General features: G+C 69.6%; 40 protein-coding genes. 15 read left to right on the forward strand and 25 right to left on the reverse strand.

Going from position 1 to position 45346, the window contains the following annotated elements:
- Positions 1 to 1180: 1180 nt before the first annotated feature.
- Entirely contained in the window at positions 1181 to 1699 is a 519-nt protein-coding gene (locus FFK22_RS28795) for a hypothetical protein (RefSeq protein ID WP_138891468.1), read from the forward strand.
- A 252-nt stretch (positions 1700 to 1951) separates the two neighbouring features.
- Here the strand turns inward: FFK22_RS28795 and FFK22_RS28800 are convergent, their stop codons facing one another.
- The 3 genes from FFK22_RS28800 to FFK22_RS28810 all read right to left on the reverse strand — a co-directional run bounded on the left by FFK22_RS28800 (position 1952) and on the right by FFK22_RS28810 (position 5487).
- Complete coding sequence (locus tag FFK22_RS28800; protein ID WP_186002708.1) at positions 1952 to 2662, reverse strand: M10 family metallopeptidase C-terminal domain-containing protein; 711 nt, start codon at positions 2660 to 2662, stop codon at positions 1952 to 1954.
- 158 nt (positions 2663 to 2820) lie between these two features.
- Positions 2821 to 3546, reverse strand: coding sequence for a hypothetical protein (locus FFK22_RS28805; RefSeq protein ID WP_138891470.1), 726 nt, complete (start codon positions 3544 to 3546; stop codon positions 2821 to 2823).
- A gap of 336 nt (positions 3547 to 3882) precedes the next feature.
- Positions 3883 to 5487: a calcium-binding protein gene (locus FFK22_RS28810; protein ID WP_138891471.1), complete on the reverse strand. Its 1605-nt coding sequence runs from the start codon at positions 5485 to 5487 to the stop codon at positions 3883 to 3885.
- 316 nt (positions 5488 to 5803) lie between these two features.
- Here FFK22_RS28810 and FFK22_RS28815 point away from each other — a divergent pair, with 316 nt between their 5' ends.
- On the forward strand, positions 5804 to 6562 hold the full coding sequence (locus tag FFK22_RS28815) for a hypothetical protein (RefSeq protein WP_138891472.1): 759 nt from the start codon (positions 5804 to 5806) through the stop codon (positions 6560 to 6562).
- A 248-nt stretch (positions 6563 to 6810) separates the two neighbouring features.
- Here FFK22_RS28815 and FFK22_RS28820 read toward each other — a convergent pair whose 3' ends face one another.
- The gene (locus tag FFK22_RS28820) at positions 6811 to 7839 is read right to left on the reverse strand and encodes an MBL fold metallo-hydrolase (RefSeq protein ID WP_138891473.1); all 1029 of its coding nucleotides are present in this window, start codon (positions 7837 to 7839) and stop codon (positions 6811 to 6813) included.
- Between the two features lie 155 nt (positions 7840 to 7994).
- On the opposite strand from FFK22_RS28820, the gene FFK22_RS28825 reads away from it, so the two are divergent.
- Complete coding sequence (locus FFK22_RS28825) at positions 7995 to 9509, forward strand: aromatic amino acid lyase (RefSeq protein ID WP_138891474.1); 1515 nt, start codon at positions 7995 to 7997, stop codon at positions 9507 to 9509.
- Here FFK22_RS28825 and FFK22_RS28830 read toward each other — a convergent pair.
- Positions 9506 to 9739: a hypothetical protein gene (locus FFK22_RS28830; protein ID WP_138891475.1), complete on the reverse strand. Its 234-nt coding sequence runs from the start codon at positions 9737 to 9739 to the stop codon at positions 9506 to 9508. The two genes, FFK22_RS28825 and FFK22_RS28830, sit on opposite strands and share 4 nt — an antisense overlap.
- Before the next feature lie 347 nt (positions 9740 to 10086).
- On the opposite strand from FFK22_RS28830, the gene FFK22_RS28835 reads away from it, so the two are divergent.
- Positions 10087 to 11001: a 4-hydroxy-tetrahydrodipicolinate synthase gene (locus FFK22_RS28835; RefSeq protein WP_138891476.1), complete on the forward strand. Its 915-nt coding sequence runs from the start codon at positions 10087 to 10089 to the stop codon at positions 10999 to 11001.
- Here the strand turns inward: FFK22_RS28835 and hutC are convergent.
- A complete protein-coding gene (gene hutC, locus FFK22_RS28840; RefSeq protein WP_138891505.1) occupies positions 10956 to 11702 on the reverse strand; it encodes a histidine utilization repressor in 747 nt (248 codons plus the stop codon). The genes FFK22_RS28835 and hutC overlap by 46 nt on opposite strands.
- A 106-nt stretch (positions 11703 to 11808) precedes the next feature.
- On the opposite strand from hutC, the gene hutU reads away from it, so the two are divergent.
- From hutU to FFK22_RS28865, 5 genes are read left to right on the forward strand one after another with little or no spacing between them, the layout of a single operon-like run.
- Positions 11809 to 13500, forward strand: coding sequence for a urocanate hydratase (hutU, locus tag FFK22_RS28845; RefSeq protein ID WP_138891477.1), 1692 nt, complete (start codon positions 11809 to 11811; stop codon positions 13498 to 13500).
- Positions 13493 to 14128: a pyridoxamine 5'-phosphate oxidase family protein gene (locus FFK22_RS28850; protein WP_138891478.1), complete on the forward strand. Its 636-nt coding sequence runs from the start codon at positions 13493 to 13495 to the stop codon at positions 14126 to 14128. Before hutU ends, FFK22_RS28850 begins: the two co-directional genes overlap by 8 nt.
- A 1-nt stretch (position 14129) precedes the next feature.
- Positions 14130 to 15671 (forward strand): histidine ammonia-lyase, encoded by a 1542-nt coding sequence (hutH, locus tag FFK22_RS28855; protein WP_138891479.1) that lies wholly within the window; start codon positions 14130 to 14132, stop codon positions 15669 to 15671.
- Positions 15671 to 16459: an N-formylglutamate deformylase gene (gene hutG / locus FFK22_RS28860; protein WP_186002709.1), complete on the forward strand. Its 789-nt coding sequence runs from the start codon at positions 15671 to 15673 to the stop codon at positions 16457 to 16459. The genes hutH and hutG overlap by 1 nt, the downstream gene beginning before the upstream one ends.
- On the forward strand, positions 16456 to 17301 hold the full coding sequence (locus FFK22_RS28865) for an aminoglycoside phosphotransferase family protein (protein WP_186002710.1): 846 nt from the start codon (positions 16456 to 16458) through the stop codon (positions 17299 to 17301). Before hutG ends, FFK22_RS28865 begins: the two co-directional genes overlap by 4 nt.
- Before the next feature lie 19 nt (positions 17302 to 17320).
- Here FFK22_RS28865 and FFK22_RS28870 read toward each other — a convergent pair whose 3' ends face one another.
- Together FFK22_RS28870 and FFK22_RS28875 are read right to left on the reverse strand one after the other, a co-directional pair.
- Complete coding sequence (locus tag FFK22_RS28870) at positions 17321 to 18250, reverse strand: NADP-dependent oxidoreductase (protein ID WP_138891482.1); 930 nt, start codon at positions 18248 to 18250, stop codon at positions 17321 to 17323.
- Entirely contained in the window at positions 18247 to 18717 is a 471-nt protein-coding gene (locus tag FFK22_RS28875) for an ester cyclase (RefSeq protein ID WP_221938940.1), read from the reverse strand. The genes FFK22_RS28870 and FFK22_RS28875 overlap by 4 nt, the downstream gene beginning before the upstream one ends.
- 108 nt (positions 18718 to 18825) lie before the next feature.
- Between FFK22_RS28875 and FFK22_RS28880 the strand changes: the two genes are divergently transcribed.
- On the forward strand, positions 18826 to 19731 hold the full coding sequence (locus FFK22_RS28880) for a LysR family transcriptional regulator (RefSeq protein WP_138891484.1): 906 nt from the start codon (positions 18826 to 18828) through the stop codon (positions 19729 to 19731).
- Positions 19732 to 19750: 19 nt separating this feature from the next.
- On the opposite strand, the gene FFK22_RS28885 is transcribed toward FFK22_RS28880, so the two are convergent.
- On the reverse strand, positions 19751 to 20524 hold the full coding sequence (locus tag FFK22_RS28885; RefSeq protein WP_138891485.1) for a cyclase family protein: 774 nt from the start codon (positions 20522 to 20524) through the stop codon (positions 19751 to 19753).
- Between the two features lie 136 nt (positions 20525 to 20660).
- Between FFK22_RS28885 and FFK22_RS28890 the strand changes: the two genes are divergently transcribed.
- The gene (locus FFK22_RS28890; protein WP_138891486.1) at positions 20661 to 20945 is read left to right on the forward strand and encodes a DUF2218 domain-containing protein; all 285 of its coding nucleotides are present in this window, start codon (positions 20661 to 20663) and stop codon (positions 20943 to 20945) included.
- 4 nt (positions 20946 to 20949) lie between these two features.
- Here the strand turns inward: FFK22_RS28890 and FFK22_RS28895 are convergent, their stop codons facing one another.
- Positions 20950 to 21834: a hypothetical protein gene (locus tag FFK22_RS28895; protein WP_138891487.1), complete on the reverse strand. Its 885-nt coding sequence runs from the start codon at positions 21832 to 21834 to the stop codon at positions 20950 to 20952.
- A 146-nt stretch (positions 21835 to 21980) separates the two neighbouring features.
- On the opposite strand from FFK22_RS28895, the gene trmFO reads away from it, so the two are divergent.
- Positions 21981 to 23348 (forward strand): methylenetetrahydrofolate--tRNA-(uracil(54)-C(5))-methyltransferase (FADH(2)-oxidizing) TrmFO, encoded by a 1368-nt coding sequence (gene trmFO, locus FFK22_RS28900; protein ID WP_138891488.1) that lies wholly within the window; start codon positions 21981 to 21983, stop codon positions 23346 to 23348.
- Between the two features lie 7 nt (positions 23349 to 23355).
- Here the strand turns inward: trmFO and FFK22_RS28905 are convergent, their stop codons facing one another.
- The 4 genes from FFK22_RS28905 to FFK22_RS28920 form a co-directional block, all read right to left on the reverse strand.
- On the reverse strand, positions 23356 to 24108 hold the full coding sequence (locus FFK22_RS28905; protein WP_138891489.1) for an ATP-binding cassette domain-containing protein: 753 nt from the start codon (positions 24106 to 24108) through the stop codon (positions 23356 to 23358).
- A complete protein-coding gene (locus FFK22_RS28910) occupies positions 24105 to 26366 on the reverse strand; it encodes an ABC transporter permease (protein ID WP_138891490.1) in 2262 nt (753 codons plus the stop codon). Before FFK22_RS28910 ends, FFK22_RS28905 begins: the two co-directional genes overlap by 4 nt.
- A gap of 76 nt (positions 26367 to 26442) precedes the next feature.
- Positions 26443 to 27525, reverse strand: coding sequence for a substrate-binding domain-containing protein (locus FFK22_RS28915; protein WP_138891491.1), 1083 nt, complete (start codon positions 27523 to 27525; stop codon positions 26443 to 26445).
- Between the two features lie 359 nt (positions 27526 to 27884).
- Entirely contained in the window at positions 27885 to 28958 is a 1074-nt protein-coding gene (locus FFK22_RS28920) for an aldo/keto reductase (RefSeq protein ID WP_138891492.1), read from the reverse strand.
- Between the two features lie 95 nt (positions 28959 to 29053).
- On the opposite strand from FFK22_RS28920, the gene FFK22_RS28925 reads away from it, so the two are divergent.
- Positions 29054 to 29956 carry a LysR family transcriptional regulator gene (locus tag FFK22_RS28925; RefSeq protein ID WP_138891493.1) on the forward strand — a complete coding sequence of 301 codons (903 nt, stop codon included), beginning with the start codon at positions 29054 to 29056 and terminating at the stop codon, positions 29954 to 29956.
- Here the strand turns inward: FFK22_RS28925 and FFK22_RS28930 are convergent.
- The 4 genes from FFK22_RS28930 to FFK22_RS28945 all read right to left on the reverse strand — a co-directional run bounded on the left by FFK22_RS28930 (position 29953) and on the right by FFK22_RS28945 (position 37398).
- Positions 29953 to 31602, reverse strand: a complete 1650-nt coding sequence (locus FFK22_RS28930) for an OPT/YSL family transporter (RefSeq protein WP_138891494.1) — start codon at positions 31600 to 31602, stop codon at positions 29953 to 29955. The two genes, FFK22_RS28925 and FFK22_RS28930, sit on opposite strands and share 4 nt — an antisense overlap.
- A 111-nt stretch (positions 31603 to 31713) precedes the next feature.
- Positions 31714 to 35505: a hydantoinase B/oxoprolinase family protein gene (locus tag FFK22_RS28935; protein WP_138891495.1), complete on the reverse strand. Its 3792-nt coding sequence runs from the start codon at positions 35503 to 35505 to the stop codon at positions 31714 to 31716.
- 14 nt (positions 35506 to 35519) lie between these two features.
- Positions 35520 to 36302 carry an IclR family transcriptional regulator gene (locus FFK22_RS28940; RefSeq protein WP_138891496.1) on the reverse strand — a complete coding sequence of 261 codons (783 nt, stop codon included), beginning with the start codon at positions 36300 to 36302 and terminating at the stop codon, positions 35520 to 35522.
- Positions 36303 to 36549: 247 nt separating this feature from the next.
- On the reverse strand, positions 36550 to 37398 hold the full coding sequence (locus tag FFK22_RS28945) for a phytoene/squalene synthase family protein (RefSeq protein WP_138891497.1): 849 nt from the start codon (positions 37396 to 37398) through the stop codon (positions 36550 to 36552).
- Positions 37399 to 37502: 104 nt separating this feature from the next.
- On the opposite strand from FFK22_RS28945, the gene FFK22_RS28950 reads away from it, so the two are divergent.
- Positions 37503 to 38744 (forward strand): flavin-dependent oxidoreductase, encoded by a 1242-nt coding sequence (locus tag FFK22_RS28950; protein WP_138891498.1) that lies wholly within the window; start codon positions 37503 to 37505, stop codon positions 38742 to 38744.
- On the opposite strand, the gene FFK22_RS28955 is transcribed toward FFK22_RS28950, so the two are convergent.
- The 3 genes from FFK22_RS28955 to yajC form a co-directional block, all read right to left on the reverse strand.
- Complete coding sequence (locus FFK22_RS28955; RefSeq protein WP_186002711.1) at positions 38745 to 39194, reverse strand: cupin domain-containing protein; 450 nt, start codon at positions 39192 to 39194, stop codon at positions 38745 to 38747. It abuts the gene before it with no gap.
- Between the two features lie 67 nt (positions 39195 to 39261).
- Entirely contained in the window at positions 39262 to 39636 is a 375-nt protein-coding gene (locus FFK22_RS28960; protein ID WP_138891499.1) for an Mth938-like domain-containing protein, read from the reverse strand.
- A 21-nt stretch (positions 39637 to 39657) separates the two neighbouring features.
- A complete protein-coding gene (gene yajC / locus FFK22_RS28965) occupies positions 39658 to 40101 on the reverse strand; it encodes a preprotein translocase subunit YajC (protein ID WP_138891500.1) in 444 nt (147 codons plus the stop codon).
- A 238-nt stretch (positions 40102 to 40339) separates the two neighbouring features.
- On the opposite strand from yajC, the gene FFK22_RS28970 reads away from it, so the two are divergent.
- Positions 40340 to 41212, forward strand: coding sequence for an ATP-binding protein (locus FFK22_RS28970; RefSeq protein ID WP_221938941.1), 873 nt, complete (start codon positions 40340 to 40342; stop codon positions 41210 to 41212).
- A gap of 25 nt (positions 41213 to 41237) precedes the next feature.
- Here the strand turns inward: FFK22_RS28970 and FFK22_RS28975 are convergent, their stop codons facing one another.
- Genes FFK22_RS28975 through serS form a run of 4 tightly spaced genes read right to left on the reverse strand, consistent with a single transcriptional unit; the run spans position 41238 to position 45016 of the window.
- A complete protein-coding gene (locus FFK22_RS28975; protein WP_186002712.1) occupies positions 41238 to 42248 on the reverse strand; it encodes a M23 family metallopeptidase in 1011 nt (336 codons plus the stop codon).
- Positions 42179 to 42844 carry a protein-L-isoaspartate(D-aspartate) O-methyltransferase gene (locus tag FFK22_RS28980; RefSeq protein WP_138891502.1) on the reverse strand — a complete coding sequence of 222 codons (666 nt, stop codon included), beginning with the start codon at positions 42842 to 42844 and terminating at the stop codon, positions 42179 to 42181. Before FFK22_RS28980 ends, FFK22_RS28975 begins: the two co-directional genes overlap by 70 nt.
- Positions 42845 to 42869: 25 nt before the next feature.
- Complete coding sequence (gene surE / locus FFK22_RS28985) at positions 42870 to 43628, reverse strand: 5'/3'-nucleotidase SurE (RefSeq protein ID WP_138891503.1); 759 nt, start codon at positions 43626 to 43628, stop codon at positions 42870 to 42872.
- Between the two features lie 2 nt (positions 43629 to 43630).
- The gene (gene serS, locus FFK22_RS28990; RefSeq protein ID WP_306770187.1) at positions 43631 to 45016 is read right to left on the reverse strand and encodes a serine--tRNA ligase; all 1386 of its coding nucleotides are present in this window, start codon (positions 45014 to 45016) and stop codon (positions 43631 to 43633) included.
- Positions 45017 to 45346: the final 330 nt, after the last annotated feature.

Raw genomic sequence — 45346 nt, forward strand, 5'->3', positions numbered from 1 at the left:
TTCTCCCTGACGACAGGGGTCCAGTTCCGGATGTCGCTTGATACGCAACGGGTCGCGTCCGGTCATGTCCGCTGTCCGGTGTCGAACGTGGTGACCGCTTTCGGACGCCCTCGATCCAGCTTGGTCGGCCGAGAAGGGCGGAAAGCGGAAGTCCGCGGTCCGCGCTATGGCTTGTGCGGCTGCCGCGGCGCGTTCAATATTCGGCGCAGACTCATTTTGTAGGTCTTGATATGGCAAAACGCCCTTTAATGACGCCCTCAGAGGAAATGCTTTCATTCTACGCGGCAATCGGATTAGCCACTACGCAATGGTCGCATGTAGAAAACGGTCTATTCCTCGTATCGCTCAGAGCATTTGGGAAGAATAAAGTCAATGCTCTGGCCTCAAGCTTCTTCTCAATCGAAAATTTCAGATCAAAAGCTAAATTTACAGATAAGGCAATCCAAACGGTACAGCGTTACACAGAGTTTGCCCAGGAATGGGAAACCCTTCAGAAACATGTCCTGCAGCTATCCACGAAGAGAAACACAATCGCGCACGGACGAGTTGTCATTTTTCCCAGTAATCCCTCAGGACGGCGTTATGCGATTGTCCCTATGGACGCAAAGCAAAAGCCGAAGAACGGGTCCCCGCCGTCCGGCTCTCTATGCGTCAGAGACATCGATCTGGCCGCGAGGGCCTTTGCGATGGCATCGAACAAGCTTCTGCGTCTTGATGCGCAGATAGGTCATGAGAGCGACCCGTTCTGTGGAGATGATCTACGTGAACCAGAACTCTCGGATTTAGATGTCATAACGAAGAACCTCTGGTCATTATATCGACCGTCTCCTTGACTATGCCGGGTTTGCGCTCCAGCGGCATCATCCATCAAGTGGCTTTTCTGGCAACATGTGCGAGCGGCATATGGTTGGGGAGCCTGGCAAGACACGGCAGGCAATTTGCGGCACCTGACGGTCCGCAAAGGGTCGCGTGCGGTCATGTCCGCTCTCCGGCGTCGGGCGCGACGGCCGCTTTCGGACGGCCTAGATTGGGCCTGGCCGGCCGAGAAGGGCGGAAAACGGACTCGAGTTGAGGGTTGCGTTGGCGCCATGCTCGACGAATGGTTGTCACTGCCCGCTGAGGTCGACACTGCCGTTATATTAGCGTACGCATTTACCAAGAATATTGAGAGGAAATTGCCATGACCTACAAAGCGTGTTGGTTGCTTTTTGTGTCGTTAGCGGTTGCATCCTGCGTTTCGACGTCCAGCAATTGGGAAAGCGTGCCATCTGAATGGAAATCGGCAGCAGTATGGCAGTGCGATTCTGTCGAATACGATGACAAAGATCCTGCCGCTTCGAGTCCGGATTTTTCTCAACGGGCATTAATCAGCGTCAAAGATATGAAAATATGCAATCAATCAGTCGGCATAAGTGCGACAATACTGATCGAAGATATAAGTCGGATTTCGTACAATTCGACGCTACGCATTATTTCTGTGAGCACAAAATCATATAAAAATTATCAAGGAAGTCAGTGGGATATTGACTTTAATACTGAGATTGCGGTTATGCGGATCCGGTCAAAAAGAAAGATTATCAACTACTATAGGTGTCAGCCGCATGCGAATCTGGCTGGTACGGACGAAGGAAATTGCTTCAGTCCGGCTGAGGGGCAAGGCCTTCCTCTGTCTATACTCAGGTCTCAAACTGTCCCTTAGAAAGCGAAACGGACCGGAGAAGGGGCACGGTGAAGATGTCGCGCCGGATGTCGTCTTTGGGTCGAATCCCGTCATGTCCGCTTTGGAGGGCTGATCCCGGATGGCCGCATATCGCGCAGACAAGCCGAAAGTTATTCGTCAGCACGCCGTTTTCACCCGAAGCTTAGCCGGTCGAAATGCAACTTCCCGTGACGCAAGAATTCGGAATGCTGTCGACATACTCGCACTAAAAATGCGTTCCCGCCTCTCGCCCTACAGCACAAAATCCTCCGCGGTCAGGCCGTGATCCGCATAGACCTCGATGATCGAATCCACCGTGGTGTCGCCGTTCACCTCCAGATACACCCCCTGGCGGCCGCCGCCATAGTTGACCACCCGCACCTCGCCGGGGTGGCCGGTGAAGGCGCCGGTGCCGAAGACGAAGGCGGTGTTGCCGCCGCCGGCCGTGGCGTCGGGATCGATTGCCGACAGGTCGATCCTGTCCCCCACCGCGAAATCGGCGATGATGTCGCGGCCGGCCGCCCCCACAGTGCTGTCGCCGATCGCAGCATAGACGAAGCGGTCCGTGCCCGCCCCGCCCTTCAGGACATCGGCCCCGGCGCCGCCGCTGAGCACATCGTGGCCGCCGCCGCCCGACAAGGCGTTCGCCCCGGCGTCGCTGATCAGCGTGTCACCGGCGCCGGAGCTGGCGAGGTTCTCGATGCCGGCCAGGATGTCGCCCGCCGCGTCGCCGCCCTCGCCGGTATTGCCAGCCAGGGACACCATCACCCCGGCCAAAGAGCCGGCATAGCTGGCGACATCGGCGCCGGCGCCGCCGGTCAGCGTGTCGGCCCCGGCCCCACCCTCCAGCGTGTCGTCGCCGGTATCGCCGTGGAGGGTGTCGTTGCCGGCTTCGCCGGAGAGGGCATCGTTGCCGCTCAGCTCGTCATTACAGGCCGACCCGATCGCGCCGTCGATGCTCACCAGGGAATTGCGGTGATAGTGTACTTTTAGCGAGCATTCGCCCTCGCTCGGCGGGAGCGGAGGACGCAGATGCTCTGGCATTCCAGCCGATCCAGGGGTCCTTCATATCGCGTCCGAAGGCGCCCAATTCGTGCACTCTCACCGCACTCCCAAACCCCTCAATAGAGCTTCGCGATCAGGCGGTCGTCCGGGCGGTGGTTGCTGGCATACTCATAGAGGTCGTCGTTATAGCGGGTGAAGATCTCGTACACCTTGTCGACCAGGGCGATCGCCTTCCGGTGCTGCTCGGTCGACGGCTGGTACAGGTCGATCTCGTCCTGCAGCCGCGCCACCGTTTCGCCGGTGGCGTGGCCGGTCTCCATCGCCAGGTGATGCGGCCCGAAGAAGACATACTCCTTGCCGGTCCGGGCGCTCAGCTCCTCGGCCGCCTGGCAGGTGGCCGAGAACAGCACATGGCCGTGGCCTTCCAGCGCCTCCAGCACCACGTAGCGCTCGAAGGGCGTGGCGTAGCGCAGCAGCGCGGAAAAATCGTAGATCGCCCGGCGGACGCCGATGGTCTCGCGCCCCCACAGGAAGCACATCGCCTCGGTGAAGGTCAGCGCCTGGTTGAAATCGAGCTTCTTGCAGTCGGAGATGAACCAGGCGGAATGCCGCTCGTCCTCCAGCGTATGCTCGTTGACGATGGCCTGGAACATGTCGCCGTCGTCGACCTCGCGATAGACATACCGGTTCAGGTCGCTGAACCCCATCGCGAAAAACGCCATGCAGGGCGCGATGAGAAGCCGTTGCTGCGGGTCGATCGCCGGGTCCCGCAGGAAGTCGATCAGGGGATGATCCGCGAATTTCTGGTTGTTTTCGGCGATGTATCGATTGATCTGCTCCACGGAACTCTCCTTGGCCGGCCAGGGTGTTTCGGTGTGAGGATTTCGTCTGCGATCTATAGAGCCGGCCCCGGCCGGATTCGCATGCGGAGTGCGGATGGGCCCATTCCAAAGGCGGATGGTCGCGGTCCGCCGGGCGCGCCCGGGGCCTGAACCGTCGCCGCGATCCACCCCGCTGGAATCTCGATGACAGTGCACAAATTGGCACATCTCCGGTGAGCGAAGCAGATCCGCAGGCAGCTTGCAGGCCACCCTTTCTCGATCGGATCGGACACGAGACCGCACTCGCTCCCTCAGACGGGCACCTGATAGCGCACCGTCTCCGCAGCAGCCCCCGCCCTACAGCACAAAATCCTCCGCCGTCAGCCCATGGGCTGCATAGACCTCGATGATCGCATCCACCGTGGTGTCGCCGTTCACCTCCAGATACACGCCCTGGCGGCCGCCGCCATAGTTGACCACCCGCACCTCGCCGGGGTGGCCGGTGAAGGCGCCGGTGCCGAAGACGAATTCGGTGTTGCCGCCGCCGGCAGCGCCGTCGGCATCGATCGCCGACAGGTCGATCCGGTCCCCCACCGCGAAATCGGCGATGATGTCCCGGCCGGCCGCCCCCACCGTGCTGTCGCCGATCGCGGCATAGACGAAGCGGTCCGTGCCCGCCCCACCCTTCAGGACATCGGCCCCGGTGCCGCCGCTGAGCACGTCGTTGCCGCCGCCGCCCGACAGGCCGTTCGCCCCGGCGTCGCCGATCAGCGTGTCGCCGGCGCCGGAGCCGACGAGGCTTTCGATGCCCAGCAGGGCGTCGCCCGCCGCATCGCCGCCCTCGCCGGTGTTGCCAGCCAGGGACACCATCACCCCGGCCAAAGAGCCGGCATAGCTGGCGACATCGGCACCGGCGCCGCCGGTCAGCGTGTCGGCCCCCGCCCCACCCTCCAGCGTATCGTCGCCGGCATCGCCGTGGAGGGTGTCATTGCCGGCCTCGCCGGAGAGGGCATCGTTGCCGCCATTCCCCGCCAGCAGGTCATCGTCGGCCCGGCCGGCGAAGACGTTGCGGAGGTCGTCGCCGATCAGATGGTCGGAATTGGCGGAGCCGGCCAGGTTCTCGATGCTGACCAGGGTGTCGCCCTGGGCATCGCCGCCGGATCCCGAATGGGTCAGCAGGTCGACCGTGACCGCGGCCAGGGAGCCCTGATAGTCGGCGAAATCCAGCCCGGCCCCGCCGTTCAGCGCATCGGCCCCGGCTCCGCCGTTCAGCACATCGTCACCGGCGCGGCCGAAGAGCTTGTCGTTACCGGCACCGCCTTGGAAACGTTCGGCGACGGCGCCGCCGCTCAATTCGTCATTATAGGCCGACCCGATCACGCCCTCGATGCTGACCAGGGTGTCGAACTCGGCATCGCCGTAGAGCGCATCGCCGGTCGACAGGTCGATGGCCACGTTGTGCCAGGACGCGGCATAGGACACGGTGTCGAAGCCGCCGCCGCCATGCATCAGGTCGCCGCCCTGGCTGCCATAGAGCGTGTCGTCGCCGCTGCTGCCATAGAGGCGGTCGTACCCGCCCCCGCCGATCAGCCGGTCATCGCCGGCATTGCCGTAGAGGTAGTCGTCGCCGTTGCCGCCATCCAGCAGGCTGCCGGCCGCGGCGGCGCCCAGCTGGTCCTTGTAGTTCGACCCCCTGAGATTCTCGATGCCGGCCAGCTGGTCGCCGGTGGCGTCGCCGGAGCAGACCCCGGTGGCGAGGTCGACATTCACGCCGATCCGCGAAACGTCATAGGCCGCCGTGTCGATGCCGGCGCCGCCGTCCAGCCGGTCGGCGCCGGGGCCGCCCAAAAGGGTGTCATCCCCGGCGAGGCCGAAGATCTGGTCGTTGCCGGCAAGCCCTTCGAGAAAATCGTCCTCGGGGGTGCCGGTCAGCACATCGTCGCCGGGGGTGGGGTCGCCCATGAAAATCTCCTTGTCCGGGTCGCTACCGGCGATCCCGTCTATGGCTCAGGAAAAGCAATGATCGCAGCCCGCTTGAAATGACGGAGGCCGTCGGATGGAAGAATGCCCTTGCGGGTGCGCCGGAATGGCCGGCGCAGTCTCGAAATCGGTGATCATTCCATGCCCCCCTCACCCGCTGCGGTTGTTCCCGCGGCCGGGCTCCCGCGAACAGTTAAGACTGAATCCCTGCTCCCCGCAAGACGCCGGCTCGCTTCGCCCGGAGCGCTTAACGCAATGTTCATTGCTTTGCGTCCAAATCTTGTTCATGATACGTTCCATGAACAAACCGCACTCCGACTCCAACCCGCAGCCCGCCGCACCGGCCTCCGCCGATGCCGAGCAGGCGGCACGCGTGCTCGACCGGCTGGCCGAGATGGCGATGGAGCGCGCCGAGGCTTTGCATGCCGCCTCCCTCGCCGCGATCAAGGCCGGCGACGCCGCCGCAGTCAAGGACCTGGAGATCTCCCTCGACCGCGTCGCCCGCGGTGTCCGCCGCACCCTGGCGCTGAAGCTCCATTTCGCCCAGAAGCGCCAGGAGATGGCGCAGAAGGCGGCCGCTCATGCCCGCGACCGGGCCGAGGAGAAGACCCAGCGCCGCCGCCAGGTGGCCCGCGCCGTCTCCTGCTCCATCAGCTGCGACGACTCGGTCGGCGCCGAGAAGGGCGAGGCGCTGCTGGCCGATCTGTGGGAGCGGCTGATCGAGGATGAGGAGATCGACGCCGCCCTCTCCCTCGCCGGGCATCCGCTCGAGGAAATCGTCATCCATCTCTGCCGCGACATGGGCATCCACCCGGACCCGGCCTGGCTGAACCCCGATTATTCCGGCGCCAAATGGTCCTACGGCCGCGAAGCGGAGGACGACGAACCCGGATCGGAATCGGAAGCGGAATCGAAATTGTGGCCCGAGACCGGCCCTGAGCAGGGACGGTACTTCTACTTCAAGGGCAACCAGAAAATCCCTCCCTGCTGGATCGACCTCTTCACCGAGAAGCGGCTCGACCGCCCGCCCTGGGAGCTGAAACGGCGCGGCCGCTGAGGGCCGCCGCGCGCCCACCATCCTTTGCCGTCACCAGCCGGCCCAGCCTTCCACTCTCCCCCTCCCCTTGCGGAAGGGGGCAAGGGGGAGGGCTCTGCGCGCGTCCGCGCGCCTGCCTCCCAACAACCCCGTCCCCGCAAAAACGGGGATCTCGTCACGCCGTCCGGGTAGAGATTCCCGCTTTCGCGGGAATGACGATGAAGAGGACGGTGATTGACCACCCCGCCCTTCTCTCTCCTCGGGCGGGCTCAGACCTGCCGGTAGCGCCACACCCCATCCGCGCCGGTCTCCCGCGCCAGCTCGCCGGCGGCAACCAGGCGGTTCAGATGGGCCGTGGCCTCGCCCACCGCGAACATCATCTGCTGCCGGTCCAGCGCGCGGTGGAACATCGCCGCCATCAGCTCCGCCACCGTCGCCGGGGTGCGGCAGACCTCGCGGGTCAGGGCCAGCCGCTCGGCGTGATGCGCGGCCAGCCAGTCGATCCGCTCGACGAGGCCGCGGAAGGGCAGGCCGTGCGAGGGCAGCACCAGCGTCTCCGCCGGCAGTTGCCGCAGCACGGAAAGGCTGCGCAGGAAATCCGCCAGCGGGTCGGCCTCCGGCTCCGACGGCCAGACCGAGACGTTCGGGCTGATCTTCGGCAGCACCTGGTCGGCCGAGATCAGGATCCCGCGCCCGGCATCGTACAGGCAGGCCATCTCGCCGGCATGGCCCTCGCCGACGATCACCCGCCACGGCCGGCCGCCGATCGCGAGCGTGTCGCCGTCGCGGATGCGGCGGGCGGCCACCGGGATCGGCGAGACGCCGCGGCGATAGACATTGCCGCGCGCCTCCACGGTCTCCGCCGCCTCGGCCGGCAGGCCGGCGGCGCGGTAGAAGGCGGCATGCGCGGCCGCCACCTCGGGCCGGTCGTCCGACCAGGTGGCGCGGGCGGTGGCGTATTCCGACAGCGTCATGAGGAGCGGCGCCCGGAACCGCTCGCACAGCCAGCCGGCCAGGCCGATATGGTCCGGGTGCATGTGGGTGACCAGCACCCGGCGGATCGGCTTGTCCTGCAGCGGCCCGGCCAGCAGGGTTTCCCAGATCTCGCGCGAGGCGGCGTTGCCGATGCCGGTGTCGACCAGCAGCCAGCCGTCACCGTCCTGGATCAGCCAGAGGTTGACGTGGTTCAGTGCCATCGGCAGCGGGAAGCGCAGCCACAAGAGGCCGGGCGCCACCTCCACCGGCACGCCGGGCTCGGGCGCCGTGTGGTGAGGATAGGTCAGGGTCGGTGCATCCATGGCGCGCATCCTCGCCATGTCGGGCGGCGCCGCCAAGCGATTGTTGCGCAGGGCCCCTCCGCTGTCGCTGGCGGAACAGCGGGCGGCGTTCGGCTGGCGGCAGGCCGCGCCGCCCTGCCCTACCTCTCGCATCACGACGAAGCGAGCCCCCGATCATGAGCCACATGCCCGCGGCCGACACGGCCGTCCTGACCCTCGACGGCGACAGCCTCGGCATCGCCGCCCTGGCCCGCTTCGCCGCCGGCGCCACCCGGCTGACCCTGTCCGACGCCGCCTGGGACCGGATCGCCGAGGCGCGCGCCGCCGTCGACCGCATCGTCGAGGCCGGCGTGCCGGCCTATGGCATCACCACCGGCTTCGGCTCGCAGAAGGACTTCGCCGTCGACCCGCGCCGCGACGCCGCCTTCAACCTCGCGGTGCTGACTGGCCACGCCACCCGCGCCCCCGGCCGCCGGGCGCCCGCCGCGGTGATCCGCGCGGCGCTGGCGGTGCAGCTGAACGGCTGGGCCCGCGGCTGGTCCGGCGTCCGCCCGGCCCTGTGTGCGGCGCAGCTGGCCCGCGCCAATGCCGGGGTGGCGCCCGATGTCCGCACCGGCAGCTCGGTCGGCGCCTCCGACATCGTCGCCCTGTCGCAGCTGGCCCTGCCGCTGGTCGGCCGCGCCTCCGACGGCCCCGTGCTCGAAGGCCTGGCCTCGGCCCTGCCGCCGCTCGACGGGCTGGCGGCGAAGGAGGCGATGTCGCTGCTCAACAGCAACGCCCTCACCCTCGCCGCCGGCGCCCTGGCCCTGGCCGAGGCGAAGCGGCTGCTCGACGCGCTCGATCTCGCCGCCGCGCTGGCGCTGGAGGGCTTTCGCGGCCATCCCGGCGCCTGGTCGGAGACGGTGGAGCGCGCCCATCCGCAGGCCGGCCATGCCGCCTCCGGCCGCGCCCTGCGCCGCCTGCTCGAGGACAGCGCGCTGTGGCAGCCCGGCGCCCCGCGCCTCCTGCAGGATCCGCTGAGCTTCCGTTGCGCGCCGCAGATCCACGGCGCCGCCCGCACCGCGCTGGCCTGGGCGTGGGAGGCTTGGGAGGCGGCGCTGAACGCCGTCGCCGACAACCCGCTGATCGACCGCGCCACCGGCGCCGCGATCTCGCATGGCAGCATGGAGACGACGCTGCTGGCGGTCGCGCTCGACGCGCTGCGCCTCGCCGTCGCCAAGGCGGTCGAGGCCTCGGGCGAGCGCGTGCACAAGCTGCAATGGCCGGCCTTCAGCGGCCTGCCCGCCGGGCTGGCGGCCGAGTCCGGGGCGGCCGGCGGGGTGCAGTTCCTCAATCTCGGCCACATCGCCGCGGCCAAGGTCGCCGCCGCCCGCATTGCCGCCCAGCCGGTGGCGCTGCAGTATCGCGGCCAGGTCTGCGACGGGGTCGAGGATGTCGGCGGCATGGCGCCCTTCGCGGTCGAGGAGACCGAGCGCCAGCTCGACGCCGCCTGGACCGCAGTGACGGTGGAGGCTGCGGTCGCCGCCTGGGCGATCGACCGCCGCTTCCTGCCGGTGGACGGGCTGGGCCGCGGCCTGCGCGATCCCTGGCGGGCGATCCGCCCGCTGCTGCCGATCGGCCGCGAGGGCGAGGTCCCGTTCGACCTCGCCCCGATCGAAGCCTGGCTCAGGGCCTGGGAGATGCCGCGCTAGAGCACGAAGTCCGTGCCCAGCATGCCGATCGCGCCAGACAGGCTGATGTGGAAGTCCGAAACCCCGTCGCCGTTGACGTCGCCGGCGATGGTGGTGACGCCGGGGCTTGTCACGGCGAAGCGCAGCTGCCCGGCGACGCCGGTATACAGGCCGCCGCCGATGAAGCTGAAGGCCTGGTTGCCGGCCAGCACGGTGTTGGCGTCGATCGCCGACAGGTCGATCTTGATCACGATCCGGCCCACAAATCGATAGAATGTCTTTATCTAAAAATCGGATGAGCGGCCTTGCCGGCTGTATCCCTAAGGTGGGGCGAGGCACATCCCTCAAATGGGAGGGCTCGGCCGGCGCTTCGGCAGACACCGCTTGACCGCCCCGGCCGTGGCAGGCGATTGTCCGGCCATGACCTCCGGCCGCACCCTCTTCGCGAAAGCCAAAAAAGCCCCGCTCGCGGGGACCGGAGATCACTGCCCGCGGTAAGCCGCCGCGCGCTTCAGGATCAACCAGACCCCGCCGGTTCGGACGGGGTCTTGTCGTCTCTGCGCCATCCCCGTCTCCGGCCTCACCCAGGAGACGACCCATGGCCCTTCCCGCCCCGACCGGCCTCTGGCTGCCGCTGATCACCCCGTTCCGCGACGGCGTGCTCGACGAGGCCTCGCTGCGCCGGCTGGTCCGGCACTACGCCGCCGGACCGGTCGACGGCCTGATCCTCGCCGCCACCACCGGCGAAGGCATGACGCTCGATGCCGGGGAGACCGAGCGTGTGGTCGCGATCGCGGCCGAGGCATGCCCGCTGCCGCTGTATCTTGGCCTGTCCGGCAGCGACACGCGCAAGCTGGTCAAGGACCTCGCCCGCACCGCCGTCTGGCCGGTCGCGGGCACCCTGATCGCCTGCCCCTATTATGTCCGCCCGTCGCAGCAGGGGCTCGAGCGCCACTTCTCCGCCCTGGCCGACGCGACGGACCGGCCGATCCTGATCTACAACATCCCCTACCGGACCGGCGTCAACCTGGGCAATGAGGCCATGCTGCGCCTGGCCGAGCGGCCCGACATCGTCGGGGTCAAGGATTGCTGCGCCGACGCCCGGCAATCCTTCGAGCTGCTGCGTGATCGCCCCGCCGGCTTCTCGGTGCTGACCGGCGAGGATTCGCTGTTCTACACCGCCCTGACCCAGGGCGCCGACGGCGGCATCCTGGCCTCGGCCCATGTCGAGACCGCTTCCTTCGCCGCGATCCGCGCCCGGCTGCTGACCGGCGACCAGCCGGGCGCCCTCGCTGCCTGGCGGGCCCTGTCGGAGCTGCCGCGGCTGCTGTTCGCCGAGCCGAGCCCGGCGCCGATCAAGCACTGGCTGTGGCGCAGCGGCCTGATCGACAGCCCGGAGGTCCGGCTGCCAATGACGGGTGTCAGCGATGCCCTCGCCGCCCGGCTCGACCGCGAGGTCGAGCGGCGTCAGCCGGCCGAGGCCCGGCTTGTGAACCGCCCGCCGATGCGGTAGCGCGAGCCCGGGAACAGCAGCCGGGCGACGCTGACCAGCCGCCCCGCCGCCCAGGTGCGGCGATGCACCAGCAGGCAGGGCTCGTGCCGGCCGATCTTCAGGTGCTCGCGCTCCCACGGCTCGGCCAGCACCGCCTCGACCACATGCTCGCCATCCGGCATCGGCGCCGCCTGCATCAGATAGTCGTGCGGCGTGATCCGGGTGAAGTCCTGCGCCAGGTAATGCGGCGCCGCGTCGAGCCGGACCAGCCGGTCCTCCAGCAGGATCGGCACGCGGTCCTCGTGATGGATCAGAACCGAATGGGCGATGGCGGTGCCTTCCGGCACCTCGAGCCGCGCCGCCGTCTCCGCCGCGGCCTCCTCCGGCTGCAGCAGCACCACGGTGGCGCTGTGCGCATGGCCGCGGGCGCGCACGTCGTCGGCGATGCTGCGGATCTCCATCAGCGGCGCCTCGGGCTTGGCGCCGGCGACGAAGGTGCCGACCCCCTGCACCCGCACCAGCACCCCGGCCTCGGTCAGTTCGCGCAGCGCCCGGTGGATCGTCATCCGGCTGATGCCGAGCGATTTCACCAGCTCGTTCTCCGACGGCACCCGCCCGTTCTCGGCCCAGTCCCCGCTTTCGATCGAACGCAGGATCATCGCCTTCACGCGGCGGTACAACGGCTGCGGCTCGTCCAGCAGCGTCAGGGGCTGGGGCTCCATCACGATTTTGCCAGCATCCTTTCTGGCTCTTGTCGAGCCGTCACAGCTTGTATATACAACCCTATACCAATTCGACGCCAGCACCAATTCAGAGGGAGGCCTTGCCGTGACGACCGCCACCAACCGCCGCGTCATCCGGGCGCCGCACGGGCCGGAGCTGAGCTGCCGCACCTGGCAGACCGAAGCCGCCATGCGCATGCTGATGAACAACCTCGACCCCGACGTGGCCGAGAATCCGGACGAGCTGGTGGTCTATGGCGGCATCGGCAAGGCGGCCCGCGACTGGCAGTCCTTCGACACCATCGTCCGCACCCTGAAGGACCTGGCGCCGGACGAGACGCTGCTGGTCCAGTCCGGCAAGCCGGTCGGCGTGTTCCGCACCCACACCGACGCGCCCCGGGTGCTGATCGCCAATTCCAACCTGGTGCCGCACTGGGCGACCTGGGAGCATTTCCGCGAGCTCGAGGCCAAGGGCCTGATGATGTACGGCCAGATGACGGCCGGCTCCTGGATCTATATCGGCAGCCAGGGCATCGTGCAGGGCACCTACGAGACCTTCGCCGAGGTCGGCCGCCAGCATTATGGCGGCGACCTGAAGGGCCGCTGGATCCTGACCGGCGGCCTCGGCGGCATGGGCGGCGCGCAGACGCTGGCCGCGACCATGGCCGGCGCCTCGATGATCGCGGTCGAGTGCCAGGCCAGCCGGATCGAGCGCCGCCTGGCCACCCGCTATGTCGACCGCAAGGCCGAGACGCTGGACGAGGCGATGGCGATCGTGAACGAGGCGAAGGCCCAGGGCCGCGCCGTCTCGGTCGGCCTGCTCGGCAACGCCGCCGAGATCTTCCCGGAGATCGTGCGCCGTGCCAAATCCGACCCGTCCTGGCGGCCGGACGCCGTGACCGACCAGACCTCGGCGCATGACCCACTGAACGGCTACCTGCCGGCGGGCTGGAGCTGGGCCGAGGCCGAATCCCGCCGCCAGACCGATCCCGAGGGGGTGGTCCGAGCCGCGAAGGAGAGCATGGCCGCCCATGTCCGGGCGATGCTCGACTTCCACGCCATGGGCATCCCGACGCTCGACTACGGCAACAACATCCGCCAGATGGCGCAGGATGTCGGCGTCGAGAACGCCTTCGATTTCCCCGGCTTCGTCCCGGCCTATATCCGCCCGCTGTTCTGCCGCGGCATCGGCCCGTTCCGTTGGGCCGCGCTGTCCGGCGACCCGGAGGACATCTACAAGACCGACCAGCGGGTGAAGGACCTGATCCCGGACGACGCCCACCTGCACAACTGGCTGGACATGGCGCGCGAGCGCATCGCCTTCCAGGGCCTGCCGGCCCGGATCTGCTGGGTCGGGCTCGGCCAGCGCCATCGCCTGGGCCTCGCCTTCAACGAGATGGTGGCCAAGGGTGAGCTGAAGGCGCCGATCGTGATCGGCCGCGACCATCTCGACAGCGGCTCGGTCGCCAGCCCGAACCGCGAGACCGAGGCGATGCAGGACGGGTCGGACGCCGTGTCCGACTGGCCGCTGCTGAACGCCTTGCTGAACACCGCGTCGGGCGCCACCTGGGTCAGCCTGCATCATGGCGGCGGCGTCGGCATGGGCTACAGCCAGCATGCCGGCATGGTGATCGTCGCCGACGGCACGGCCGAGGCGGCGCGGCGGCTGGAGCGGGTGTTGACCAACGACCCCGGAACCGGCGTCATGCGGCATGCCGATGCGGGCTACGACATCGCCCGCGATTGTGCCCGCGAACAGGGCATGAAGCTGCCGATGCTGGAGGATACGAATGGGTGAGGCTGCCGGGCGTCACGATCAAAGCATCCAGGACCAGGACTCGCTGCGCGACCTCTATCCCGAGCCGCGAGCGATGATCCGGGACAAGATCCTGGACCGGATCGATCCGCACGCCCGCGCCTTCATCGGCCTGTCGCCCTTCCTGGTGATCGCCACCGCCGGGGCGGACGGCAGCGCCGATGCCTCCCCGCGCGGCGACGCCCCCGGCTTCGTCACGGTCGCGGACGGCAACACCCTGCTGATCCCCGACCGGCGCGGCAACAACCTGTGCGACAGCCTTTCCAACGTGCTGGAGAACCCCAGGGTCGGGCTGGTCTTCTTCGTGCCCGGCATCAACGAGACGCTGCGGGTCAATGGCGGCGCCGCGATCACCACCGATCCGGCGCTGCTCGAACCCATGGCCGTCGAAGGCAAGGTCCCGGCCTCCGCCCTCCGGGTGACGGTCGAGGAGCTGTACTTCCACTGCGGCAAGGCGCTGATCCGGTCCCGCCTCTGGGACCCGGCGGCGCAGATCGAGCGCAGCAGCTTCCCGACCCTGGGCAAGATCCTGGCCGACCAGATCAAGGGGCTCGATTCGGACGAGGTCCAATCCGGGCTCGAAACCGCCTACAGAGACAGGCTCTACTGACATGGCCGACATCATCTTCACCGCCGGCCGCCTGGCGCTGCCGCAGCTCCGGTCCATCGCCCGCACCGACGGCGCCGTGCGCCTCGACCCGGCCTGCCGGCCGGAGATCGAGGCCGGGGCCGCCACCGTCGCCGCGATCGTCGACGAGAACCGCACCGCCTACGGCGTCAACACCGGCTTCGGCAAGCTGGCCCAGACCCGGATCCCGACCGACCGGCTGCAGCAGCTGCAGACCAACCTGGTGCTGTCGCACGCGGTCGGCACCGGCCCGCTGCTGGACGACGCCATCGTCCGGCTGATCCTGGCGCTCAAGCTCAACGGCCTGGCCCGCGGCCGGTCCGGCGTGCGCTGGGTGGTAATCGAGGCGCTGCAGGCGCTGCTCGATGCCCGCGCCTATCCCTGCATCCCCGCCAAGGGCTCGGTCGGGGCCTCGGGCGACCTCGCCCCACTCGCCCATCTCTCGGCGGCGCTGCTCGGCGAAGGCGAGATCCGGCTCAAGGGCAAGCGCTGGCCGGCCGCCGACGCGCTGCGCCAGATCGGCCTCAAGCCGCTGACCCTGGCGCCGAAGGAGGGCCTGGCCCTGCTGAACGGCACCCAGGTCTCCACTGCCCTGGCCCTGTTCGGCCTGTTCGCGGCGGAGGAGGTGTTCGCCGCGGGCCTCGTCGCCGGCGCCATGTCGGTCGACGCCGCCCGCGCCTCCGACGCGCCCTTCGACGCCCGCATCCATGAATGGCGCGGCCAGCAGGGCCAGATCGAGGTGGCGGCGACGCTGCGCGGCCTGCTCGAGCACAGCGCCATCCGCGCCTCGCATGTCGAGAATGACGACCGGGTGCAGGACCCCTACTCGCTGCGCTGCCAGCCGCAGGTGATGGGCGCCTGCCTCGACCAGATCCGCCATGCGGCACGGGTCCTGGAGATCGAGGCCAATGCCGTCTCCGACAACCCGCTGGTGTTTCCGGAGACCGGCGACGTCATCTCCGGCGGCAACTTCCATGCCGAGCCGGTGGCCTTCGCCGCCGACAATTTGGCCCTGGTGATCGCCGAGATCGGCGCGATGTCGGAGCGGCGCATCGCGCTGCTGACCGACAGCAACCTGTCCGGCCTGCCGCCCTTCCTGGTGTCCGATCCGGGCGTCAATTCCGGCTTCATGATCGCCCATGTCACCGCGGCCGCCCTGGCCAGCGAGAACAAGAGCCTGGCGCATCCGAGCTCGGTCGACAGCCTGCCGACCTCGGCCAACCAGGAGGACCACGTGTCGATGGCGACCCATGCGGGGCGCCGCCTGGCCGACATGGCCGAGAACACCGCGGTGATCGTCGGGGTCGAGCTGCTGGCCGCGGCGCAGGGCATCGACTTCCACCGCCCGCTGCACAGTGCCGAGCGGATCGAGGCGGCGATGGCCGTCCTGCGGGCCAAGGTGCGGAAGTGGGATGAGGACCGCTTCTTTGCCCCCGACATCCAGGCCGCGAAGGGCTTGGTCCAGGCCGGCATCTTCCTGGCCTATGCCGCCGGCCTGCTGCCGAGCATTAAGGAGGCCGCGTGATGGACGCTTTCCGCCTGCACCGGGGCACCGCGCCCCTGCTGCTGAGCATCCCGCATGTCGGCACCGGCGTGCCGGAGGCGATCCGGGCCAGGCTCACACCGGAAGGTCAGCTGCTGCGCGACACCGACTGGCATCTCGACCGGCTCTACGACTTCGCCGAGGGGCTGGGCGTCAGCATCATCCAGGCGGTGCAGTCGCGCTATGTCGTCGACCTGAACCGTCCGGCCGACGACCAGAGCCTGTATCCCGGCCAGGCCACCACCGGCCTGTGCTCGACCATAGACTTCGACGGCCGGCCGCTGTACCGGCCGGGCGAGGAGCCGGACGCGGCGGAGATCGCCGGCCGGGTGGAGACGGTGTGGAAGCCCTATCACGGCGCGCTGGCGGCGGAGCTGGAGCGGATCAAGGCGCAGCACGGCTACGCCCTGCTCTATGACGCGCATTCGATCCGCTCGGTGGTGCCGCGGCTGTTCGACGGGCTGTTGCCCGACCTCAACCTCGGCAGCAATGGCGGCGCCACCGCGGCACCGGCCTTGAAGGAGCGGATCGCGGAGATCTGCCGCACGGCCGAGGGCTTCACCCATGTGATCGACGGCCGGTTCAAGGGCGGCATCATCACCCGCCATTACGGCCAGCCGGATCACAATGTGCACGCGCTGCAGATGGAGCTGGCGCAGCGCCACTACATGGACGAGGATCCGCCCTTCACCTATCAGGCGGAGCGGGCTCGGCCGCTGCAGGCGGTGCTGCGCAGGGTGCTGAAATCGATGCTGGACTGGAGGCCGTGAGCAACGCCTTGTCGCCGGTCGAGCTGTGGCTCGACCGCTGGGAGCTGGAGCCCGATGGCGAGGCGATCGAGCGCAACGGCGCCCATGTCGCCTTCGTCCGCCGCGGCGACCGGCGGTCGGTGCTGAAGGTGCTGAAGCCGAACAGCGACGAGATGCTGGGCCCCGCCATGCTGGCGCATTATCAGGGCCGCAGCGCCGTTCGCGTCTTGGGGCACGAGCAGAACGCCGTGCTGCTGGAGCGAGCGCTGCCGGGGACGGAGCTGACCGAGACCGTGCTGGCCGGCCGGGACGACGAGGCCGTCCGTATCCTGTGCAGCGTGATGGCGGACCTGCACCAGGACGACCCGCCGCCCGGCCCCTGGCCGACGGTGGAGCATTGGGGCCGCGCCTTCGCCCGCTACCGCTCGGGCCCGCCGCATGACGAGGTTCCGCCGGCGCTGCTCGATCGCGCCGAGGCCGAGTTCATGGATCTCTGCGCCACCCAGGGCCGGCGCTTCCTGCTGCATGGCGACCTGCACCACGAGAACGTGCTGGACGGCGGCGATCGCGGCTGGCTGGTGATCGACCCCAAGGGCGTGATCGGCGAGCTGGCCTATGAGACCGGCGCCGGCCTGCGCAACCCGGGCGGCGCCGAGGATCTCTACAACGATCCCCGCCACATCGCCCGGCGAGTGTGGATCATTGCCGAGGCGCTGGGCTTGCCGGAAGAGCGCATCCTGCGCTGGTCCTTCGCCCAGGCCGTGCTTTCCGCCCTGTGGCATGTCGAGGACGGGGACGGCGACGAGGCTGTCGCCGCGGCGATCGTGACCGCCGCGGCGATGCGGAGCCTGCTGCCGGTCTGACCCGGCGGCTGCCAGTGGATCAGGCCGGGCGGAGCAGCACTTTCCCGCGGGTATGACCGGAGGCGACGTGGTCGAGCGCCACGGCCAGACCTCCGAGCGCAAGCTCGCGGTCCATCACCACCGTCAATGATCCCGCATCGCACAGCCCGGCGACAAGGCCGAGGCGGGTGGCGTCGGTCTGGTGGAACACGAAGGTGGCCGAGACGCCATGCGCCTGTGCCAGCGCCTCATCCGGCGGCGACACGATGCTGGCCAGCACCCCGCCCGGCCGCAGGACGGCGAAGGAACGTTGCTGGGTTTCGCCGCCGACGGTGTCCAGCACGACGTCGACATCGCGGACCGCCGCGGCGAAATCCTCGGTCCGATAGTCGATGACCTGGCCGGCGCCGAGCCGGCGCAGCAGGTCGGCGTTGGCGCCGGACGCAGTGGCGGCGACCCTGGCGCCGGCGATCCGCGCCAGCTGTACCGCGGCGCTGCCGACGCCGCCGGCCCCGGCATGGATCAGCACGGTCTGAGCCGCCCTGAGATGGGCGGTTTCGAACAGCGCCTGCCAGGCCGTCCCCGCCGCGGTGGGCAGGCCGGCCGCCGCGGCCGGCGGCAGGGTCGCCGGGGCCGCCGCGATCCGGGCCGCAGGCACGACGGCGAATTCGGCGAAGGCGCCGCCGCGCACCGGATCCGCCCGAGCGATCACCCGATCGCCCGGGCGCCAGCGCGCCGCCAGCGGCCCGGCCCGCTCGACGGTGCCGGCAAGGTCGGTGCCCAGCGCATAGGGGAAGGCCAGCGGGAAATAGGTGTCGAGCCCGCCGCCGATCAGCTTGACGTCCAGCGGATTGACGCTGGCCGCCGCCACCCGGATCAGCACCTCGTCCGGCCCGACCTCCGGCACCGGCACCTCCTCGACCGCGGCATTGCCGAGATCGCCATAGGCGTGGATGCGGGCCGCCTTCATCGCACCGACTCCGCCGCGGCCGGGCTCGGCGGCCAGGCACCGACCTGCTGCAGCATCCCGAACCAGTCCTCGAGATGCCAGGTGTGGCTGATCCGGCCGTTCCTGAGATGGTGGAATTCGTGCAGCGCCAGCCGCACGGGCCGGCCGGTCGGCGCGATGCCGAACCATTCGCCGCTATGCGTGCCGGTGATCAGCGCCCGCACGCCGACCCGCCCGTCATGACCGAAGATATCCTCGATCGTAACGTCGAGATCGGGAAAGGCCTGCAGGAAGGCCCGGACCATCGGCTTCAACCCCTCCGGGCCCGGCCCCTGGCCCGGCGCCGGCGGAATATCCAGCCAGTCCGGGGTGACGGCCTGGTCGAGCAAATTGGGGTCATGATCGGCGAAGGCGCGATAGAGGGTCTCGACCGCGTGCCGCTCCGCCGCCGTCAGCCCGGCCGCCGGGCCACTCTGGGGTTGGTTCATCTTCATCCATTCTCGCTCTGGGGTGGCCGGACGATCCCGACGAGCAAGACTTGGGAGACACGAAACCATATTTGAAATCGATAATCGGAATATGAGATCATCCATGCCATGGATCTTCACGGCATCGACCTGAACCTGCTGGTCGCCTTCGACGCCCTGATGGCGGAGCGCAGCGTTACCCGCGCCGGCGCCCGGATCGGCCGGACCCAGCCGGCGATGAGCGCCGCGCTGGCCAGGCTGCGCGCCCTGCTGCGGGATGAGCTGTTCGTGCGCGGGCCCCAGGGCCTGCAGCCGACGCCCCGCGCGCTCGACCTGGCCGAGCCCCTGTCGGGTGCCCTCGCGCAGATCCAGCGCACGCTGGACTTCACCCGGACCTTCGACCCGGCCTCGTCGGCCGCGACCTTCACCCTCGGCCTGTCGGATCACCCCGCCTTCCTGCTGCTGCCCAAGCTGGTGACGGCGCTGCAGGCGGCCGCGCCCGGCGCCGTGCTGCGGGTGCGCGGCTTCACGGCGCGGGACGATGCCGTCCGAGTGTTGGATGCCGGCGAGGCCGATGCAACGATCGGTGTGCCGGTGACGCCGGCCGGCCGCATCCTGTCCCGCCCGCTGTTCGAGGAGCGCTTCGTCTGCGTGCTGCGCCGCGGCCACCCCGCGGCGGGCCGGCCGCTCGATCTCGACCGATTTCTGGCGCTGCCGCACCTGCTGGTGTCGCCCGAACACGAGCAGTTCGGCTTGGTCGATGCCGCGCTGGCGAAGCAGGGCCTCAAGCGCAGGCTCGGCCTGACGCTGCCACAAACCTATGCGGCGCCGGCCGTCGTGGCGCAGTCCGACCTGATCGCGACGCTGATGCACGGCGTGGTCGCGGCCTCCGGCCATGCCGGCGCCCTTTGCCTGCTGCCTCCGCCGCTCGACCTGCCGCCGGTGCCCTTCGTGCTGTCCTGGCACCGCCGCAACGACGCCCACCCCGCCCAGCGCTGGTTCCGCGATCTCGTGGCGGCACAGGCGGGGACCTGACGACCCGGACTGATCCCGCCTATTCCGGCAGGATCGCCACCGCCCGGGTCCAGCCGGCGGAGGCGGCGCGGATCTTCACCGGGAAGCAGCTGACGGTGAAGCCGGTGGAGGGCAGCGCCTCCAGGTTGTGCAGCTTTTCCAGGTGGCAGTAGCCGATGTCGCGGCCGGCCTTGTGGCCCTCCCAGATCAGCGAGGCGTCGCCGGTCTCCTTGAAGCGCCGCGCCGTATGGCTGAACGGCGCGTCCCAGCTCCAGCCGTCGGTGCCGGCCAGGCGCACGCCCTGCTGCAGCAGGTGCAACGTGGCGTCGCGGCCCATGCCGCAGCCGCTGTCGACATAGTCGGCCTGGCCGTAGCGGGCGCCGGCGCTGGTGTTGACCAGCACGATCTCCAGCGGCTTCAGCGTGTGGCCGATCCGCTCCAGTTCGGCGTCGATCTCGGCCGGGGTGACGAGATGGCCATCCGGCAGGTGCCGGAAATCCAGCTTCACGCCCGGCTGGAAGCACCATTCCAGCGGCACCTCGTCAATGGTGATGGCGCGCTTCCCGCCGTCCATCGTCGGGTGGTAGTGCCACGGCGCGTCGAGATGGGTGCCGTTGTGGGTCGAGATCGCCACCCGCTCCTCGGCCCAGCCCTTGCCCTCCGGCAGCTGGTCCGGCTGCAGGCCCGGGAACACGAAGGCGATCTCGCGCGCGGTCTCGTCATGGCCGCGATAGGTGATCGAGACCTTCTGGAACGGCGGGTCGGCCGGGACGTCGTTCTCGAGCGGGATCGAGATGTCGATGAGCTTGGGCATGGATGCGCCTCGATTCGGGTATGGCGCCGGGACTGTGCCGCGCCGCCGATCCCGCCGCCACCGTCAGAAGGCCGCAGCCCGTTGCGACCCGCTCGCAACGAACCCATCTGAGGATCATTCGATCGAAGAGGACATCATGCCGAGCTCCGAAGCCCGCATTCCCACCGAGCACGCCAGCAAGTACCTGCAGCAACTATGCAAGCATTTCGGCCATAAGATCCCGGCGACCTTCGACGCCGCAAAGGGCCACCTGACTTTCGAGATGGGCACCACGACCCTGGCGGCCGAGCCGGCGCTGCTGGTGCTGCGCAACGAGGCGCCGGACGCTGCCGGGCTGACCCGGCTGGAGGGCGTCATCGCCTCGCACCTTGTCCGCTTCGCCTTCCGCGAGGAGCTGAAGATCGACTGGACGCCGGTCTAGCCGGTCATTTCCTCCGGCAATCCTCGAGATCGGTGCCGGCGGCGCACAGGCCCGAGCCCTTGTCCGGCTCGTCGCACTCGCCGTCGCCGGTGAAGGGACAGGCGGCCGGGGCCGCGGTGTCGCCTTCGCCCGCGGCTGAGCAGTCGGTGTCGTCGGTCCCGGCGGTGCAGAGGCCGGTGCCACGGTCCGGATCGTCGCACTCGCCGTCATGAGCGAACTGGCAGCTGTCGTCGCCCCCCGACGATGGCGCGGCCGGCGCCGCGGGGGCAGCGCCCTGCCCGGCCTTGCAGTCGGTGGTGTCCGTCCCGGCGGCGCAGGCGCCGGAGCCGGTGACCGGCTCGTCACATTCGCCGTCGCGGGCGAAGGGGCAGCTGTCCGGCCCGGCCGTCGCCGGAGGCGTCGCAGGCGTGGCCGGAGCCGGCACCGTGGTCTTGGCCTTGCAGTCGCTGGCATCGGTGCCGGCGGCACAGGCGCCCGAGCCGATCCCGGGCTCGTCGCACTCATTGTCCCGCGCGAAGGGGCAACTGTCGTCGGCCGGCCGCTGCGACGGCACGGTCTGGGCCGGCGCGCTCGGGGCTTGCGGCGGCGCGACCGCGGCGCAGTCGGCCGTGTCGCTGCCGGCGGTGCAAAGGCCGGTGCCCTTGCCCGGCTCGTCGCAGCGCTGGTCGAAGGCGAAGCGGCAGGAATTCGCCGGATCGGTCGCGGCCGACGGCCGGCAGTCGGCGCTGTCAGTGCCGGCGGCGCAAGTGCCGTTGGCCTCGTCGCATTCGCCGTCATGGGCGAAGATGCAGGAGTTGTTGGTGCCGCCCGCCGGCGCGTCCTGCGCCGTGGCGGGGAACGGAAACGCCAGCGCCGCCGCCGCCAGCACCCAGGCCCATCTCGACGCCATGCGATGTCCCCTCCCCATCCACGCGCACAGCTTCTAGATACATGCAGCAGCGTGGCATGAAAAAGGCGGCCCGATCCGAGTCATGGCCCGTTGCCTGCACGGAACGATCGGCGTATCAGTCACGCCCTTCGCAGGAGATCGGTTCGATGAGCACACCCGTTCATGTCATCGGCGCCGGCCTCGCCGGCAGCGAGGCGGCCTGGCAGCTGGTCGCGGCCGGGGTGCCGGTGGTGCTGCACGAGATGCGCCCGGTGCGCGGCACCGAGGCGCACCACACCGACGGCTTCGCCGAGCTGGTCTGCTCCAACTCCTTCCGCTCCGACGACGCCATGTACAACGCCGTCGGCCTGCTGCATGAGGAGATGCGGCGCTGCGGATCGCTGATCCTGCGCCATGCCGACGCTCATAAGGTGCCGGCCGGCGGCGCGCTGGCGGTCGATCGCGACGGCTTCTCCGCCGGGGTCACCGCCGAGCTGGCGAACCATCCGCTGGTGACGGTGGAACGCGGCGAGGTCGCCGGCCTGCCGCCCGAGGCCTGGGACAGCGTCATCGTCGCCACCGGTCCCCTCACCTCCCCGGCCCTGGCCGAGGCGGTGCGCGGCCTGACCGGCGAGGCCGAGCTGGCCTTCTTCGACGCCATCGCCCCGATCATCCATCGCGAGTCGATCGACTTCGGCACCGCCTGGTTCCAGTCGCGCTACGACAAGCCCGGTCCCGGCGGCACCGGCAAGGACTATATCAACTCCCCGATGTCGAAGGAGGAGTACGAGACCTTCATCGCCGAGCTGCTGGCCGCGCCGAAGACCGAGTTCAAGGACTGGGAGAAGGACACCCCCTATTTCGATGGCTGCCTGCCGATCGAGGTGATGGCCGAGCGCGGGCCGGACACACTGCGCTGGGGCCCGATGAAGCCGGTCGGCCTGACCAACCCGCACAGCGACCGCCGGCCCTGGGCCGTGGTCCAGCTGCGCCAGGACAACGCGCTGGGCACGCTGTTCAACATGGTCGGCTTCCAGACCAAGATGAAATACGCCGAGCAGGTGCGGGTGTTCCGCATGATCCCCGGCCTGCAGGACGCCGAATTCGCGCGGCTGGGCGGGCTGCACCGCAACACCTTCATCAACAGCCCGCGGGTGCTCGACCCGGCGCTGCGGCTGAAGGCGATGCCGCGGCTGCGCTTCGCCGGCCAGGTCACCGGCGTCGAGGGCTATGTCGAGAGCGCCGCGATCGGCCTGCTGGCCGGGCGGATGGCGGCGGCGGAGCGGCTGGGCCAAGCCATCATCCCGCCGCCCGTGACCACGGCGCTGGGTGCCCTGCTGAGCCACATCACCGGCGGCGGCGCGGCCGAGACCTTCCAGCCGATGAACGTCAATTTCGGCCTGTTCCCGCCGCCGGAGATTCCGGAGCGCCAGCCGGGCCAGAAGAAGGTCAAGGGCCGCGACCGCAAGAGCCTATACAGCGAGCGGGCCCTGGCCGATCTCGACCTGTGGCTCGGACGGCGCGCGGCCGCCTGAGCCGCCCTCAGGCCGCACTCTCCGGCTCGCCCTGGACGATCAGCTCCAGCACCTCCTTCTCGCTGGTCGATTTGATCAGCCGCTCGCCGACATTGCGGCCGCGCTTCAGCACCATGATACGGTCGCCGATCTCGAAGATGTCGGTCAGGCGATGGCTGATGATGATCTGCGCCACGCCGTGCCGCCGCAGCTCGTCCATGGTCTCGAGCAGGCGTTCGGTGGCCGGCACAGACAGGTTGGCGGTCGGCTCGTCGAGGATCAGCACCTTCGGGTCGAAGCTGATCGCGCGGGCGATCGCGACCGATTGCTGGCGGCCGCCCGACAGGCTCTCGACCCGCTGGCGGACATGGTTGATGTCGACCTTCAGGCGCCGCATCACGTCGCCCGCCTCGGCCTCCATCCGCCGGCGGTCGACGAACCACCCCTTGGTCGGCCAGCGGCCGAGGAAGACGTTGGCGGCGACGTCCATGTTCCCGCACAGCGCGAAGTCCTGGTAGATCATCTCGATGCCGCGGTCGCGTGAGTCGTGCGGACCGCGGAAATGCACCTCCTCGCCCGCCACCAGGATGTCGCCGGAATCACGCTGATAGGCGCCGGTCAGGATCTTCATCAGCGTCGATTTGCCGGCCGAGTTGTCACCGACCAGGCCCAGGATCTGCCCCGGCATCAGCCGCAGATGCACATCCGTCAGCGCGCGGATGGCGCCGAAGCTCTTCTCGATGCGCCGCATCTCGACGATCGGGGTGCCCGCCTCGGTCATGCGCTTCGCTCCCTTCGCGGTCGCAGCCGCCTGAACAGGCGCTGCAGCAGGCCTTCCTGGCGCAGCCAGATGTCGCCGAGCACGGCCACGATCAGGATCAGCCCGATGAAGACGTTGATCCAGTGCTGCGGCATCACCATCGACTCCCCGCCGGGCAGGAAGATCTGCAGCGACAGCAGCGCCCGGATCAGGGTGATGACGGCGGCGCCCGCCAGCGCGCCCAGGATGGTGCCGAAGCCGCCGAAGATGCTGCCGCCGCCGATGATCACCGCGGCGATGACGTCGAGCTCGCGCAACTGCCCGGCCGACGGGTTGAAGCTGCGGAAATAGGCGATGTAGACGATGCCGGCCAGCGACGCGCACATGGCGCTGAACACCAGGCTGCCGAAGCGCACCCGGTCGGTGTTGATGCCGGCATAGTCGGCGGCCCGGCGGTTGCCGCCGGTGGCCAGCACCTTGTAGCCGATCACGGTCTTCGACAGCACGATGCCGGCGATGACGGCCAGGATGATCAGGACGATCGACTGGGTGCTGACGGCGCTGGCCACGGCCGACCACAGGCTGCCCGGCGCCGGCTCGAGCCCGGCATAGCGCAGCACCTCGATCAGCTTGCGGCCGATCAGGTTGTAGCTCTCCGGGAACTGGCTGAGCTGGCGGCCGGCGACGAACCAGGCGGCCAGTCCGCGGGCGATGTAGAACATGCCGAGCGTGGCGACGAAGGCCGGCAGCCGCGCCTTGGTGGTCAACAGGCCGTTGATCACGCCGGCGAGGGTCCCGGCACAGAAGGCGGTCAGGGCTGCCAGCGCCGGGTCCACCCCCAGGAACTTCATCAGGAAGGCCGCGGTCGCGCCCGACAGCGCCAGCACCGCGCCGACCGACAGGTCGATGTCGCCATTGGCGATGACATAGGTCATGCCGACCGCCATGATCCCGATCTCGGTGAAGGCCAGCAGCAGGTTGAAGCTGTTGTCGAGGCTGCCCCAGAAGTCCGGCCGCAGATACATGCCGAGCGCCCAGAGCACGACCATGAAGATCACCGCCGCCGCCTCGCGCTGGGTCAGGAACCACATCAGCCCGCGGGCGTGGATCTCCTGCGCCGCCAGGGCCGAGCCATGCGTCTGCACGGTCTCGACCGCGACCGTCTCCACCTCCGGCACGGGCAGGGGCCGGCGGCGCAGTCGGGCCCACAGCCGGGGAATCACCTTGCGGCGGAAGATCCATGGCTCGATCAGCACGGCGGCGAGCAGGATCAGGCCGAGGAAGACCGGCACCGCGCCCGGCGGCATCGAGGCCATCGCCTGGACCACCATTTCGCTCTTGCCGACCTTGACGACGCGCTCGATCGGGAATCCCTCGCGCAGCACCTTGTCGATCAGCACGATCAGCAGGACGCCCATGCAGGAGCCGAGGATCCGGCCGCGGCCGCCGATGATGCTGGCGCCGCCGACGACCACGGCCGAGATCACGATCAGCTCGTGGCCGACGCCGTAGCCGCTGTTGACGCCCTTGTCCTGGAACACGGCCATCAGCCCGGCCAGCGTCGCGCACAGGCTCGACAGCACGAAGCCGCGGATCCGCACCCGCCGGCTGCTGATGCCGGCATAATCCGCGGCCATCGCATTGCCGCCCACGGCATAGGTCTCGTAGCCCCAGCGGGTGAAGGCGAGCAGGACGCCGCCGAGCACAGCCACGACCAGGAAGATCAGGATCTGGTTGTTGAAGCCCAGTGCGTTGCTCTCGCCCAGGGCGAAGATCCCGAAATCGCGCGACTTGACCTGATAGGCGATGTTCTGGCCGCCGGTCAGCCCGAGCACGAAGCCGCGCCCGATGAACAGCATGGTGAGCGTGGCGATGAAGGCGGGCACCCGGAGCACGGTGACCAGTGCGCCGTTCAACAGCCCGATCAGCAGCCCGAGGGCGATGCTGGCGCCGATGGCGACGCCGATGCCGAGATCGTAATGGGTCGGCGCGAACAGGATCGAGAACAGCACGGCGACGATCGCCGTGGTCGAGCCGACGGAGAGGTCGAGGTCCTTGTTGACGATGACGAAGGTCATGCCCACGGCCATCACGCCGAAGCGGGAGGCGTCGCGCAGCACGCTGTGCAGCGCCGTCAGGTCGCCGAAGAAGCGCGGATTGGCCTGAGTCCCGGCGAGGTAGAGCGCCGCCATGACGAGAAGGAGCCCGACCTCCCAGCTATAGGCGAAACCGCCGAAACGGGTCGGCCGTGCCTCCGCCGGCGCGGTCGTGGCTGCCATGGCTTCTCAACAGATCCTGATCGGTGGCGACCCTCGCCCGCGGCACGGGGCGAGGGTCGCGCGAACGACGATTGCTTCAGTTCTCGAAGCGTTTGCCGATGAGGCCGACGTTGGCCTTGGTCACCAGCTGGGCCTTGGTGTCGAGATCGGCGGCGGAGACGCCCCGGTCGATCTGGAGGTACAACTGCATCACCGGCCAGAAGCCCTGCAGGAACGGCTGCTGGCCGAGCGAGCCGACGAGGTCGCCATTCTTGATCTGCTCGAGTTGCTTGGGCCCGAGGTCGAAGCCGTAACTGCAGATCTTGCCGCCCATCTTGAGCTGGCCCACGGCGTCGCCGATCGCCGGGGTGACGAAGCCGTTGTTGCCCATGATGCCGACAACATCGCCGCGGCTTTCGATCAAGCTGACGATCGAACCCGTCGTGTTGTTCGGGTCGACATCGACGCCGATGTTGGTCGGCCCGGCGTCCACCTTGAAATCCTTCAGGCGCCCGGCGGCCTCCAGCGTCTTCACCGTCGCCTCGAAGGCCGCGGTGACGCGGTTGTTGACCTCGACATTGCCGAGCGTGGTCGTGCTCGGGAACAGGATGCTGCCGCTCTTGGCGCCTGAGTCGATGACACATTTCGCCATCGCCTCGCCGCCGATGCCGGCCGCCGACGCATCCTGGCCGGTATGGCTGATCGAGTTGCGATCATAGAGCGTGGCGTCGAAGCTGTTGGTGGTGGCGACCGGGATGCCCTTGGATTCGAGCGTCTTCACCAGGTCGTCATAAGCGCCGGCCTGCGGCGTGGTCATGATGACGCCGTCGATGGTCGGGTCCTGGACGATCTGGTTGAGGATCTCGAGCTCGCGCGGGATATCGTCCACCGGCGCCTCGGAGCCGAGCATCAGCAGCTTGGCGCCGATCATGTCGGCCGCGACCTTGGCGCCGACATAGGTCGGGTCGAAGAAGCCATTGCCGGCGGTGTGGGTGACGATGGCAAAGGTCAGCTTGCCATCCTTGTTGTTGAAGTTCTTGGTGTCAGGGCCTTCCTTCGCCGCCTGGTCGAAGGTGTAGCCGCCCACGGCCTTGTCCAGCATGCCGGTCTGGGCCGCCGCAGTTCCGCCGAAGGCGCCGAAAAGCGCGAGCGCGCTCACGCCCGCCAGAAGCGTCCGCATCGTAATGATCCTCCCCAATGTTGTTTCCGGCTTGTCCAGTCTCAGGTGCCGGTAATATTTTCACCCTCAGATATACTATTTGTTGGGCAAACTGACCAGCCCGGAGGCGGCATCGGGACACTGTCTAACCGGATGAGCTTGCCGCCTGGCACTCGCCGCGCCGGCGGCGGCGCCGAGGCCCTCGACATTCCGCGCAATCTCTCCTGCACAGAACCGTCATGACGAGCCCCGCGGGGGCGTGGCCATTCAGCATGGTTAAGTCTGCTCCGGCCGCAAGGCTGGATGGCCACGCTTCGCTTGCCATAACGTATGCGCTGCAGATCAAGCCGCCGTGCGCGACGGCTGGCGCCTGGGTGAGCCTAGCGCCGCGAGGCGATCTTCACATCGCCGAACATCACGTTGTGGGTCAGTGGCCGGGCCAGGAACTCATGCGGGAAGCCGAGCTCGACGGCGCTCGCCGCCTCCAGCCGCGCCTGCTGGGCGTCAGACAGCATAACGTCGAGGGCACCGAGATTGTCCTCGAGTTGAGCCGCCGTCCGCGCGCCGATGATCGGCGCGGTCACGGCCGGGTTCAGCAGCGTCCAGGCCAGGGCCACCTGCGCCGGGGTCTTGCCGATCTCGGCCGCCACCGCCTTGACCTCCTCGGCGATCGCCAGGGTCCGCTCGGTCAGAGCGCCGTTGCCGGCGGCGACGTTCTTGCGCGTGCCCGAGGCCGCCGCCGTGCCGCCGCCGATGTCGAGATCGGCCCGGCTGTACTTGCCGGTCAGCACGCCGCTGGCCAGCGGCGACCAGGGTATGACGCCGAGGCCGAGCTCCCGCGCCATCGGGATCAGGTCGCGCTCCACCGTCCGCTCGATCAGGCTGTATTCGATTTGCAGCGCGATCAGCGGCGACCAGCCGCGCAGGTCGGCGATCGTCTGCATCCGCGCCACCTGCCAGGCCGGGGCGTCGGAGATCGCGACATACAGCACCTTGCCGGCGCGGACCACGTCGTCCATGGCGCGCAGGATCTCCTCGACCGGGGTCGTGAAGTCCCAGGCGTGCAGGTACAGCAGGTCGATATAGTCCGTCTGCAGCCGCTGCAGGCTGCTTTCGACCGACCGGACCAGGCTCTTGCGGTGGTTGCCACCCGCATTCGGGTCGCCCTGCCGCAGCGGCAGCGTGTATTTGGTGGCGAGCACCAGCCGGTCGCGCCGACCGGCTGCGAACTTGCCGACCAGCCGTTCGGAGCTGCCGTCGGTGTATTGGTTGGCGGTGTCGATGAAGTTGCCGCCGCGGTCGACATAGGTGTCGACGATGCGGCCGACCTCGCGCTCGTCGGCGCCCCAGCCCCAATCGGTGCCGAAGGTCATGGCGCCGAGCGCGAGCGGCGAGACCCGGAGGCCGGACCGGCCCAGCAGGCGGTAGTGATCGAGGGACAGCGTGTCGCTCATGGTCGTCTCCAGCGGTGATGGCCGGAAGATGGCGCACTGACATTCGTTCATAAAGACGGCATTATCCGCATAGGCCGTTAAGGGAATGATGCACAATGCGCGGCAGCGACTATGCCGAGCTGCGGGCCTTCGCCGCGATCGTCGAGCATGGCAGCTTCGCCCGTGCCGCCGCGCAGCTGGGCCTGTCGCGATCGGCGCTGAGCCAGACCATCCGCGGGCTGGAGGAGCGGCTGGGCCTGCGGCTGCTGAACCGCACGACCCGCAGCATGGCGCCAACCGACGCCGGGGCGAGGCTCCTCTCCGGCCTGCTGCCGGCCCTGGCCGATCTCGACGCCGCGGTCGCCAACGTCCGGGCGCTGCGCGACACGCCGGCGGGGCTGCTGCGGATCAACGCCTCGCGTATCGCCGCGATCCATCGCCTGGCGCCGCTGATCGGCCCGTTCCAGGCCGCCTATCCGGACATCGCCCTCGACATCGTGGTCGAGGATCGGCTGGTCGACATCGTCGCCGAACGATTCGACGCCGGCCTCCGGCTCGGCGAGATGGTCGAGCGCGACATGGTCGCGGTAAAACTGGGCGGCGAGCTCGAGCTGATGGTCGTGGCCGCCCCCGCCTATCTCGAGCGCCACGGCATACCGGAGACGCCGCGCGACCTGCGGCACCATCGCTGCATCAATTTCCGCTGGCCGACCGATCTCAGCCTCTATCGCTGGGAGTTCGAGCGCGGCGCGGAGAAGCTGGAGGTGGCGGTGGAGGGTCCCCTCACCGTCACCGAGCCCGAGGTCGCGATCCGGGCGGTGCTGGACGGCGTCGGCATCGGCTATCTGTTCGACCTGCAGATCCGGCCGCTGGTCGAGGCCGGCCGGATGGTGCGGATGCTCGAGGATTGGACGCCGCCCTTCCCCGGCTTCACCCTCTATTATCCCAGCCGCCGGCAGATGCCGCCGCCGCTGCGCGCCTTCCTCGACTTCGTGCAGCGGCGGCAGGGTGCGCCTTAGCGAGGGCCGAACAGCCGCTGGCCGACGGAGTCGAAGAAGCTGAACAGGGCGTCGCCGGCGATCACTCCGGCGGCGACCACCTCCATCTCGCTGCGCCCCTCCTCGCCGCGCCAGCGGCTCCACAGGATGCGGATGACGATGCCGGCCAGCACCGCCCAGCCGGCCAGCGGAGCGTTGAGCAGCAGGCCGGTGGCGAACAGGATGCCCATCTGCCGCTTCGATCCGCCGAGCCACTGGACCAGGGCCCCGGGAATCGCCCAGAGCGCGAGCGACCGCGCCACCTCCGGCGCCACTCCCGCCCCGATCGTGGCCGCGTAGACCCGGTCGACCGGCGGCAGCAGGTCCTGCGCGAAAAAGGATTCCCAGGACAGGAAGACGACGACGATGGCAACCAGGAAGGCGACCATGGCGGCGTACAGCTGCTGCCGCCGGCCGTCGCGCTCGAACTCCGGGTCGGCGCCGTGGCCGCGCAGGATGTAACCGGCCTTCAGGTCGTAGCCCATATCGGCGAAGGCCGGGCCGGTGGCGGCGGAGAAGGCGACCAGCGCCGCCAGCGCCGTCGGCGGGAAGCCGACCAGCATGCCGATGATCAGGGTGATCAAAGCGACCGCGAAGGCCGGGAACCAGCCGGAATGCATCGCCGCCAGGCCGACGATCAGCTCATGCACGAAGGCGGCGAAGGCGGCGTAGACCACGAAGGCGACCAGCATGCCCCAGGACAGCTCGGCCCAAAGCCCGCCGGCCGCGGCGATCAGCATGGCCAGGGCGATGTAGCCGGCGGTGCCGAGGCCGAGCGCCCGCCGCAGCGCGCCGTCGGACTGGGTGCGGGCAGCCTCATCAGTGTCGCGGCGCAGCAGGGTCGAGGCGACCTGCAGCAGCGCCACCAAGCCGGCGCCGATCATCACGCCGTGCGGGATATAGGCCTTCATCATGTCGCCGCCGGGGATGATCCCAGCGAAGGCCTCGCCGCCGAACAGCGGCCCGGAATAGCCGCGCAGCAGCAGGCCGACGCCGAACATGGCCAGCGCCCAGATGTTGCCGATGAAGGCGATGCCGAAGGCCGACATCGGGATCTTGAAGAAGGAGCCGACGGCGCCGATCGCCACGCCGACACCAAGCAGCACCGCCTTGCGACCGCCCTCGTCGCCGGCCTTGATCGCCTCCGCCGCCGCGACGCCGGGCGGCCAGGCGCCGGTCGCGGGGAACACCTTGGTGTCGAACATCCGGTACAGCAGATAGGCGTCCAGCAGCATCGCCAGGGCGACGCCGGCGAACATCGGCAGCACCAGGTCCGGCCGGCCCAGCGCATAGGGGATGCCGATCGGCAGCAGCAGGCTGTTGGCGGCGCCGAAGGTGGCGCCGGAGATGGCGCTCTGCGCCAGGTTCTGGACATGGATCGAGCGGTAGCGGGCGAACAGGCCCAGCGGGATGCGCGCCAGCACCATGGCGGCCAGGGCGCCGATCAGCGAGGTGTTCGCCGAGACGCCGAGGCTGACCAGAATCTGCATGCCGATGATGGCGCCGAACACGCAGAGCAGGATGATCAAAGCGAGGGTCGCCGGCTCGAACACGCTGGGGTGTCGGCGGCCGGTCACGCTATTGGCCGAAGGCGCCGCGGTCGGGTCCGCGGTCAGGTCGTGCTGCATGAAACCTCCTGGAAGGGACCGCTTGGCCGCGGCCTTGATCTCGTGATGCGGGCTCTTGGGCGTACCCCTGACGAAAAGGGCCGCGCCCCCTTGGATGCGCGGCCCCGAGGCTCATGCGGCCTTGGCGGGATCGGCCGGCGCCGAGACCCGCCCGTCGCCGACATCGCGGTCCAGCACGGCCCGCGGCCGCTCCGCCGGGTCGCCGTAACCGGCGCCGCCGGCCAGCACGATCTCGACGATCTCACCGGGCCGGGCCAGCTGCACCAGCTCGCCGGTGCCGCAATCGCGCAGCACCTGTCCCTGCGCGTCGCGCACCACGCCGCGCGCGGCCCCGCCCGGCGCGCCGCCGAACAGGCCCGGGTTGCTCGACTTCACCCCCTCTGGATAGACGGCGACGAAGGTGGCCAGCCCGTCATCGGCCAGCTTGCGCAGCGCCACGCGCTGCCCGAGCCCGCCGCGATGGCGGCCCGGACCGCCGGAGTCCTGGACATAGGTCTTCTCCAGCACCAGCACCGGCACGCGGGTCTCGAACAGCTCGACCGATGTGTTGGCGGCCGAGGTCGGCCACAGCAGGCCCGATTTGCCGTCGCCATGCGACGAGGCCCCTTGCCCGCCGCCCATGAACAGCATGTCGGAATAGGTCGCCCCTTCCGCGTCGCGGCCATAGATGGTCGCGGCCACCGGCAGGCCGGTGAAGGCCTGCACCTTGTCCGGCGCCGCCTCGGCCAGCGCGCGGAAGATGTTCGGCGCGATGTACCAGCCGGTGCGGGTGCGCAGGTTCACCGCCATTGGCTTGCTGGCGTTCAGGATCGACCCTTCCGGCGCCTTCACCTCGAACGGCCGGTAGCAGCCGGCATTGCCGCGGACATTCGGCGTCAGCATGCATTTCAGCGGATAGGTCGCGTGCGCCGAGGTGTAGTTCAGCGTGCAGTTCAGCCCGCCCTGCGGCAGCTGCGCCGGCGCGCCGTCGAAGTCGAGGGTGATCCGGTCGCCGACGATGGTCAGCGCCAGCGGATAGCGCAGCGTCTGGCCCAGCGGGTTGTTCTCGATCTCCGACCGGTAGACGCCGTCCGGCAGGGCCGCGATCGCCTCGCGCATCGCCTTCTCGGACCGACCTTGCACCACTGCGGCCAGGGCCCGCAGGTCCTGCATGCCGTATTCGCGCATGAAAGCGACCAGCCGGTCGGCGCCGATCGCGTTGGCGGCGACGAAGGAGTGGATGTCGCCGGTCACCTGGCCCGGGTTGCGGACATTCTCGGCCAGCAGGCGGAACAGCGTCGCATTCGGCCGCCCCTCCTCCACCAGCTTCATCGGCGGGATCTGGAAGCCTTCCTCGTAGATCTCGCGGGCCCGCAGGCTGTCCTTGGTGCCGCCGATGTCGGAGACATGGCCGACCGTGCCCATCAGCCCGACCAGCCTGCCGTCATGGAACACCGGCGTGACCACGGCGATGTCGAACAGGTGCCCGGCGCAGAGCCAGGGGTCGTTGGTGACCAGCACGTCGCCCGGCCGCAGCGTCTCGGCCGGGTATTCGGCCAAGAGCGCCTTCACCGCGCGTGGCAGGGTCAGGTTGAACACCGGCATCGCCCGCGGCGAATGGGCCAGTGTCTCGCCCTCGGGGTCCAGGAGCTCGCAGGCGAAATCCTGGGCCTCGGAGATCACCAGCGAGAAAGCGGTGCGGCACACGGTCAGCCACATCTCCTCGACCACGGTGACCAGGCGGCTCCACATGATCTCCAGCGCGATCGGGTCGGCCTCGATCCGGGCGATCGCCTCGGGCAGCGGCATCTCGGCGGTGACCAGCGCCTGGACCGGCGCAGCGACGCCGACGGCGATGCGCAGGTTGAGCGTGTCGTCGACCCGGACGATGTCGCCCGGCGGCACGATGGTGGTGGATTCCCGCTCCTCGATGATTGCCGGTCCCTCGATCCGGTCGCCCGGCACCAGGGCGTAGCGGTCATAGACCACGGCGTCGACGACGCCGTCCGCGAAGCGCGCCGGCCGCGTGCCCTTACGCTTGCCCGCGGCATCGCCGCCCCCGGTGGCACCGGCCAGCGACAGTGTCGGCGTCGGGCCCAGGCAGCGAACGCGGAAGTTGATCGCCTCGATCTCGGCCCCGCCGTAGAGCGAAGTGTAGCGGGCGGTGTAGACCTCGGCGAAGGCGGTGCGGATCGCCTCCAGGCAGCCGGCGTCGATCGCGCCGGACGGCAGCGGCACGGCGATCTCGTGCATCTGACCGGTCAGCCGCATGTCGGCGCTGCGCTCGACTGTGACCGACGCTTCATCGACGCCCGCCTCGGCCAGCCGCCGCCGGCCCTCGGCCTCCAGCTCCGCCAGCACGCCGTTGACGGCGCCGGCGTCGAACGCGCCGGAAAAGCGCACCGGGTGCGAGCGCACCAGCTCGAAGGACAGCGGGGCGGCCAGGAAGCCCAGCGCCGAGGCCGCGCCGGAGGCCGGCGGGATGATCACCTCGGCCACGCCCAGCACGCGCGCCACCCCGGCGGCATGGGCCGGCCCGGCACCGCCGAAGCCGACCATGGCGTAGCGGCGCGGGTCCTTGCCCTTCTCGACCAGATGGACGCGGGCGGCGGCGGCCATGCTCTCGGTCACCACCTTGTGGATGCCCCAAGCTGCATCCTCGACCGACAGGCCGAGTGGTTCCGCGACGCGCGCCACCGCGGCCTCGGCGGCCGCCTTGTCCAGGGCCATGCGGCCGCCCAGGAAGAAGCCGGGGTCATAGTAGCCCAGCACCAGGTTGGCGTCGGTCACCGTCGGCTCGACCCCGCCCTTGCCGTAGCAGGCCGGGCCGGGGTCGGAGCCGGCGGAATGCGGCCCGACGCGCAGCAGCCCGACCTCGTCGATCGAGGCGATCGACCCGCCGCCGGCGCCGATCTCGATCATGTCGATCACCGGCGCCTTGATCGGCAGGCCGGAGCCCTTCTTGAAGCGGTGCACCCGCCCCGCCTCCATCATCGGCGCGATCTCGGCGCGGCCGTCCTCGATCAGGCAGGCCTTGGCGGTGGTGCCGCCCATGTCGAAGGAGATGACGTCGGCTTTGCCGGCCAGGGCGCCGAACAGCGCCGTGGCCAGGCCGCCGCCGGCCGGGCCGGATTCGAGCAGCCGGATCGGGAAGGCGCGCGCCGTCTCCGGCGCGACCAGCCCGCCGGCGGAATGCATCAGCCGCAGCGTGCCGGCGAAGCCGCGCGCCGCCAGCTCCCGCTCCAGCCGCCGCAGGTAGCGGTCCATCAGCGGCTGCACATAGGCGTTGGCGCAGGTGGTGACGCAGCGCTGGTACTCCCACAGCTCGGCCACCACCTCGGAGGACAACGACACGGCCAGCTGCGGGAACTCGGCCCGGGCGATCTCACCGACGATCCGCTCATGCTCCGGGTTGCGGTAGGAATGCAGGAAGCAGACGGCGACCGCCTCGACGCCCTCCGCCACCAGCCGCCGCAACGCGGCACGGACGGCGTCTCGGTCCAGCGGCTCGACCACGGTACCGTCGCGGTCCACCCGCTCCGGCACCTCCAGCCGCAGCCGGCGGGCCACCAGCGGCTCCGGGAACTGCAGGAACAGGTCGTAGATGTCGTAGCGCTGCTCCGTGCCCATCTCCAGCACGTCGCGGAACCCTTGGGTGGTGATCAGCCCCAGCTTCGCGCCCTTGCGCTCGATCACCGCGTTGGTGACCAGGGTGGTGCCGTGCACCATCTCGCCGACATCCGCCAGCCGGATGCCGGCCATCGCCACCAGCTCCTCGATCCCGACCAGCGCCGCCTCGGACGGGTCATGCGGCGTGGTCAGCCGCTTGTGCAGCTTCACCGTCCGCCCCTCGCCGTCATAGAGGATGAAATCGGTGAAGGTACCGCCGATGTCGAAGCCGATGCGCCAGCGCGTGGCCTGCATGATCTGGTCCTTGATTACGCTGCGGAGGCCGAGAGCCCGGCCTGGTTCGTCCATTGAGGGTCGCCGGCCAGGGCCGCGACCTCCCGTGCCCCGGCCAGCAGCCGGGCGATGATGTCCTCCCGCTCCTCCTCCGTGACGGTGGAGAGCGGATAGGCGATGCAGAGGCTGACCGCCTCTCCGGTCTCGGGCGACCCGACGGCGGCGGCCAGGGCGCCGACGCCGCGATTGGCCTCGTCATGGGATTCCGCGAAGCCCAGGCGGCGGACCTTGTCCAGCCGCTGCAGCAGCTCGTCGATGGTCTGCGGCGCCGTCGGCGAGACCGGCGGCCAGGGTTCCCGGAACAGATCCCGCACCTGATCGTCCGACATCCGGGCCAGCAGCGACCGGCCGGTGGCGCTGGAATGCGCCGCCAGCGGCCGGCCGACCGGAGTGGCGACGCGCAGCGCATTGGTACCGGGGTGATAGGTCAGGCCGGTCACCTCGCCGCCGTCGCGGATCGAGACATAGCCGGTGTGGCCGACCGCGGCGACGATCCGGGCCACCACCGCATCCGCCCGGCCGACCAGCGACGAGGTCGAGCTGTACAGATGCGCGACGCCGAGGATCAGCGGCCCGGGCCGGTAGCGCTTGCTGTCGCCGATGGTCTCCAGCAGCCCGGCATCGCGCATGGCCCGCAGCAGGCGGGAGATGTTGCTCTTCGGCAGCGACAGCAGCGACGACGCCTCAGTTACCGTGATCTCGGTGCGACTGGTGGAGAAGCAGCGCAGGACAGCGGCGGCGCTTTCGAGCGTGGTCATGAAGCCATCCAAGAAGTTCCATTTTATGGAACCTAATTTCTAACTATTGGAACTCTAGCAACAGCCACAAGAGCTCGGCAACCCTCGCCCCGCGGGGCGAGATCTTGAGAAGCATATTTCCGCGGCAGGTCACCCTGGCGCGAACATGATTCTCAACCAGAACATATGATGAACAAAAACCAGGAGGGACCGCAATGAACATCGTGTTCACCGCCGGACCGCCAGGCTCCGATGCCGCTACGGCCGATCAGAACCGCCCCAGCATGGCCCCGAGCACCAGGTCCGCCTGACGCAGCGGCGGAGGGTCCTGGACCAGCCCGTCGAAGACCTCGTGCTTCGCTCGGCGCAGCCGGCGGAGATATCCATCGGCCAGCCGGGCCGACAGCAGGGCCGACACCGCCATCCGCGGCACGTCCCGGCGCAGCCGCCGCGCCTCCGCCAGATGCCCGGCAGCAGCGTCCGCCACGCGCGCGACCGCCCGGCACAGGCCGTCATGCGGCCTCATCTCGAACAGCAGGCCGCGATCGGCGCCCTCGGCCGTCATGATCTCCTGCGGCAGGTACAGCCGCTTCTGCCGGGCGTGGAACGGCACGGCGCGCATCAGCCCGACCAGCGCCCAGGCGGTGCCGACCGCCGTCGCCGCCCGGTGCGCCGCATCGTCGCGAACGCCCAGCACCTCGAGATGCAGGCGCAGCAGCGGCCCGGCGGTGTCCGCCGCGTAGCGCTCGAGATCGGCGAGGGTCGCCGGCGGCTCGTCCTCCAGGTCGCGCTCGCGGGCGTCGATGACGGTGTCGAAGAGGATCCGGCTGAGGTCATGGGCCCAGACCGCCGAGGCCAGGGGATCGAGCACCTCGTGGCGCCGCGGCCGGCCGTCATAGATCTCGCCGATGGCGTCGCGCCACCATTGCAGCCGGATCTGGCCGAGCAGCGGCTGGCTGACCACCTCGCGCGTCTTCGCCACCTCGATGTTGAAGGCGTAGAGTGCGAACAGCGCCGCCCGGCGCGGCGCCGGGGCGAACAGGCAGGTGAGATAGCGGTCATGGTCGAGGCGGCGAACCTGTTCGCCGTTCTGACCCAGGGGATCGGTGGTCGGCATGGCGGCCCCTATATGCCCGCTTGCGGGACCGATCGCCACCGGAGCTTGCCAGTTCGGGCTTAAGGCTGAAGACTTGGGTCCTGACGCATCGAGGGAGGCGACCGATGAAGGCGATCATCGTCGGTGGCGGCATCGGCGGGCTGACCGCGGCGCTGATGCTGCAGGCGCGCGGCATCGGCTGCGCGGTGTTCGAGCAGGCGACCGAGCCGCGGGAGGTCGGCGTCGGCATCAACACCCTGCCGCATGCGATCCAGGAGCTCGCCGGGCTCGGCCTGCTCGACCGGCTCGACGGCGTCGCCATCCGCACCCGGGAGCTGCTCTACACCAACCGCTTCGGCCAGATCGTCTGGCGCGAGCCGCGCGGGCTGGACGCCGGCTTCCCGGTGCCGCAGTTCTCGATCCATCGCGGCCGGCTGCACGGCGTGCTGCACATGGCGGCGCGGGAGCGGCTTGGCGGTGAGATCCATCATGGGCGCCGTCTGGCCAGTTTCGAGCAGAGCGAAAGCGAGGTGATCGCGCATTTCGTCGACCGCCACGGCGCGCCGGCCGGCACCGCGCGGGGCGACCTGCTGATCGCCGCCGACGGCATCCATTCGATCGTGCGGGACACGCTGTATCCCGACCAGGGGCCGCCCTCCTGGAATGGCATGATGATCTGGCGCGGCGCGGTCGACCGGCCGGCCTTCATGGACGGCAGGACGATGATCGTCGCCGGCGGCATGCAGGCGAAGGTGGTGCTGTACCCGATCGCGCCGGGCACCGCGCCGGACCGACGGCTGACCAACTGGGCGGTCTGCGCCCGCATCGGCGACGGCAGCACGCCCCCGCCCCGGCGCGAGGACTGGTCGCGGCCCGGCCGGCTGGACGAGGTGCTGCCGCACGCCCGCCGCTTCGCTCTGCCGGAGGCCGACATCGGCGAGATCGTCGCGGCGACGCCGGAGTTCTGGGAGTACCCGATGTGCGACCGCGATCCGCTGCCGCGCTGGCGCCACGGCCGGGTGACGCTGCTGGGCGACGCGGCGCATCCGATGTACCCGGTCGGGTCGAACGGCGCGTCGCAGGCGATCCTCGACGCCCGGGCCCTGGCCGACGCCCTGGCGGACGCATCGGATGCCGTCGCCGCGCTGGAGCGCTACGAGGCCGACCGGCGGCCGAAGACCGCGGAGATCGTCCGGCTGAACCGCAGCGGCGGGCCGGAGGGCGTGATCGACGTGATCGAGCAGCTGGCGCCGGACGGCTTCGAGGATATCGAGGCCGTCCTGCCGCATGCGGAGCGCCAGGCGATCGTCCGCGGCTATGCGTCCGTCGCCGGCTTCACCCCGGCCCAGTTGCGCCGACCCCGCTGACTAGGCGGGCGGCGGCAGGAAGTCGACGTCGTGCTTAGCCGCCAGCGCCACCACCGCCTCCGGCGTCTGCTGCGGCAGGTCGTGGATGGCCTGGAACAGCTCAACCAGCCGGCCGGTCGGCGCCACCCAGAACAGCGACTTTGCGATCGCGCCGCTGTTGTTGAAGATGCCGTGCGGGATGCCCTTGGGCAGGCGCACCAGGTCGCCGACCGTGGCGCTGGCATTGGCGCCGTCGAGCATGAAGTCGAGCCTGCCCTCGAGGATGTAGAGGAACTCGTCCTGCAACGGGTGGATGTGCGGCGGCACGAAGGTGCCGATGCCGAAAGTGGCGTGCCAGGCGAAGCTGTCCGCCGAGATCTGCTTCGGCACATAGGTCTGGCCCAGGATCGACCAGGAAAGGCCGTCGATCCCCTCCGCGGCCCCGGTGATGCCGGCCGTCATCGCCTTCATGTCGCGCCTCCCTGCTGCTGTCTGCGGCTCTCTTCGAGTTTAAACAAGCAGCCGGGGTAAAGCGATGTCAGACCGGGATCAGCGCCGCAGCGGCGCGCCGGCCTTCCGAGATCAGAACGTTGTAGGTGCGGCAGGCGGCGCCGGTGTCCATCGCGTCCATGCCGATGCCGGCCTCGCGGATCTGGCGCCGCAGCGCCGAGGGCAGCAGCGCCATGCGCGGGCCACAGCCGATCAGCAGCACCTCGACCGGCGGGTCGATCCGTCGCACTGGGTCGAGATCGGCCACGGCCAGATCCTCGATCCGGCTCAGCGACCAGGGCACCTCGCCCTCCGGCCAGATCAGCATCGGCCCCTGGTACAGCGTGCCGGCGACGCGGAAGCCGCCCGGCGGATAGCCGTCGATCATCCGCCGGCCGGGCGGGATGACGGAGGTGATCTCCATGACGATCCCGCCCCGTTCAGCTCACTTCCGCGACAGGAAGCGGCCCAGCCCCTTCGGCTTCTCCGCCTCGGCCGGCGCATTGGCCGCGGCCGGCGGCACGGCATCCTCGTCCTTGTCGCCGTTGCTCGACCCGCCGCCCTTGGCCGGCTCGGTGCGAGCCAGGACGGTGGTGACGGTGCTGCGGATCACCTTGACCCGGACATTCTCGGCGATCTCGATCGTCAGCTCGTCATCGGCCACCTTCTGCACGGTGCCGACGATGCCGCCGCCGGTGACGACGCGGTCGCCGCGGCGCAGCGCGCCCAGCATGTCGCGATGCTCCTTCGCCCGCTTCTGCTGCGGCCGGATGAGCAGGAAGTAGAACACCACGAAGATCAGGATCAGCGGCGCGAACTGCATCAGCAGGCCAGCACCGCCGGCCGCACCGGCATCAGCCGTCTGGGCATAAGCCTCGGAAATCAGCATCTTTCGCTCCACCTTTGCAGTCGCGCGCGACTATAGCGGCCGGGGCCGCCGTTGCAATGGAATCCGGTCCGGCCGCGCCCGGCACGATTGCCTCGGCAATCCTGCCGGACCTGGACGTTTGCAGGATGGCCGGACCCGGCCATCCTGCCGGGGCAAGGGAGCCTTGCGAGGCTTGATCTCGACACCCGCACGGCACGATCGTTAGCGTCGGCGGGCCGAAAGCGAAGGAGACCGTCCGGTGGCCGACCTGGATCCGACACGACTGCAGCTGCTGACCCGCATCGCCGATGCGCTGGAGCGGCTGGCGCCGCCGACGCCGGCGCCGACCGACCTGGCCAGCGCCGACGCCTTCACCTGGGACGCCGAGCACGGGCGGCTGCTGCCGGTTGCCGCGGTCAGCCGGGTCGATCTCGTGCTGCTGCAGGGCATCCAGCTGCAGCGCGACCTGCTGCTGGAGAACACCCGCCGCTTCGCCAAGGGGTTGCCGGCCAACAACGCCCTGCTCTGGGGCTCCCGCGGCATGGGCAAGAGCTCGCTGGTCAAGTCGGTGCATGCGGCAGTGAACGGCGAGGCCGGCGGCATCCTGGCGCTGGTCGAGATCCATCGCGAGGACATCGGCTCCCTGCCCCGGCTGCTGCACCTGCTGCGCGTCTCGACCCGGCGCTTCATCCTGTTCTGCGACGACCTGTCCTTCGACGGCCAGGACGCCAGCTACAAGTCGCTGAAGGCGATCCTGGAAGGCGGCATCGAGGGCCGGCCGGAGAACGTCGTGTTCTACGCCACCTCGAACCGCCGCCACATCCTGGCGCGGGAGATGATCGAGAACGAGCGATCGACCGCGATCATCGCCGGCGAGGCGGTGGAGGAGAAGGTGTCGCTGTCCGACCGCTTCGGCCTGTGGCTCGGCTTCCACGGCTGCAACCAGGACACCTATCTCGAGATGGTCGAGGGCTACGCCGCCGCTTACGGCCTGGAGATCGCGCCGGAGACGCTGCGGGCCGAGGCGCTGGAATGGACCATCACCCGCGGCTCGCGCTCCGGCCGCGTCGCCTGGCAGTACATCCAGGACCTGGCCGGCCGCCTGGGCAAGCAGCTGGAGACTCCCACGTAGCGGACGGCGCGCCGCCGCCCCGGCGCTACTGCAGGTACTGCTTCGGATCCACCGGCGAGCTGTTCTTGCGGACCTCGAAATGCAGCTGCGGCGCGTCCACGGCGCCGGTCTGGCCGACCGTGCCGATGGTCTGGCCGGCGGTGACCTGATCGCCCTTCTTCACCGACAGCGACGCGGCATGGGCATAGGCGGTGACCAGCCCGTCGCCATGCTGGATCAGCACCAGGTTGCCATAGCCGCGCAGCTCGTTGCCGGCATAGGCGACGGTGCCGGGGCCGGCCGCCTTGATCGGGGTCCCAGCCGGGGCCGAGATGTTGATGCCCTGGTTCGGCTTGCCGCCGAGCGGGGCGTTGTACCCAGCGATCACCGAGCCGGTCACCGGCCAGGCGAAATGGCCGCCCCGGGCCGCGGTCTGCGGCACGGCGGCGGGCGGCGGCACGGTGGCGCTGGCGACCGGCGGCACCGTCGCGGGCGGAGCCTTCGGCACGATCGAGGTCGGGGCGCCGGTCGTCGGCGACAGCGGGGCCTGGCCCGGCACGGCGCCGACGGGCGGGACTGCGCCCGGCACGGAACCGGGGACCACCGGCGCCGTGGCGCCGCCCGGCGGCGGCAGGCGTTGCACCGCCAGCCCGCTGCCGGTCGACGGCACGGTGTTGAGCGGCGTGCCGCCCATCGGCACGGTCGCGCCCGGCGTCGTCGCCACCGCGCCCGGCAGCGTGATGGTCGGGGCCGGCCCGGGGGCCGATGCCGGCGCGCCCGGCAGACGCAGCGTCTGGCCGGCCTGCAGCGCATAGGGCGGCTGCAGCCCGTTCAGCGCGATCAGCCCCGGCATCGAGACGTCGTAGCGGCGGACGATGGACAGCACGTCGTCGCCCGGCTGGACCTGGACGGTCGCCGGCCGCTGGGCCAGCTCGTCAGCCCCCGGCGGGACGTTGCAGGCTGCGAGGCTCGCGGCGGCGAGCGTCGTCAGTAGGATGGGCCGCCATCCTCCCCGTCGGGAAGGTCCGGCAGCAAAGGCACGAAGCGAACTGGCCACAGATCCTCCCGCTCCAATCCGGTCTCGGTGCGCGTGAAGCGGACCACGCGCTGGTTCCGCTTCTCGTCCCCCATGGGAATCACGATTATACCACCGATCGCGAGCTGGTCCGTCAGCGCCGGGGGCGGCAGGTCGCCGCGATGGGCGGCGGTGACGATGACGCGGTCGAACGGCGCCTGTTCCGGCCAGCCCTTCATGCCGTCGCCCCAGCGCGCGGTGATGTTGCTGATGCGCATGCCGGAGATCCGCTCCAGCGCCAGGTCGAGCAGCGGCTTGTGCCGCTCGATGGTGTAGAGCCGGCGGCAGATCTTCGCCAGCACCGCCGCCTGGTAGCCGGAGCCGGTGCCGATCTCCAGCACCTTGTGGCGGTCGCCGACCTCCAGCGCCTGGGTCATCAGCCCAACCACCATGGGCTGGCTGATGGTCTGGCCGTGGCCGATCGGCAGGGCGATGTCCTCATAGGCCTGGTCGAGGAAGGCGTCGGGCACGAAGGCCTCGCGCGGCACCCGCTCGATCGCGCCGAGGACGCGATGATCCGTGATCCCCGACCGGCGGAGATGCATCAGGAGCCGGATCAGCCGCGGCTCGGCGATCATGGGCGGACACCGATCACGACAGGCCCTACTCGGCGAAGGTCCGCCGCAGGGACTGTATCGCGGCGGCGTGGTTCAGGTCGAGATGCAGCGGCGTCACCGTTATCCGGCCAGCGGCGATGGCGGACACGTCGGTCTCCGTGCCCTGCAGCGCCTGCTCGGTCCGGCTGGTGCCGATCCAGAAATAGCTGCGGCCGCGGGGGTCCGTCCGTTCCTCCAGCACGTCGCCGATCTTGCGCAGGCCGTGCGGCACCACGGCGATGCCGGTCACGGCGTCCGGATCGACCGCCGGGAAGTTGACGTTGACCAGTACCTGGTCCGGCCAGTCGGTGGCGATCGCCTTGCGCGCCACCTCGGCGCCCCAGCGCGCCGCCGTTTCCCAGTCCGGCCTGCGGCCATCGGCGAATTGCTGGCTGAAGGCGATGGCGCGGATGCCGAGCAGCGTCGCCTCCATCGCCGCGGCGATGGTGCCGGAATAGGTCACGTCCTCGGCGATGTTGCGGCCGTGGTTGACGCCGGACATCACCAGGTCGGGGCGCTTGTCCTTCATCATGTGGTTGACGGCCAGCAGCACGCAGTCGGTCGGCGTGCCGTCGACGGCGAAGCGCTTCTCCTCAATCTTCCTGAGGCGCAGCGGCCGGTGGATGGTCAGGGAATGGCTGGCGGCCGACTGCTCGGTCTCGGGCGCGCAGACCCAGACGTCGTCCGACAGCTCGCGGGCGATGCGCTCGAGCACCGAGAAGCCGGTGGAGTTGATGCCGTCGTCATTGGCCAGGAGGATGCGCATGGTCAGCCCTTCGCTTCCAGGATCTCGAGCCCGCCCATATAGGGCCGCAGCACCTCCGGCACCTCGATCGAGCCGTCCTGCCGCTGATAGGTCTCCATCACCGCGATCAGGGCGCGGCCGACGGCGACGCCGGAGCCGTTCAAGGTGTGGACGAACCGGGTGCCCTTCTCGCCCGCCGGCCGGAACCGGCCCTGCATGCGCCGAGCCTGGAACTCGCCGGTGTTGGAGCAGGAGGAGATCTCCCGATACCGCCCCTGCCCCGGCAGCCAGACCTCGATGTCGTAGGTCTTGCGGGCGGTGAAGCCCATGTCGCCGGTGCACAGCACGATGGTGCGGAAGGCGAGGCCCAGCCGCTTCAGCACGGTCTCGGCGCATTGCGTCATGCGCTCGTGCTCGGCGGCCGACTGCTCCGGCGTGGTGACGCTGACCAGCTCGACCTTGCTGAACTGGTGCTGGCGGATCATGCCGCGGGTGTCGCGTCCGGCGGCACCGGCCTCGGAGCGGAAGCTCGGGGTCAGCGCGGTGAAGCGCAGCGGCAGCCCCTCCGCCTCCAGGATCTCGCCGGCGACCAGGTTGGTCAGCGGCACCTCGGCGGTCGGGATCAGCCAATGCCCGGTGTTGGTGCGGAACATGTCCTCGGCCGCCTTCGGCAGCTGGCCGGTGCCGAACACCGCCTCGTCGCGCACCATGAAGGGCGGCGCGATCTCGGTGTAGCCGTGCTCGGTGACGTGCAGGTCCAGCATGAACTGGCCGATGGCGCGCTCCAGCCGGGCCAGCGCCCCGCGCAGGACCACGAAGCGCGCGCCGGACAGCTTGGAGGCCGCGGCGAAATCCATCAGCCCGAGGCCCTCGCCGAGATCGACATGATCGCGGGCGGAGTTCAGCCGCCGCGGCTCGCCGGTGCGGCGGATCTCGACATTGGCGCTCTCGTCCCGGCCGTCCGGCACGTCCTCGTCGGGGATGTTCGGCAGCTCGGCCAGCCGGGCCGTCAGCGCCGCCTCGGCGTCGCGGTCGGCCTGCTCCAGCTCGCCCATCTTCGCCTTGATCGACGCGACCTCGTCCATCAGCGCCTGGGCGTCGCCGCCCTTGGACTTGACGGCGCCGATCTCCTTCGAGGCGGCGTTGCGGCGGGTCTGCAGCCCCTGCAGCTCGGTGGTGATCTGGCGCCGGCGCTCGTCCAGCGACAGCAGCTCGGCCGCGACCGGCGACAGACCCCGCCGAGCCATCCCCCTGTCGAAGGCCTCGGGATGCTCTCGGATGAATCGAATGTCGTGCATCGCGCGCTCGATGACTGCCGGTTCGGGGAATCGTGCGGTGGTTATAGGAGGTGGGCCGGCCGGACGCAAACGGGCCGGGGGGTTGGGATAAGGTTTGTGCACCTCTCCCATGGGCAAACAATCACCCTCCCTCCCCTCGCGGGAGGGGGCCAGGGGGAGGGGGTTGGTGCAGCCAGGACCGGGGTGCGCCTGATCCGGCCTCAACCAGCCAATCGCGCGCGGACGCGCGCAGGCCCCTCCCCCTGCCCCCTCGCGCTGGGGGAGGGGGAGAATGGAAGGCCGGGCAGCTGGTGACGGGAAGGCACAACAGGTGATGCGACGTTCAGCTGCTGTCCGGTTTCGGCGGCTCCGGCTTGGGCCGGCCGGCGGCGGAATCGTCCGGTGCCCGCGGCCAAGCCTCTGCAGGCTCGCGATCGGCGCGGGCGGTTTCCGCCGGCTCGG

This window comes from Mycobacterium sp. KBS0706 (assembly GCF_005938675.2).
Lineage (GTDB): Bacteria > Pseudomonadota > Alphaproteobacteria > DSM-16000 > Inquilinaceae > Inquilinus.

Bases quoted from the DNA above. Each gene is read 5' to 3' on its own strand.
- FFK22_RS28915 (WP_138891491.1), bottom strand. From the start codon at position 27,525: ATGCGGACGCTTCTGGCGGGCGTGAGCGCGCTCGCGCTTTTCGGCGCC.
- FFK22_RS28925 (WP_138891493.1), top strand. From the start codon at position 29,054: ATGCGCGGCAGCGACTATGCCGAGCTGCGGGCCTTCGCCGCGATCGTC.
- FFK22_RS28875 (WP_221938940.1), bottom strand. From the start codon at position 18,717: ATGAACCAACCCCAGAGTGGCCCGGCGGCCGGGCTGACGGCGGCGGAG.
- FFK22_RS28885 (WP_138891485.1), bottom strand. From the start codon at position 20,524: ATGCCCAAGCTCATCGACATCTCGATCCCGCTCGAGAACGACGTCCCG.
- FFK22_RS28960 (WP_138891499.1), bottom strand. From the start codon at position 39,636: ATGGAGATCACCTCCGTCATCCCGCCCGGCCGGCGGATGATCGACGGC.
- FFK22_RS28940 (WP_138891496.1), bottom strand. From the start codon at position 36,302: ATGACCACGCTCGAAAGCGCCGCCGCTGTCCTGCGCTGCTTCTCCACC.
- FFK22_RS28850 (WP_138891478.1), top strand. From the start codon at position 13,493: ATGGGTGAGGCTGCCGGGCGTCACGATCAAAGCATCCAGGACCAGGAC.
- serS (WP_306770187.1), bottom strand. From the start codon at position 45,016: ATGGGAGAGGTGCACAAACCTTATCCCAACCCCCCGGCCCGTTTGCGT.
- FFK22_RS28880 (WP_138891484.1), top strand. From the start codon at position 18,826: ATGGATCTTCACGGCATCGACCTGAACCTGCTGGTCGCCTTCGACGCC.
- FFK22_RS28890 (WP_138891486.1), top strand. From the start codon at position 20,661: ATGCCGAGCTCCGAAGCCCGCATTCCCACCGAGCACGCCAGCAAGTAC.
- FFK22_RS28920 (WP_138891492.1), bottom strand. From the start codon at position 28,958: ATGAGCGACACGCTGTCCCTCGATCACTACCGCCTGCTGGGCCGGTCC.
- FFK22_RS28950 (WP_138891498.1), top strand. From the start codon at position 37,503: ATGAAGGCGATCATCGTCGGTGGCGGCATCGGCGGGCTGACCGCGGCG.
- FFK22_RS28945 (WP_138891497.1), bottom strand. From the start codon at position 37,398: ATGCCGACCACCGATCCCCTGGGTCAGAACGGCGAACAGGTTCGCCGC.
- surE (WP_138891503.1), bottom strand. From the start codon at position 43,628: ATGCGCATCCTCCTGGCCAATGACGACGGCATCAACTCCACCGGCTTC.
- hutH (WP_138891479.1), top strand. From the start codon at position 14,130: ATGGCCGACATCATCTTCACCGCCGGCCGCCTGGCGCTGCCGCAGCTC.
- hutC (WP_138891505.1), bottom strand. From the start codon at position 11,702: ATGGAGCCCCAGCCCCTGACGCTGCTGGACGAGCCGCAGCCGTTGTAC.
- FFK22_RS28895 (WP_138891487.1), bottom strand. From the start codon at position 21,834: ATGGCGTCGAGATGGGCCTGGGTGCTGGCGGCGGCGGCGCTGGCGTTT.
- yajC (WP_138891500.1), bottom strand. From the start codon at position 40,101: ATGCTGATTTCCGAGGCTTATGCCCAGACGGCTGATGCCGGTGCGGCC.
- FFK22_RS28980 (WP_138891502.1), bottom strand. From the start codon at position 42,844: ATGATCGCCGAGCCGCGGCTGATCCGGCTCCTGATGCATCTCCGCCGG.
- FFK22_RS28825 (WP_138891474.1), top strand. From the start codon at position 7,995: ATGAGCCACATGCCCGCGGCCGACACGGCCGTCCTGACCCTCGACGGC.
- FFK22_RS28820 (WP_138891473.1), bottom strand. From the start codon at position 7,839: ATGGATGCACCGACCCTGACCTATCCTCACCACACGGCGCCCGAGCCC.
- FFK22_RS28835 (WP_138891476.1), top strand. From the start codon at position 10,087: ATGGCCCTTCCCGCCCCGACCGGCCTCTGGCTGCCGCTGATCACCCCG.
- FFK22_RS28795 (WP_138891468.1), top strand. From the start codon at position 1,181: ATGACCTACAAAGCGTGTTGGTTGCTTTTTGTGTCGTTAGCGGTTGCA.
- hutG (WP_186002709.1), top strand. From the start codon at position 15,671: ATGGACGCTTTCCGCCTGCACCGGGGCACCGCGCCCCTGCTGCTGAGC.
- trmFO (WP_138891488.1), top strand. From the start codon at position 21,981: ATGAGCACACCCGTTCATGTCATCGGCGCCGGCCTCGCCGGCAGCGAG.
- FFK22_RS28930 (WP_138891494.1), bottom strand. From the start codon at position 31,602: ATGCAGCACGACCTGACCGCGGACCCGACCGCGGCGCCTTCGGCCAAT.
- FFK22_RS28955 (WP_186002711.1), bottom strand. From the start codon at position 39,194: ATGAAGGCGATGACGGCCGGCATCACCGGGGCCGCGGAGGGGATCGAC.
- FFK22_RS28815 (WP_138891472.1), top strand. From the start codon at position 5,804: ATGAACAAACCGCACTCCGACTCCAACCCGCAGCCCGCCGCACCGGCC.
- FFK22_RS28870 (WP_138891482.1), bottom strand. From the start codon at position 18,250: ATGAAGGCGGCCCGCATCCACGCCTATGGCGATCTCGGCAATGCCGCG.
- FFK22_RS28935 (WP_138891495.1), bottom strand. From the start codon at position 35,505: ATGCAGGCCACGCGCTGGCGCATCGGCTTCGACATCGGCGGTACCTTC.
- FFK22_RS28910 (WP_138891490.1), bottom strand. From the start codon at position 26,366: ATGGCAGCCACGACCGCGCCGGCGGAGGCACGGCCGACCCGTTTCGGC.
- FFK22_RS28905 (WP_138891489.1), bottom strand. From the start codon at position 24,108: ATGACCGAGGCGGGCACCCCGATCGTCGAGATGCGGCGCATCGAGAAG.
- FFK22_RS28810 (WP_138891471.1), bottom strand. From the start codon at position 5,487: ATGGGCGACCCCACCCCCGGCGACGATGTGCTGACCGGCACCCCCGAG.